Origin of the sequence: Pantoea sp. RIT413 (assembly GCF_003057675.2) — a bacterium.
GTDB classification, from domain to species: Bacteria; Pseudomonadota; Gammaproteobacteria; order Enterobacterales; family Enterobacteriaceae; genus Pantoea; species Pantoea eucrina.
Window position 1 is genome coordinate 227445 of sequence record NZ_QBJB02000002.1, and the last position, 55378, is coordinate 282822.

At 52.7% G+C, this 55378-nt stretch carries 62 protein-coding genes (2 of these 62 only partly in view); 31 read left to right on the forward strand and 31 right to left on the reverse strand.

Going from position 1 to position 55378, the window contains the following annotated elements; genetic code table 11:
* Together DBY66_RS04685 and DBY66_RS04690 are read left to right on the forward strand one after the other, a co-directional pair.
* A protein-coding gene (locus DBY66_RS04685; protein WP_071668518.1) for a Gfo/Idh/MocA family oxidoreductase crosses the window boundary here: on the forward strand, positions 1 to 751 show its 3' portion. The gene continues 437 nt to the left of window position 1, outside the view; 751 of the gene's 1188 nt are visible here — the last part of the coding sequence; its start codon lies off the left edge, out of view; the stop codon is at positions 749 to 751.
* An 11-nt stretch (positions 752 to 762) separates the two neighbouring features.
* On the forward strand, positions 763 to 1794 hold the full coding sequence (locus tag DBY66_RS04690) for a Gfo/Idh/MocA family oxidoreductase (RefSeq protein WP_071668519.1): 1032 nt from the start codon (positions 763 to 765) through the stop codon (positions 1792 to 1794).
* 74 nt (positions 1795 to 1868) lie between these two features.
* Here DBY66_RS04690 and DBY66_RS04695 read toward each other — a convergent pair whose 3' ends face one another.
* Positions 1869 to 2879, reverse strand: a complete 1011-nt coding sequence (locus DBY66_RS04695) for a Gfo/Idh/MocA family oxidoreductase (protein WP_108569807.1) — start codon at positions 2877 to 2879, stop codon at positions 1869 to 1871.
* 768 nt (positions 2880 to 3647) lie between these two features.
* On the opposite strand from DBY66_RS04695, the gene DBY66_RS04700 reads away from it, so the two are divergent.
* The gene (locus tag DBY66_RS04700) at positions 3648 to 3947 is read left to right on the forward strand and encodes an XRE family transcriptional regulator (RefSeq protein WP_071668522.1); all 300 of its coding nucleotides are present in this window, start codon (positions 3648 to 3650) and stop codon (positions 3945 to 3947) included.
* Between the two features lie 416 nt (positions 3948 to 4363).
* Here the strand turns inward: DBY66_RS04700 and DBY66_RS04705 are convergent, their stop codons facing one another.
* Positions 4364 to 4816 (reverse strand): acyltransferase, encoded by a 453-nt coding sequence (locus DBY66_RS04705; protein WP_071668100.1) that lies wholly within the window; start codon positions 4814 to 4816, stop codon positions 4364 to 4366.
* Between the two features lie 278 nt (positions 4817 to 5094).
* Here DBY66_RS04705 and DBY66_RS04710 point away from each other — a divergent pair, with 278 nt between their 5' ends.
* Positions 5095 to 5514, forward strand: coding sequence for an ASCH domain-containing protein (locus tag DBY66_RS04710; protein WP_071668101.1), 420 nt, complete (start codon positions 5095 to 5097; stop codon positions 5512 to 5514).
* A 250-nt stretch (positions 5515 to 5764) separates the two neighbouring features.
* On the opposite strand, the gene DBY66_RS04715 is transcribed toward DBY66_RS04710, so the two are convergent.
* On the reverse strand, positions 5765 to 6514 hold the full coding sequence (locus tag DBY66_RS04715; RefSeq protein WP_071668102.1) for a class I SAM-dependent methyltransferase: 750 nt from the start codon (positions 6512 to 6514) through the stop codon (positions 5765 to 5767).
* A gap of 438 nt (positions 6515 to 6952) precedes the next feature.
* On the opposite strand from DBY66_RS04715, the gene DBY66_RS04725 reads away from it, so the two are divergent.
* Positions 6953 to 7957: an ABC transporter substrate-binding protein gene (locus tag DBY66_RS04725; RefSeq protein ID WP_108569806.1), complete on the forward strand. Its 1005-nt coding sequence runs from the start codon at positions 6953 to 6955 to the stop codon at positions 7955 to 7957.
* Positions 7958 to 8019: 62 nt separating this feature from the next.
* Here the strand turns inward: DBY66_RS04725 and DBY66_RS04730 are convergent, their stop codons facing one another.
* Entirely contained in the window at positions 8020 to 8622 is a 603-nt protein-coding gene (locus DBY66_RS04730; RefSeq protein WP_071668104.1) for a TetR/AcrR family transcriptional regulator, read from the reverse strand.
* Between the two features lie 138 nt (positions 8623 to 8760).
* Between DBY66_RS04730 and DBY66_RS04735 the strand changes: the two genes are divergently transcribed.
* The 3 genes from DBY66_RS04735 to DBY66_RS04745 all read left to right on the forward strand — a co-directional run bounded on the left by DBY66_RS04735 (position 8761) and on the right by DBY66_RS04745 (position 10399).
* Positions 8761 to 9162 carry a RidA family protein gene (locus DBY66_RS04735; protein WP_071668105.1) on the forward strand — a complete coding sequence of 134 codons (402 nt, stop codon included), beginning with the start codon at positions 8761 to 8763 and terminating at the stop codon, positions 9160 to 9162.
* Between the two features lie 151 nt (positions 9163 to 9313).
* Positions 9314 to 9880, forward strand: a complete 567-nt coding sequence (locus DBY66_RS04740) for a TetR/AcrR family transcriptional regulator (protein WP_108569805.1) — start codon at positions 9314 to 9316, stop codon at positions 9878 to 9880.
* Between the two features lie 42 nt (positions 9881 to 9922).
* Positions 9923 to 10399: a DUF1348 family protein gene (locus DBY66_RS04745; protein ID WP_108569804.1), complete on the forward strand. Its 477-nt coding sequence runs from the start codon at positions 9923 to 9925 to the stop codon at positions 10397 to 10399.
* 44 nt (positions 10400 to 10443) lie between these two features.
* Here the strand turns inward: DBY66_RS04745 and DBY66_RS04750 are convergent, their stop codons facing one another.
* Complete coding sequence (locus tag DBY66_RS04750; RefSeq protein WP_108569803.1) at positions 10444 to 11763, reverse strand: D-serine ammonia-lyase; 1320 nt, start codon at positions 11761 to 11763, stop codon at positions 10444 to 10446.
* Between the two features lie 211 nt (positions 11764 to 11974).
* On the opposite strand from DBY66_RS04750, the gene dsdC reads away from it, so the two are divergent.
* The 3 genes from dsdC to umuC all read left to right on the forward strand — a co-directional run bounded on the left by dsdC (position 11975) and on the right by umuC (position 14665).
* Positions 11975 to 12898 carry a DNA-binding transcriptional regulator DsdC gene (dsdC, locus tag DBY66_RS04755; protein ID WP_224144879.1) on the forward strand — a complete coding sequence of 308 codons (924 nt, stop codon included), beginning with the start codon at positions 11975 to 11977 and terminating at the stop codon, positions 12896 to 12898.
* Between the two features lie 124 nt (positions 12899 to 13022).
* On the forward strand, positions 13023 to 13400 hold the full coding sequence (locus DBY66_RS04760) for a peptidase (protein WP_040113719.1): 378 nt from the start codon (positions 13023 to 13025) through the stop codon (positions 13398 to 13400).
* A 2-nt stretch (positions 13401 to 13402) separates the two neighbouring features.
* Entirely contained in the window at positions 13403 to 14665 is a 1263-nt protein-coding gene (umuC, locus tag DBY66_RS04765; protein ID WP_108569802.1) for a translesion error-prone DNA polymerase V subunit UmuC, read from the forward strand.
* A gap of 46 nt (positions 14666 to 14711) precedes the next feature.
* On the opposite strand, the gene DBY66_RS04770 is transcribed toward umuC, so the two are convergent.
* Positions 14712 to 15383 carry a MarR family transcriptional regulator gene (locus DBY66_RS04770; protein WP_071668109.1) on the reverse strand — a complete coding sequence of 224 codons (672 nt, stop codon included), beginning with the start codon at positions 15381 to 15383 and terminating at the stop codon, positions 14712 to 14714.
* A gap of 110 nt (positions 15384 to 15493) precedes the next feature.
* Between DBY66_RS04770 and DBY66_RS04775 the strand changes: the two genes are divergently transcribed.
* Complete coding sequence (locus tag DBY66_RS04775; protein WP_108569800.1) at positions 15494 to 16918, forward strand: MFS transporter; 1425 nt, start codon at positions 15494 to 15496, stop codon at positions 16916 to 16918.
* Between the two features lie 102 nt (positions 16919 to 17020).
* On the opposite strand, the gene DBY66_RS04780 is transcribed toward DBY66_RS04775, so the two are convergent.
* Both DBY66_RS04780 and DBY66_RS04785 read right to left on the reverse strand, forming a co-directional pair.
* Entirely contained in the window at positions 17021 to 17419 is a 399-nt protein-coding gene (locus DBY66_RS04780; protein WP_108569799.1) for a response regulator, read from the reverse strand.
* 537 nt (positions 17420 to 17956) lie between these two features.
* Positions 17957 to 18874 (reverse strand): AraC family transcriptional regulator, encoded by a 918-nt coding sequence (locus DBY66_RS04785; protein WP_040113733.1) that lies wholly within the window; start codon positions 18872 to 18874, stop codon positions 17957 to 17959.
* 158 nt (positions 18875 to 19032) lie between these two features.
* Between DBY66_RS04785 and DBY66_RS04790 the strand changes: the two genes are divergently transcribed.
* A complete protein-coding gene (locus DBY66_RS04790) occupies positions 19033 to 19767 on the forward strand; it encodes an SDR family oxidoreductase (RefSeq protein ID WP_040113735.1) in 735 nt (244 codons plus the stop codon).
* A gap of 58 nt (positions 19768 to 19825) precedes the next feature.
* Here DBY66_RS04790 and corA read toward each other — a convergent pair whose 3' ends face one another.
* From corA to DBY66_RS04805, 3 genes are all read right to left on the reverse strand, one after another.
* Positions 19826 to 20830, reverse strand: coding sequence for a magnesium/cobalt transporter CorA (gene corA / locus DBY66_RS04795; protein ID WP_094110794.1), 1005 nt, complete (start codon positions 20828 to 20830; stop codon positions 19826 to 19828).
* Positions 20831 to 20950: 120 nt separating this feature from the next.
* Positions 20951 to 21271 (reverse strand): AzlD domain-containing protein, encoded by a 321-nt coding sequence (locus tag DBY66_RS04800; protein WP_040113737.1) that lies wholly within the window; start codon positions 21269 to 21271, stop codon positions 20951 to 20953.
* Positions 21261 to 21917 carry an AzlC family ABC transporter permease gene (locus tag DBY66_RS04805; protein WP_223811784.1) on the reverse strand — a complete coding sequence of 219 codons (657 nt, stop codon included), beginning with the start codon at positions 21915 to 21917 and terminating at the stop codon, positions 21261 to 21263. Before DBY66_RS04805 ends, DBY66_RS04800 begins: the two co-directional genes overlap by 11 nt.
* Positions 21918 to 22036: 119 nt before the next feature.
* Here DBY66_RS04805 and DBY66_RS04810 point away from each other — a divergent pair, with 119 nt between their 5' ends.
* On the forward strand, positions 22037 to 22585 hold the full coding sequence (locus DBY66_RS04810) for an XRE family transcriptional regulator (RefSeq protein WP_040113746.1): 549 nt from the start codon (positions 22037 to 22039) through the stop codon (positions 22583 to 22585).
* Between the two features lie 97 nt (positions 22586 to 22682).
* Here the strand turns inward: DBY66_RS04810 and DBY66_RS04815 are convergent, their stop codons facing one another.
* The 3 genes from DBY66_RS04815 to DBY66_RS04825 all read right to left on the reverse strand — a co-directional run bounded on the left by DBY66_RS04815 (position 22683) and on the right by DBY66_RS04825 (position 26135).
* On the reverse strand, positions 22683 to 23993 hold the full coding sequence (locus DBY66_RS04815) for an MFS transporter (RefSeq protein ID WP_071668114.1): 1311 nt from the start codon (positions 23991 to 23993) through the stop codon (positions 22683 to 22685).
* Positions 23994 to 24104: 111 nt separating this feature from the next.
* Positions 24105 to 24704 carry an NTP transferase domain-containing protein gene (locus DBY66_RS04820; RefSeq protein WP_108569798.1) on the reverse strand — a complete coding sequence of 200 codons (600 nt, stop codon included), beginning with the start codon at positions 24702 to 24704 and terminating at the stop codon, positions 24105 to 24107.
* Positions 24705 to 24758: 54 nt separating this feature from the next.
* The gene (locus DBY66_RS04825; protein WP_071668116.1) at positions 24759 to 26135 is read right to left on the reverse strand and encodes an aldehyde dehydrogenase family protein; all 1377 of its coding nucleotides are present in this window, start codon (positions 26133 to 26135) and stop codon (positions 24759 to 24761) included.
* A 397-nt stretch (positions 26136 to 26532) separates the two neighbouring features.
* Between DBY66_RS04825 and DBY66_RS04830 the strand changes: the two genes are divergently transcribed.
* From DBY66_RS04830 to DBY66_RS04850, 5 genes are all read left to right on the forward strand, one after another.
* Positions 26533 to 27468, forward strand: coding sequence for a RepB family plasmid replication initiator protein (locus tag DBY66_RS04830; RefSeq protein WP_040113754.1), 936 nt, complete (start codon positions 26533 to 26535; stop codon positions 27466 to 27468).
* Between the two features lie 1026 nt (positions 27469 to 28494).
* A complete protein-coding gene (locus DBY66_RS04835; protein ID WP_071668117.1) occupies positions 28495 to 29694 on the forward strand; it encodes an AAA family ATPase in 1200 nt (399 codons plus the stop codon).
* 7 nt (positions 29695 to 29701) lie between these two features.
* Entirely contained in the window at positions 29702 to 30673 is a 972-nt protein-coding gene (locus DBY66_RS04840) for a ParB family protein (RefSeq protein ID WP_108569797.1), read from the forward strand.
* Between the two features lie 258 nt (positions 30674 to 30931).
* Complete coding sequence (locus tag DBY66_RS04845) at positions 30932 to 32038, forward strand: ABC transporter substrate-binding protein (RefSeq protein ID WP_071668119.1); 1107 nt, start codon at positions 30932 to 30934, stop codon at positions 32036 to 32038.
* A gap of 242 nt (positions 32039 to 32280) precedes the next feature.
* On the forward strand, positions 32281 to 33102 hold the full coding sequence (locus tag DBY66_RS04850) for a Cof-type HAD-IIB family hydrolase (RefSeq protein ID WP_071668120.1): 822 nt from the start codon (positions 32281 to 32283) through the stop codon (positions 33100 to 33102).
* A gap of 34 nt (positions 33103 to 33136) precedes the next feature.
* Here the strand turns inward: DBY66_RS04850 and DBY66_RS04855 are convergent, their stop codons facing one another.
* Positions 33137 to 33538, reverse strand: coding sequence for a helix-turn-helix domain-containing protein (locus tag DBY66_RS04855; protein WP_040113764.1), 402 nt, complete (start codon positions 33536 to 33538; stop codon positions 33137 to 33139).
* 108 nt (positions 33539 to 33646) lie between these two features.
* On the opposite strand from DBY66_RS04855, the gene DBY66_RS04860 reads away from it, so the two are divergent.
* Positions 33647 to 34696, forward strand: a complete 1050-nt coding sequence (locus tag DBY66_RS04860) for an NAD(P)-dependent alcohol dehydrogenase (protein WP_108569796.1) — start codon at positions 33647 to 33649, stop codon at positions 34694 to 34696.
* 343 nt (positions 34697 to 35039) lie between these two features.
* Complete coding sequence (locus DBY66_RS04865) at positions 35040 to 36095, forward strand: diguanylate cyclase (RefSeq protein WP_108569795.1); 1056 nt, start codon at positions 35040 to 35042, stop codon at positions 36093 to 36095.
* A 21-nt stretch (positions 36096 to 36116) separates the two neighbouring features.
* On the opposite strand, the gene DBY66_RS04870 is transcribed toward DBY66_RS04865, so the two are convergent.
* The 4 genes from DBY66_RS04870 to hpxD form a co-directional block, all read right to left on the reverse strand.
* The gene (locus tag DBY66_RS04870) at positions 36117 to 36383 is read right to left on the reverse strand and encodes a DksA/TraR family C4-type zinc finger protein (RefSeq protein WP_040113772.1); all 267 of its coding nucleotides are present in this window, start codon (positions 36381 to 36383) and stop codon (positions 36117 to 36119) included.
* Positions 36384 to 36897: 514 nt separating this feature from the next.
* The gene (locus tag DBY66_RS04875) at positions 36898 to 37101 is read right to left on the reverse strand and encodes a general stress protein (RefSeq protein WP_040113773.1); all 204 of its coding nucleotides are present in this window, start codon (positions 37099 to 37101) and stop codon (positions 36898 to 36900) included.
* Between the two features lie 435 nt (positions 37102 to 37536).
* The gene (locus tag DBY66_RS04880) at positions 37537 to 38505 is read right to left on the reverse strand and encodes a PDR/VanB family oxidoreductase (protein WP_108569794.1); all 969 of its coding nucleotides are present in this window, start codon (positions 38503 to 38505) and stop codon (positions 37537 to 37539) included.
* A 9-nt stretch (positions 38506 to 38514) separates the two neighbouring features.
* Positions 38515 to 39546 carry a molybdenum cofactor-independent xanthine hydroxylase subunit HpxD gene (gene hpxD / locus DBY66_RS04885; RefSeq protein ID WP_071668124.1) on the reverse strand — a complete coding sequence of 344 codons (1032 nt, stop codon included), beginning with the start codon at positions 39544 to 39546 and terminating at the stop codon, positions 38515 to 38517.
* A 133-nt stretch (positions 39547 to 39679) separates the two neighbouring features.
* On the opposite strand from hpxD, the gene DBY66_RS04890 reads away from it, so the two are divergent.
* The gene (locus DBY66_RS04890; protein ID WP_040113783.1) at positions 39680 to 40594 is read left to right on the forward strand and encodes a LysR family transcriptional regulator; all 915 of its coding nucleotides are present in this window, start codon (positions 39680 to 39682) and stop codon (positions 40592 to 40594) included.
* Here DBY66_RS04890 and map read toward each other — a convergent pair.
* Entirely contained in the window at positions 40591 to 41376 is a 786-nt protein-coding gene (gene map, locus DBY66_RS04895) for a type I methionyl aminopeptidase (RefSeq protein ID WP_071668125.1), read from the reverse strand. The two genes, DBY66_RS04890 and map, sit on opposite strands and share 4 nt — an antisense overlap.
* A complete protein-coding gene (locus DBY66_RS04900; RefSeq protein WP_040113787.1) occupies positions 41370 to 41615 on the reverse strand; it encodes a ParD-like family protein in 246 nt (81 codons plus the stop codon). The genes map and DBY66_RS04900 overlap by 7 nt, the downstream gene beginning before the upstream one ends.
* Before the next feature lie 349 nt (positions 41616 to 41964).
* On the opposite strand from DBY66_RS04900, the gene DBY66_RS04905 reads away from it, so the two are divergent.
* Positions 41965 to 42201: a hypothetical protein gene (locus DBY66_RS04905; RefSeq protein WP_071668126.1), complete on the forward strand. Its 237-nt coding sequence runs from the start codon at positions 41965 to 41967 to the stop codon at positions 42199 to 42201.
* Positions 42202 to 42229: 28 nt separating this feature from the next.
* Here DBY66_RS04905 and DBY66_RS04910 read toward each other — a convergent pair whose 3' ends face one another.
* Together DBY66_RS04910 and DBY66_RS04915 are read right to left on the reverse strand one after the other, a co-directional pair.
* Positions 42230 to 42430: a hypothetical protein gene (locus DBY66_RS04910; protein WP_071668127.1), complete on the reverse strand. Its 201-nt coding sequence runs from the start codon at positions 42428 to 42430 to the stop codon at positions 42230 to 42232.
* Between the two features lie 91 nt (positions 42431 to 42521).
* Positions 42522 to 43010: a MarR family transcriptional regulator gene (locus DBY66_RS04915; RefSeq protein WP_071668128.1), complete on the reverse strand. Its 489-nt coding sequence runs from the start codon at positions 43008 to 43010 to the stop codon at positions 42522 to 42524.
* 163 nt (positions 43011 to 43173) lie between these two features.
* Here DBY66_RS04915 and DBY66_RS04920 point away from each other — a divergent pair, with 163 nt between their 5' ends.
* From DBY66_RS04920 to DBY66_RS04950, 7 genes are all read left to right on the forward strand, one after another.
* Positions 43174 to 43851, forward strand: coding sequence for an SOS response-associated peptidase family protein (locus tag DBY66_RS04920; protein WP_104085746.1), 678 nt, complete (start codon positions 43174 to 43176; stop codon positions 43849 to 43851).
* A 78-nt stretch (positions 43852 to 43929) separates the two neighbouring features.
* The gene (locus DBY66_RS17990; RefSeq protein WP_108569893.1) at positions 43930 to 44190 is read left to right on the forward strand and encodes a hypothetical protein; all 261 of its coding nucleotides are present in this window, start codon (positions 43930 to 43932) and stop codon (positions 44188 to 44190) included.
* Between the two features lie 121 nt (positions 44191 to 44311).
* On the forward strand, positions 44312 to 45160 hold the full coding sequence (hchA, locus tag DBY66_RS04930) for a glyoxalase III HchA (RefSeq protein ID WP_108569792.1): 849 nt from the start codon (positions 44312 to 44314) through the stop codon (positions 45158 to 45160).
* A 459-nt stretch (positions 45161 to 45619) separates the two neighbouring features.
* The gene (locus DBY66_RS04935; protein WP_040113798.1) at positions 45620 to 47548 is read left to right on the forward strand and encodes a methyl-accepting chemotaxis protein; all 1929 of its coding nucleotides are present in this window, start codon (positions 45620 to 45622) and stop codon (positions 47546 to 47548) included.
* 307 nt (positions 47549 to 47855) lie between these two features.
* Entirely contained in the window at positions 47856 to 49016 is a 1161-nt protein-coding gene (locus DBY66_RS04940) for a diguanylate phosphodiesterase (protein ID WP_071668132.1), read from the forward strand.
* Positions 49017 to 49258: 242 nt separating this feature from the next.
* Positions 49259 to 49522: a hypothetical protein gene (locus tag DBY66_RS04945; RefSeq protein ID WP_040113802.1), complete on the forward strand. Its 264-nt coding sequence runs from the start codon at positions 49259 to 49261 to the stop codon at positions 49520 to 49522.
* Positions 49523 to 49624: 102 nt separating this feature from the next.
* Positions 49625 to 49822 carry a hypothetical protein gene (locus DBY66_RS04950; protein WP_040113804.1) on the forward strand — a complete coding sequence of 66 codons (198 nt, stop codon included), beginning with the start codon at positions 49625 to 49627 and terminating at the stop codon, positions 49820 to 49822.
* A 17-nt stretch (positions 49823 to 49839) separates the two neighbouring features.
* Here the strand turns inward: DBY66_RS04950 and ycgZ are convergent, their stop codons facing one another.
* The 4 genes from ycgZ to DBY66_RS04970 form a co-directional block, all read right to left on the reverse strand.
* On the reverse strand, positions 49840 to 50082 hold the full coding sequence (gene ycgZ / locus DBY66_RS04955; protein ID WP_040113806.1) for a regulatory protein YcgZ: 243 nt from the start codon (positions 50080 to 50082) through the stop codon (positions 49840 to 49842).
* Between the two features lie 228 nt (positions 50083 to 50310).
* Entirely contained in the window at positions 50311 to 50619 is a 309-nt protein-coding gene (locus DBY66_RS04960; RefSeq protein WP_199559913.1) for a hypothetical protein, read from the reverse strand.
* Positions 50620 to 51139: 520 nt separating this feature from the next.
* The gene (locus DBY66_RS04965) at positions 51140 to 51790 is read right to left on the reverse strand and encodes a hypothetical protein (RefSeq protein WP_040113810.1); all 651 of its coding nucleotides are present in this window, start codon (positions 51788 to 51790) and stop codon (positions 51140 to 51142) included.
* Positions 51791 to 52024: 234 nt separating this feature from the next.
* A complete protein-coding gene (locus DBY66_RS04970; protein WP_071668134.1) occupies positions 52025 to 52285 on the reverse strand; it encodes a hypothetical protein in 261 nt (86 codons plus the stop codon).
* Between the two features lie 980 nt (positions 52286 to 53265).
* Between DBY66_RS04970 and DBY66_RS04975 the strand changes: the two genes are divergently transcribed.
* On the forward strand, positions 53266 to 54030 hold the full coding sequence (locus tag DBY66_RS04975; protein ID WP_071668135.1) for an SDR family oxidoreductase: 765 nt from the start codon (positions 53266 to 53268) through the stop codon (positions 54028 to 54030).
* Positions 54031 to 54084: 54 nt separating this feature from the next.
* On the opposite strand, the gene DBY66_RS04980 is transcribed toward DBY66_RS04975, so the two are convergent.
* The 4 genes from DBY66_RS04980 to DBY66_RS04995 form a co-directional block, all read right to left on the reverse strand.
* A complete protein-coding gene (locus tag DBY66_RS04980; RefSeq protein WP_040113814.1) occupies positions 54085 to 54315 on the reverse strand; it encodes a YgdI/YgdR family lipoprotein in 231 nt (76 codons plus the stop codon).
* 22 nt (positions 54316 to 54337) lie between these two features.
* The gene (locus DBY66_RS04985) at positions 54338 to 54565 is read right to left on the reverse strand and encodes a YgdI/YgdR family lipoprotein (protein ID WP_175540442.1); all 228 of its coding nucleotides are present in this window, start codon (positions 54563 to 54565) and stop codon (positions 54338 to 54340) included.
* 315 nt (positions 54566 to 54880) lie between these two features.
* Positions 54881 to 55132, reverse strand: a complete 252-nt coding sequence (locus tag DBY66_RS04990; protein WP_146745172.1) for a two-component-system connector protein YcgZ — start codon at positions 55130 to 55132, stop codon at positions 54881 to 54883.
* 50 nt (positions 55133 to 55182) lie between these two features.
* Positions 55183 to 55378, reverse strand: the 3' portion of a protein-coding gene (locus DBY66_RS04995) for a hypothetical protein (RefSeq protein ID WP_233499567.1). 23 nt of this gene lie beyond the right edge of the window; only the last 196 of its 219 coding nucleotides appear in the window; its start codon lies beyond the right edge, outside the window — the gene reads right to left on this strand; it ends in the stop codon at positions 55183 to 55185.

Here is a 55378-nt window from a genome sequence, read left to right on the forward strand (position 1 = left end):
TATTGAGCGCGGCGATATCGGCACGCCAATCCGCTTTCGTGGCACCTTTGATCAGGGTTTTTATAATGACCCGGAACTGCCCTGGTCCTGGCGCTGCTCTAAAAAGCTGGGCGGCAGCGGATCCCTGGGCGATCTGGGGGCCCATACCCTTTCCGTCGCGCAGTTTCTCATGGGTGAGATCAGCGAGGTAACGGCCAGCGCCCAGACCTGGCTGCGGCAGCGCCCGGTTCCGCAGGTGGACGCCGGTTATGCCAGTCGCATCGATGAGCAGGCAGAATGGCGTGAGGTGGAAAATGACGACCAGGTTCAGTGCCTCGTCAGCTTTGAAAGCGGGGCCAGCGGCGTGATCGAAGCTTCACGCCTCGCTGCCGGTCGCATTTTTGGGGTGTTCTGGGAAGTCTCAGGTACAGAGGGCACCCTTTATATGGATGGCGAACGTTTCAATGAGCTGCAGGTTTATCGCTTCAGCGATGACAAAAATGACAGGGGCTTTAAGACCCTCTATGCCGGCAGCCAGATCCCGGCCTATTCAGGCTTTTTCGGATTCGATTTTGGCGGCGGCGGGCTCGGCTATTTTGATGTCAAAGTGATTGAGATTCATGACCTGGTGCAGGGGATCTGCGGCGACGGCGACTGTTACCCGAACTTTGCATTTGGCCTGCAGAATCAACAGGTTCTGACCGCCATTGAGCAATCTATCCTATCCCGTCAGTGGGTTGCTGTAGCAGGCAACCGCCAGGACCGTACTTAAAAGGAATCATTATGTTTCCCTCTTCCCTGCCCGCTCCGCGACTGCCCTCTGAAAAGTCGATACCCGTATTGCGCTGGGGCATCATTGGCCCTGGCTGGATCGCTGAACACTTTGCCCGCGCGCTGAAGGAGCACACCGGACAGCAGCTGGTTGCTGTAGCAGCAAGAAACAGAGCTAAAGCACAGGCATTCGCCGATCGCTGGGCCATTCCGGCGGCCTTCAGCAGTGCAGATGAAATGCTGGCAATGAATGATCTGGACGCCATCTATATCGCCACCCCACATAACCATCACTATCCGGATGGCATGAAAGCACTTAATGCAGGCAAACATGTGCTGATTGAGAAACCCCTGGCGCTGAATGTCAGGGAAGCAGAAGCCCTGCAGACGCGCGCCCGTCAAAAAGGCCTGCTGTGTATGGAGGGTATGTGGTGCGATTTCGCGCCAAAATATGATGTGCTGCGTCAGCTTTTAACCGACGGCATTCTGGGCGATCTTCATACCCTGACTGCCGATCACGGTGAGTTTTTTACGCAGGATCACCGCATCTTCAATGCCGATCTGGCCGGCGGTCCGATGCTGGATCTGGGCAGCTATCTGGTTTCGCTGAGCGTGATGGTGGCAGGTGCACCTGTGCGCATTCAGTCCAGCGGACAGCCGGCAACAGAAAATGTTAACGGACAGGCTTCTATGTTGTTCGAACATGCCAGCGGCATGCATTCGGTACTGAACACGACTCTGTTCAGTAATACCCCCGGCAGTGCGGTGATTGCCGGCCGCGATGCCACTCTGGTTCTGGCGGGACAGTTTTATGCGCCCGGCGGCTTTGTACTGACCTCGAGCCAGGGCGGTCATACGCTGTGCTGGGAGGAACCCGCCAACCGCTACACGCAGCTCTATCATGAGATCCGACATTTTGCATGGTGCGTGGGACAGGGATTAAACGACTCCCCTGTCCGCCCTTTGTCCGCCGTACTTATGACTCTGACCGCGATGGATACGGTAAGGGAGCAGCTGGGTATCGTTTTCAACGAAGAGCGTTAATATTTGTGAAAGAAGGACCTGAGTATCCTTAGCTTACGGGGCCATATCCTCACGGGACTGGCCCCGGACCGTTGTCAGAATACGTTATCGACCGGGCAGAACATCCCGGTTGCCAGAGATTTCGTCGCGGCTTCTGCGATCGCCTGCGCCCGGATCCCATCCAGCAGCCCTGGTAAATCAGTCACCTCTTCCCCGTTCAGATAGCGGACAAAAGCGTCAAGATGCTGATAATAGGTGCCCTGCACACGACTGAACCAGTCTGCATAAAGTCCCTGCCTGATAATCGCCTTTCCCTGGAAAAGCGTCATACCCGGCGGGCTCTGCGAACCTGACTCTGCCAGTCCTTTTGCACCCATAACGCTGATCCTTTCGTCATAACCGTAGCCCGTGCGACGCGTATTATCGAGCTGCGCAAATGATCCCTGCTGCATCTGCATAATCAGCACCGACGTATCTACATCGTCAAACTCGCTAATGGTCGGCATGGCCAGTGCTGCACCCATCGCACCTACTGAAATAACGTCATCGGCTGTCAGCCAGCGCAGCAGATCGAAAAAATGGATTGCCTGGTCACGCATCTGGCCGCCGGATGACCTGGGATAACTGAGCGGCGGAAGCTCTGACGCACGACAGACCATCTGAATTAACTCAGGACGTCCGACAGTTCCCTGTTCCAGCTGACGCTTTAACTGCTGATGGCTGCTGTCAAAACGGCGATTGAAGCCTATCGTGATTTTTGTCTTCAGAGGCAGCACGTTTTCAGCAACGCGGATCGCTCTTGCCAGCGACAAATCGATCGGCTTTTCACAATAGACGGCCTTACCTGCCCGCGCAGCCGCTTCAAGCAGTTCAGCGTGTGACGGCGTTGCGCTGGCAATCAGCACGGCATCTATATTGTCACTGTTGATGGCGGCGCTGACTTTGCCCGCCATGCACTTCATCTGCCCGGCCAGTGCGGCGGCACGCTCCGTATCAATGTCGGCCAGCATCGCAAGCTCAACCTCCGGATGAGCCGCGAGATTTGCAGCATGTACCTGTCCGATAAAACCACAGCCAATCAGGGCAAAGCGTTTTTTCTGCGTCATGGTGATTTCCTGTCTGAAGGTCTACGTTCAGCGATAAAGACGTTGCCAACTTAGCCTGCCCGCCTATCCTGAGAAATGCATGTTTTGAGGGAAATACCTCAGCAGGAACCCTGATGAAAACACTGACTCTTGAGATGAACGTGGTGAAACACCTGAGGAATATACCAGCAGCAAAGTGACCTTTATGCTCTATATGCAGGAGCATTTTTATTAGCGTCTGATGGCTTATTATTATGCAGGCAGTTTGCGGTGTTTACTGCTCTGCGGTAAATATTAACTTCTGGCACTAAGCGGACATTAGCATCAAAATTCTAAGGCTCCCGATTTTCCGGTTTTGCCGGCCCAGATGGCGCACTTTAGATCAACCCCTGTAGCGGGCCAGCAGCAGCGCGTTCAGACCATAGAAAGATTTAGCCGCTGAGGGCTGGGCCGGTAATGACGCTGCAGGTTTACACTAAAGGCCCGAGTAGTGAGGCGGCTCCGGTCTGTCCAGAATTTGTAACAGAACCCGCCAGCAGTAAAGCCCACCATCACATGCCCAAACAGATACAGAACAGCGTTGAAAATATAGACTCTAATATATATGTTATATAGATTGTAATTTATAAAGGTGGGCCTGTGTGGATTGTTGAAACCACGGATTTGTTCGCTGAATGGCTGAAAGAGCAGGACAGAGCAATGCAGTTAGGCATAATTGCCGCGCTGAACCTTCTGAAGCAGGAAAGTCCACTATCACCGACACCTGGACCAACTGAAACGGAGTGGAAAATGAAAACGCTGGATGATCTAATGGCTGATTTGACACCCGAGGAACTGACTCAGGTGAATGATAAAGTTGCAGAAATGCGACTTGATTCTCAGCTGTATAAACTTCGCGAGGCGCTGGCTAAAACGCAGAAGCAGCAGGCAGAAGCTATGGGGATCGCGCAACCTTCCGTGGCGGCTATCGAAGGGCGCGGCGAGGATCTGAAAATCGCGACGCTCAAACGATATGTTGAAGCGCTCGGCGGCCAGCTAACTATCGGTGTCAATATGCCCGGCGGCGAGCATGTCGATTTCACACTTTAACTGCACCCGTAAGTCTGGCCGTTTACGGTGTTACCCGGAAAAAATGCGACTGACGTACCGGTTATTTTCCTTCGCTTGCGCTTCCTCTCTGCGACGCGCTGTCTCGCGGTCTGCTTTCTTCACTTAATGCTGCTGTGTGACAGCTCCTCCTCCGCTTTTCTTCCTCTGATGGTCAAAAGCATAAACATCCTGATGGTACCTTCCGGCTCCCCGGTAGGGCCAAGTCATCAACCCTGATGCACTAACCGGCAGAATCAGTAAGCTCCGCCAGACGTCACAAGCGTCGCCAGAGGATTCCGGCTGGATCTGATGGCAAACAGCCCTGTAGTTGGCCTATAGTCCGCTATGAGCGAAAAGCGGACTTTAACGGTTTCAGATTGCCAGGATTTCAGGCTGGCAACTTGCAGAGTATCTGATTAGAGCTTTCTCAAAAGTCTGGCGGGATTACCCGCATACACGCCTTTTACCAGCACAGGCTTTGTAACCACGCTACCGGCACCAATCACCGCACCACTGCAAATGTCCGTGGTTAAGATAGTTGCCCCGCTCCCCACGGTTACCGCGTTACCTAATATGATATGTATCCAGCTTTCTGCAGAAGCATCAGGAGCGCCATTCTTAAACAAGTCGTTGGCAAAGGTTACGCCATGGCCTATAAAACAATCCTTACCCAGGGTAACGTTCTCACAGATAAAAGTGTGTGACTGTACTCGGGTTCTGTCGCCTATAACGCATCCCTTTTGTATCTCTACAAATGGCCCTACAAAAACATCATCACCCAGTTCACACTCATAGATGTTTACCGGCGTGATTACTCTCACATTTTCGCCTTGTTTTACGTCACGAATGCCACTTTCAATAACCTTCATTTAAACTGTGTCCTTACTTGAAATGGTTCGGCTAAAAGCTTGCACAATTTTATCGTCACGAGGTAACAAGGTTAACCTGCTTTTACTCATTCGCGCACGATGAGGATCGCAATATCCGCTTCTGGCGCGAAGCGGACTTGCGCACAGATCGACGTTAGCTATGAGCGAAAAGCGGGATTTCGCAGCAGTGCAACAATGATGAATATTTGAATCAGGTAATTCATATTGAACGGAAATGGGTTACTTCCTTAAGCGTATTAAATTAAAAAAGGCTAAAAATGACAAAGCTCGAAGAATTAAAAAACATTTATCCCGGTGCACTGGCATGGCAATTTGGCGACAGCCCGGAACTTGCTGATGAACTCGTACAACTGGTTTTGAGTGGCAGTAAAACAGCGACATGCTCTTCGATAGCATCTTTTCAGCATGAACATGAACGAGGCGAAGCTCCCTGCGTAGGAAGTTATAATATCATTCTCAACGGAACCGGGCAGCCAATGTGCGTGATCAGAACGCTCAGGATGCAGGTTATCCGCTTCAATGAAGTGACGAGTGAACTCGCCAGTAAGGAAGGTGAAGGTGATTTAAGTCTGGAGTACTGGAATGAAGGTCATAAGCGTTATTTTGAGCGTGAAGGCACTTATTCTGAAGAAATGGAGCTTGTCTTCGAGGAATTTGAACTTACAGAGATTTTGTAACTGTCCGCTCCTGACACAAAGCGGACTGACGCAGAGTTGAGGTCCGCGATGAGAGAAGCGGACGTCAAAAAGAGGGCGACCGGAAAGTTCTGCCACATCAGACATAGCATCCTGGCTACGAACCCGCAAAAGTCATCGGGTGTATGCTGCGGCAGTTAAAAGAATGAAGAAAATGCCTGACATGAACACCCCCTGAAGCATTTGATCTGCTTCTGGCACAAAGCAGACGTCAACCGCAAAGCGATCAGCGTTAACGTTTTGCTTCGATCAAATGTCGGGTGGAATACGCAACAAATGGCTGACCCAGGCGCATTTTCTGGTCCATCGCCTGCAATTCTTTGTAGTATTTCTCCACGGAGAAGCCCGGGACCCACCAGACGCATTTTCGCAAAATCCAGACAACGGCACTGATATCAAAAAACGTCATCCGGCAGCGTGCTGTGCGTAAGTCAATGACCTTCAGACCCGCCATCTCCGCATCCTCTTTTTCTTTGCCAGGATCTCTGTACATTCTCTCTTTGGGAAGTGGTCCTAAAAAATACTCGATTAATTCAAATGCAGATGCAGGTCCAACATGCTGTGCCAGATAGCTTCCTCCGGGTTTAAGAACCCGATATATTTCTGGCCAGTCCGGTGCTACCGGATGCCTGGATGTGACCAGGTCAAAAGATTGTTCGCTAAAAGGAAGCTTTTTGGTGATGGAAGTATCAACAATATTTACCCCCCGGGGTGAAAGGTGCTGCCGGGCTTTTTTCAGGTTCGGGGGCCACGCTTCTGTTGCGGCCATATATGCAGGAAACTCGGGAACTTCATTTAATACTTCTCCTCCACCGGTATCAATGTCCAGTGCTGACGTTACCCGGCTTAAGCGTTCTCCGATTAACCTCGCGTAACCCCAGGAGGACCTTTCCTCTGTCGCTTTCCCGTCCAGCCAGTCAAACCCCCAGCCCTCTGTATCGGCCTCCATAGCTTCCATTAATAGTTCATCAAAATATTTCACCTGAATCCTCTCCGTAGATATTTGGTTCAGGGCACATTTTAGAGTATTGATTCAGGCAATGCGATCCACTCCTGAAGCTATCATTAGCACTGTGAAAGCACCGCTGGTTTAATCACATTCGATATAATTTAATGTTACCGGGCAGGTTTTGATTTAAGTCGATTAACTCATATAAGTCGTTATATACTCAATGATATAGCGGTAAGTAATGATGCCTGCCCTTTCGACAGATGTTGGAAATTTCATGTTTGTTAAACGTTTGATCCTGGTGAAGACAACGTTCACCAGCGCAATGTTATTGTCTGCTATGCCGGTATATGCCGTAAATGAACAACCTGCGATGGTCGTTAATGCTTCACCAGACGACGCGCCTTCTGCAACCGGCAGGAAAGCTACTTTGTTTACATGTAACTCAGCTTCTGACAGGGATATTTACCTATGAAAAGCCTGCAATGGGCACTACCGCTTCTGGTCGTAAGCGCTCTGGCGTCGGCGCAGACAGTCACTGACGATAGCGGAAAAAAGATTGAATTGAGGCAACCGGTGCTGCACATAGCCGATGCCTGGTTTGCCCACCACTCTCTGCTTATGACGCTGGGCGCCGGCGATCGGATTGTGGCAACCGTAAACCATCCGGCGGACCGGCCGTGGATGTTTAAGGTACAGCCATCGTTAAATCAGGCGCTCCAGGCACACGGTAAAACCTTTAACAGTGAAGCGCTGGTGGCACGCAACGTTGATGCGATTTTTGTACCCGCTAACGATCCCGATGCAGAGTCTTATCGTCTGGCCGGTATTCCCGTACTGGCAATGAATTTTGATGATTTTGACTCGATGAAACGCTCACTCACTACCACGGCTCAGGTGGTCGGCACACCGGCAGCGGCCGCGCGAGCCCGGGCTTATAATCGCTATCTGGATACGCAAATCGCTGCTATTCAGACCAAAACGGCCGCGCTTGCGGAGAGTGAACGCCCGCGCGTGCTGCATATTCAGTCGCTGCATCCGCTGAAGGTAGATGGCCGGAATACCCTGATTGATACCTGGATCAGGCTTGCGGGTGGCCGGAACGTCGCCGCCTCCGTGGATGGCAATATGCGCCCTGTTTCACCGGAGGAGGTGATACGCTGGGATCCGGATGTGATTATTATCGGTGCCGGCGCGGGAACCCTGGCTGACTCTGACTACAAATCTCTGTTCGCCAGCGTAAAAGCCGTGAAGCAGCAGCAGGTGTGGCAGAATCCATCGGGTGTCTTTCCCTGGGATCGCTACGGCACTGAAGTCGCACTGCAAATCCAGTGGGCTGCCAAAAAACTGCATCCGGCGCTGTTTGCAACGCGCGATCTGGTTGACGCGACTCAGGAATTTTACCGGACATTTTACGATTACCCGCTGAGCAAACAGGATGCGCAGCGTATTCTGCAGGCACTGCCTCCAGGTTGAGGCAGGCAGGATTTTGCAATATTCGTTGATAAGCTGTGGTATCCAGACCAATTAAAGCGGCGTTATGGCTGCGCAACACTTTCCAGCAGACCGCCGAAGAGCAGAGTAAACGCCTGAATAGCTTTTGGTAATGCCTGTTGTGGATTACCGCTGGCAGCGACCCATAGCGCGGCATTCAGTGCCGCGCCATTTAACAGCCACGCAGCCGCATCCGCATCGACTGGTTTGATTACGCGACGTTCAATCAGATCGGTAATACTCTCACGCGTAGCACTGAGGCAGTTATTCTGACTCGGCCATTTTGCAGGATCGCCAAGAAAAGCGGGACCATCAAGCAGCACAATGCGCCGGACCTCTTCATCCAGCGCCATTCTGATATAGGCTATCCCTTCAGCCAGGAGCGTTTGCTGGTCGTTATCGGAGTAAACCGCTTCACGTTTAGCGCGTTGCGCCATTTCAGAATCGATCTGCGTCACTACCGCGGCGAGCAAGCCTTTTTTATCCCCAAAGTTATGGTAAAGCGCCCCGCGCGTCAGACCGACACTGGCAGTCAAATCGTCCATTGATGCAGCTGCAAATCCCTTTTCAGCGAACGCTTTGCGCGCAGCTGCAATCAACTTTTTCCGGTTTTCTTCCATCGTTTCTGTGCGGCGTCTGGTAACCATATACTTCTCCTGCTGCTAACGCCGCGCATGCCATTTGACATACGCAGCGTATGTGTGATTAATTTTACATACGCCGCGTATATTAATTGTTTTATTTATGCTGCGCATCCCCTGTTGTTCTCCCACAAAGGAGTCCCTGTGACCCAGCCAACACCCGTTTTTCCTGCTCATCGCCATGCTCTTTATGAACAGCATGGTTATTCTGCAGCAATCCGCTCTGGCGATTTATTATTTGTTTCCGGGCAGGTGGGTAGCCGCGACGACGGCACCCCGGAGCCGGACTTTGCAACCCAGGTACAGCTTGCCTTTGAGAATCTCAGAGCCACGCTCGCTGTGGCAGGATGTACGTTCAAAGATATGATTGATGTGACTACTTTTCATACCGACCCGGAAAACCAGTTTTCAACCATCATGCAGGTGAAACAGACTCTTTTCCCGGCGCCGCCCTACCCCAACTGGACCGCCGTGGGCGTTAACTGGCTGGCAGGGTTTGATTTTGAGATAAAGGTTATCGCCCGCATTCCTGAGTCTCAGGCATAAAAACGTTGCAGAGCAATATCAGGGAGAGCCAGCTTACGGCTCTCCCTTTTTGATCCGCTCAGTCAGCATTGCATAGCTGTCTGTCGCCCCGGTGATACCCTCCTGCTAAAAAAACGTTGACGAGGTAGAACGATCGTTCTACCTTAAGGCCATGAACAACACATCAGGCAGTACCCGGGAAAAAATTCTCAGGAGCGCTGAGCAGCTGATTTATCAGAACGGTATCCACGCCATGGGCATGGATCTTCTGGTCAGAACCTCAGGCGTCGCCAGAAAAAGTATTTATCATCACTTCGCCAGTAAAGAGGAGGTGGCATCAGCCGCGCTGAGCGTGCGCGATGAGCAGTGGATGGCGTGGTTCAGAAGCGCGTCCGATCAGGGCAATACGCCGCAGGATCGCATTCTGAATATGTTTACCGCGCTGAAAAGCTGGTTTGAGTCAGAGGGTTTCCGCGGCTGCGCATTTATCAACACCGCCGGTGAGACAGGTAACCCTGACGATACCGTTCGCCAGATAGCGAAAACCCACAAGCAGAAGTTACTGGATTACGCCCTGGAGCTCAGCAAAGAGATGAATGTTGCGCATCCCGAGGCGCTGGCCAGACAGCTGCTGATTCTGATAGAGGGTGCCATTACCGCGTCCTATGTTATGGGGAGCGGGAGCGCGGCCGACGACGCACGGGATATTGCGAAAATGCTGCTGGAGCAGGTTTCCTGAAGCCTGCGTACTCATCAATTTTGAATTAATAGGAGTTTTACCATGTCTGATTCATACCAACGCCCGCCGCTTCCTCCTTTCACCCGCGAAACGGCCGTCGAAAAGGTGCGCCTGGCTGAAGATGGCTGGAACAGCCGCGATGCGGCTAAAGTCGCACTGGCTTACTCAGCGGACACACAATGGCGCAACCGCACCGAGTTTGCTCATAACCGTGAAGAAGCTGAAGCGTTTCTGGCCCGTAAATGGAAAAAAGAGCTTGAGTATCGTCTTATCAAGGAGCTCTGGGCGTTTGATGGCAACCGCATTGCTGTCCGCTACGCCTATGAATGGCGCGATGATTCCGGTAACTGGTTCCGCTCTTACGGCAATGAAAACTGGGAGTTTGAAGGCGATGGCCTGATGAAGCGCCGTTTTGCCTGTATCAACGATATGCCTATCAAAGAGAGCGAACGCAAATTTTTCTGGCCGCTGGGACGGCGTCCGGACGATCATCCGGGGCTGACTGCGCTGGGGTTGTAACGGCGGCAGGGCAGCTCGCGTGACTGCCCTGCTGCATGGGTTTATCAGCAGCTGGCTTTAGCGAGGTAGCGCTGCATTTCATCAGCAGGAACCATGCCGCCACCTGTCGCCCAGACAAGCTGCGTGGCCTGCTGCAGCTGCTGCGGAGTGATACCCTGCTGTGCCAGATAAGCGGGGCTTGCCGCGATGCGCTGCGGCCCCTGCATGCCCGCCAGCGCGGAAGGTTCCAGCTGAATATCTTCCGTTTCATCCAGCATGGCAAGCAGCGTAAACAGGGTGCGATCGCTGAGCGTATAGCAGCCGTCGATCAGCTGCGCCATCGCCCGGCCGACAAAGCCGGAGGCGCGGCCCACCGCCAGTCCATCCGCAGCGGTTTTATTGTCGATACCGATATCCTGCACCGCAATACCATCGTGCAGGCCGGTGCTCATTCCCAGCAGCATACAGGGTGAATGGGTTGGCTCCGCAAAAAAGCAGTGAACGTTATCGCCAAAAGCCAGCTTCAGGCCAAAGGCGACGCCTCCCGGGCCGCCACCCACGCCACAGGGCAGATACACAAAAAGCGGATGGGAGGCATCCACAGTAATGCCTTTCTCCTTCAGCTGCTCTGGCAGGCGCAGGCCGGCAACGGCATAGCCCAGAAACAGCGTGCGTGAATTTTCATCATCAATAAAAAAGCAGTCGGGATCGGACTCCGCCGCTTTGCGGCCCTGCTCCACGGCGACGCCGTAATCCTGCTCATACTCAATCACGTGCGCTCCACGCCTGCGCAGCAGCGCTTTCTTCCACTGACGCGCATCTGCCGACATATGAACGGTAACGTGAAACCCGAGGCGGGCACTCATTATGCCGATCGAAAGGCCCAGGTTGCCCGTTGAACCTACTGCTATTTTATGCTGGCTGAAAAACTGACGGTGCGCCGGAGAAAGCAGCTGGCTGTAGTCATCGGCTGGCGTGATAAGCCCCGCCTCCAGCGCCAGCTTCTCTGCGTGCGCGAGAACTTCGTAAATGCCGCCGCGCGCTTTGATGGAACCTGAAACGGGCAGATGGCTATCTTTTTTCAGCCAGAGTCTGCCTGGCAGCGGCGCACGCTGCGCCAGCCGCGCCTGCATCGCGGGTAGAGGTACCATATCTGACTCAATAATACCGCCGCTTTCAGCCGTTTCCGGAAAGGCGGCGGCGATCAGCGGAGCGAAACGGCGCAGGCGGGCTTCGGCATCTTCAGCCTCTTCACGCGTCAGTCCCGTATGCAGGAGCCCCCTCTCTGCCGTCGTCACCTGATCGTTAAACCAGATGGTTTCACGTAGCGCCCTCAGATCGCTTACCGCCAGTACAGATCGGAGTTTTTCAGTTAAATCAGTCATGGTTACTCTCATTCAGCCCGACGCATCAAAAGAAAACAGAGCGTTATTTATATGCACGCGGCTGCGCGGTGACAAACGATGGTTTTTCAACTTAACATGAGCTCAGCTAACTCAACAGGCGAGCACGCATTGTGCATTTTTATCTGCAACGTCCACGCCGGTTAAATAACTAATTGCTAAATCAGCAGTTTAAACAGTAAAGGTGAAAAATGTGTTCTCTGAGATGCGTGAAATAGAGGGTGGCCAGCTGGGACGTCTTTTCACCTTTGAAGCCGCTGCCCGCCACGGCTCGTTTGCCGGAGCGGCGGCGGCGCTGGCACTGACGCCCAGCGCTGTCAGCCACCGTATCAGCCAGCTGGAAAGAGAGCTCGGTATCTCGCTGTTCACCCGTTTACACCGCAGGGTGCTGCTGACCGAAGAGGGTGAGCGGATCTTCAATGCCATGAGTACCTCACTCGACTACCTCAACCGGGAAATTCAGGGCATCAGAAATCAGGGATCCAGCGGAAGGCTTACGGTTTACAGTCGCCCGTCGTTTGCGCACGCCTGGCTTGCACCGGCGGTGGCCTCTTTTCTGGAGCAAAACCCCGCTATCGATCTCGTTATTAATACCGGAAACGAGCCGGTCGACCTGCATAAAATGGGTGCCGATCTGGCCATCTGTTTTGATGCTGACGTGCCGGACAGATTTCACCTGGACCCGCTGATGGATGAACATATTATTCCGGTTTGCAGCCCGCGCTACGCTGCACAATTCAGGCTGACGGACTGCCCGGAGAATCTCCGGAGCTGTCGCCTGCTGCACGATCGTCAGGCGTGGAGTATCGATTCCGGAGAAAATGAGTGGCGGTTGTGGGCAGCGCATTTTGACGTGGATATTACGGCAGCGCGCCGTGCCGAATTCGATCAGGCAGAGCTTGCGGTTGCTGCAGCGATAAACCATGCCGGCATCGCGATGGGACGTAAGGCGCTGGTGAAACAGCGTATCGCCTCTGGCGAACTGATAACGCCTTTCCCGCGCCTGGCGCTGCTGTGCAGCGAACGGTATTACATCGCTACCCGCGCCGACAGACGCTGGCCAAAAACAGAAACCTTTATCCGCTGGCTGCAGGAAACCGCGGCGAAAGAGAAATAATTACGCTCATAGTATCGTCACGCTGGCAGAGCAGGATCACGGCGTAAACCGCGCTATTTTTAAGCAGATCGGGTATAATAGACGGACACTTGCCCACCCTTTTTATCCTCAGCGAAACAGGCATATGGCATTTCAGAATCCGGCTCAAAACTTTATCGAAGCGCGCCTGAACCTGGGTGATATCGTCTCGCTGTCGCCCTGGTCCACCTACCTGATGCGCAGTGATACAGCCTGCCCGGAGGCGGGTATCGTCAAAGGCTCAGTGCTGGCAGTTGATCGGGCACTGACGCCGCGGCACGGTCAGATTATTGTGGCGGAATTTGAGGGTGAACTGGTGCTGCGCAGGTTGCTGCTGAAACCCGTTCCGGCGCTGCAGTCGCTGGAGAGGTCCGATGCTATCGTTCTGCTCGACGAGAACCAGCCGCTGCCGGTGTGGGGCGTGGTGGCTTATGCGCTTAATGATATCGCGGGCCAGGGGTTCACCGGGCCTGCAGGAGAATAGGTATGTTTGCGCTTGCTGATGCCAACAATTTTTACGCCTCCTGTGAAACCATTTTCAGGCCCGATCTGCGCGGCAAACCCGTTTGCGTGGTATCAAATAATGATGGCTGCGTGATTGCCCGTTCAGCTGAAGCAAAGCGCATGGGTATAAAGATGGCCGCCCCCTGGTTTAAGCATGAACGCTATTTTCGTGACAATGGCGTACACGTTTTCAGTTCTAACTATGAGCTTTATGGCGATATGTCGGCGCGGATGATGGCAATACTCGATGAGATGGCTGCCGGGCAGGAAGTTTACTCTATCGATGAAAGCTTTCTTGATGTCACGGGCATCAGCAGTTATATGCCGCTGGAGCGCTTTGGTCAGCAGATGCGCGAGCGCGTCCGCCAGGAAACCGGCCTGACCATAGGCGTAGGCTTTGGCCCGACCAAAACGCTGGCCAAGCTGGCGAATCAGGCGGCCAAGCAGTGGACGAAAACAAACGGCGTGGTCGATCTCTCCGATCCCCTGCGCCAGCAAAAATTGCTGCAGCTGACGCGCATTGGCGATATCTGGGGTATTGGCTGGCGAATCGCCCAGCGTCTGGAAGATATGGGGATCACCACCGGGCTGCATCTGGCAGAAAGTAATACCAGTACGATCCGCAAAAAATTTGATGTGATTGTTGAGCGCATTGCACGCGAGCTGCGCGGCGAATCCTGTCTGGCACTGGAGGATGCGCCGCCGCCAAAACAGCAGATCGTTAATTCACGCTCTTTCGGGCAGCGCATCACGACGCTGGATGATATGCAGCAGGCGGTTATGGCCTATGCGACCCGGGCTGCTGAAAAGCTGCGCCAGCAGGGCTCCCGCTGCCGTCATCTCACCGTCTCTGTGACGACCGGCCGCTATGGCGACGATCCCAGGTACTCTGCTACCGCGCCCGTCAGCTGGCAATATCCAACGGCGGACACGCGTGACATCGTCGCCTTTGCTCTGCAGGGGCTGAACGCTATCTGGCGCGACGGCTTTCGCTATGCCAAAGCGGGCGTAATGCTGAGCGACTTCTGGCAGTCAGGCAGCACGCAGTTTGATATGTTCAGCCAGCAGCAGCCGCGTGCCAATGCGGATGCGCTGATGACCGCTCTCGACGCCATAAACCGTTCAGGGAAAGGCAAAATCGGTTTCGCCAGCCAGACGACAGGAAACCAGGCGTGGCAGATGAAACGCAACATGCTCTCACCCCGCTATACCACTCGCCTGGCCGATATCCCTGTGATCCGATAGCAGGCTGTCGCCTCCGGCGAGTCAGTCTGCTCCTGCGCATCAAACCTTACTCTGCAGCGTGCTCTGTGAACGGCGTAATGCGGTAAGCGCAGCGTCGCGCCTGCTGCAGAATATGTTCAACGCGCTCGACTTTCGCCTCCAGCACCTCGCTGAACAGCATCAGTTCAGCGCGGCAGAATCCCTGACAGGCGGCGGCAGCGGCGCAGACAGGACAGTGATTCTCAATCAGCAAGAGCGTTCCGTCATCCTGCTCCTCGTACTCTGCCATATAGCCCTCCAGCGACCGCAGTGCCGCCAGCCGCGCCACCCGATCCCGCAGATCGACAGCATCCTGTAGCTCACGCTGGTAAGCGGCGCGGCTGCTCTGTTCGCGCAAATCTATCAGGTGATCGATCGCCTGTTCACCAAAAGCGTGCCGTACCGTATCCAGCAGCTGCACCGTCAGCGTCGCATGGGAATCCGGAAACCGCCCGTGGCCCGCCTGCGTCAGCGTCCAGAACTGCCCCGGACGTCCAACTCCTTTGCTGCGGGAGAACGACTCTACCAGCCCTGATGAGGCAAGTTTGCTGAGTTGCTGGCGTGCCGCTTCAGCCGTCATGCCCAGCGTCTCTCCCGCCTCAGCAGACTGCAGTGGCCCGCGCGTTTTCAGCAGATAAAGCAGGCGCTCTGGTGTTGCCTGTGCTCTATCGCCCGAGTTTAACAAGCGATTGCTTGACAAAATATTTTACCCTCTTTAATAATCCAAGCGTTGTCTTGTTTTATTAATGTAATGGATCCCGCTGCGCTCAGCAACGGGGCATATGACGCAACGCATGCCGGGAGGCTTATATGTCGTCAGGACAGGAAGGAAGCTGGAGTGAATTACTGGGAGGCAAAAACCTGTTTTTTGCTATTGCGCTTTCAGGCGGCGTTGCACTGCACGCCATTAATGTTTACATCGCCACTACGGTGCTTCCCTCCGTCATCAGGGAGATAGGCGGACTCCACCTCTATGCATGGAACACAACGCTGTTTGTCGTCGCCTCAATACTGGGCTCAGCGCTGACCGCGCGTCTGCTGGCGGTGACGGGCGCGCGACAGGCCTATCTGCTGGCGGCGCTGCTTTTTATCGCGGGTAGTCTGGTCTGCGCACTGGCGCCCGCTATGCCGGTAATGCTGGCAGGTCGGGCGCTACAGGGGCTGGGCGGTGGTTTTCTGTTCGCGCTCTGCTATGCCATGATCTATGCCGTTTTTGAGGAAAAGCTCTGGCCGCGCGCGATGGCGCTGATCTCCGGCATGTGGGGCGTGGCGACGCTTCTGGGCCCGGCGGCCGGAGGAATATTTGCTGAAATGGACGCCTGGCGCATGGCGTTTGGCATACTGATCCCCGTCACGCTGAGTTATATGCTGCTGGTGTGGCTGATTTTCCCTGCTCATAATCGTACCGATACTTCCCACACCGGAAAGCTCCCCTGGATGCAGCTGCTGTTACTGGTTGCGGCCGTTATGACCGTGAGCGCAGCGAGCATGTCCTCTGACATTGCGGTGAATATAGCCGGGATATGTGCGGCGGTTATTCTGCTGCTGCTGTTAATTCGCCAGGAGTTTATCAGTGAAACACGCCTGTTACCGCGTAATGCGCTGCGCCTCAGCTCGCCTCTGCTGGCGCTCTATATCACCATGGCACTGCTCATTATCGGTATGACCAGTGAAACCTTTGTACCCTATTTTCTTCAAATCCTGCATGGGCAGACGCCGCTGATCTCGGGTTATGTGGCCGCGCTGATGGCCGCAGGCTGGACGGTATCAGAGATCTGGAGCTCCGGCTGGCAGACGCGGGGCATTAAGCGCGCAATTGCCGCAGGACCGGCGCTGGTTCTGGCGGGCATGGTGCTGCTGGCTATTGTGACGCCACGCTCAGCCAGCAGCAGCGGACAGATACTTGTGCTGATCGGGACAGGACTGGCGCTGATTGGTTTTGGTATCGGGCTGGGCTGGCCCCATTTACTGACGCGCATCCTGCAGGTGGCTCCCGCAGACGATCAGGATGCCGCAGCCACCTCCATCACTACGGTTCAGCTGTTTGCTACCGCTCTGGGTTCTGCCATCGCCGGCATGCTCGCTAACGCCGGAGGCCTGTCGGCGCCGGGGGGAATCGCTGGCGCCTCCTCTGCGGCCTGGCTGCTTTTTGCCGTTATGGCAGCCGCCCCGCTGCTCTCTCTGCTGAGTGCTAAAAAGGTGCTCACCGGATTTAAGCAGCAGAAAACCAGCTAAAGCCGGAGCGCCTCTGACAGTTGTCAGAGGCGCTTTATCTGGCGCAGAACGTTATGCGGAATACAGACGTTACCGACGGGCTGAGCGAGATAACAGAAAGCGTCAGCCCTGCTGCACTGCACGCTGTTCGCTCTCATTCATCGCACGATGCAGGGTTGCAAGCAGCGGTTCAATGTCGAGCGGCTTGGTAAAAATAGCAAACGCTCCCTCCTGAAACGTGCTGCGGCAGACGTCAAGCGTACCATACGCGGTCATAAGGATAACCGGCAGCAGCGGATGACGGGCGCGCTGTTCGGTCAGCCAGTTAAGCCCATCCATGCCGGGCAGCCGCACATCCACCAGCAGACAGCCGCGCAGCGGCAGCGCTTCTGCACTGGCAACGGCGTCGAACGTCGCCAGATCGCCGAAGTCAGCCACCTCGTAATCTACGGTTTTCAGCAGAAATCCCAGCGACTCCCTTACTGACAAATCATCATCCACTAACCACACTTTCGCGCTCATTCCATTACTCCGCCACCGGGAAAATTAACGTTATCTCTGCACCATATCTGGCGCGATTTATCAGCACCCGCTGACCGTTCAGGTACAGCGCCGGGCGCATTTGCAGAAAAACCTGGTACTGACTGGCGAAGACAGATTGCGGCTGCCAGCCTCTATTTCAGAAAAGTTCGTAGCCTGCCTCAGGGTTGTTCTTCCGTTATCGTGCAGCAGAAGCGACATGTTGCCGTAAGGCTGCAGTGCAATAAGAGAGGTCAGCCTGAACGATAAAAAGTGCCTGCAGCATGGCTGACAACAGCCTGCAGCACGGCTGCCGGAAACCTGTCGCGCGCAGCGCAATGCGCTGTTCCTGAGGCGGCAGCGGTGCTTCACTTAAAGATGCGCGATCTTTTCATATCCCTTCCCGGAACGCCATCGGCACAAGTCTGGATAACGCAGCCGCCAATACCACGATTAACTGGGGGATTCGCTTTAAAACATTCAGGCTTCTTTCTGTGGCAGGGGGTGATGCTCAGTCAGCCGTTACCCGCGTGCAGGGTGCTAAAACAGGTCGTATGGTTCGGCTGGCAGCAGCGTAAATGCCCGTTTCATTATGCGCGCCTCCTCTGCCGGACTGCGGCCAAACAGGCGTTTAAATTCGCGGCTGAACTGTGAGTCACTTTCGTAGCCTGTACGCGCAGCTGCCCCGGCTGCGGTCAGGTTCTGCTGGATCAGCATCAGTCGTGCACGATGTAAGCGCAGTGATTTAAGATACTGAATGGGTGAAGTTTGTGTAACGGTTTTAAAGTGCAGATGAAAACGCGGCACGCTCATGCCCGCCTCACGGGCAAGTTGCGTAACGTTTATAGGCTGCTGCCAGTTATCATGGATTTGCTGTAGCGCCCGGGCAATGCGGCCAAAATGGCCCTGATACGCCAGCGCGGCGCGTACAGCGGCACCCTGCTGCCCCATCAGAATGCGAAAGCAGATCTCTTCCACACGGGCCGGCCCCAGTATCCGCGCCTCAAGCGGATCCCGTAATGCCTGAAGCAGTGCCAGCGTACTCTGTAGCAGTGTGCTATCCAGCGGCGTGGAGATAATAGCAGCCGTCGCCCTCTCTTCACCCGCAGGCTTTGCCGGCACCTGCGCGATGAGTTTCGCCAGTACGTTAACGTCAAAACGGATCGCCAGGCCCAGCAGCGGCTCAGCGGACGTCGCTTCAGTCTCCGCTGAGAATGGCAGAGGCACAGATAATACCAGATAGTGTTGCGCGTCATAGCGGTAGACATTATCCGCCAGAAAGGCACGCTTAGCGCCCTGGCAGATAATGATGATGCCCGGCTCATAAAGTACCGGCGTGCGCGCCCACTGCTGATTAGCCCGCATAAATAACACGCTATCCAGCAGGGATTTTGTATATCCCTCCTGCGGTGCCAGCTGGTTAAGCAAAGTGCAAATCTGCTGTTGCACGTCATTCATCACACGTTCTCCCGGATAGTTGAATTCCTGCTTAGTCACAAGGCGCAGCGCGCGGCTCGCTCTGCGAGAGGATCAGGCAAAGATGCGCAGTGAATAGGTCTGTTGACGATTGCGGCATTTTTCAACAATAGCAGGGTACTTCACACGAGGAAAAAAAGATGACTGATGCAAAAGCGAAAGTAATTATTCTGACCGGCGCCAGCAGCGGTATCGGTGAAGCCATCGCCCGCTATCTGGCCAGGCAGGGTCACAGGCTGATCCTTGGTGCACGCCGGGCCACACGTCTGGCATCGTTGTGTGATGAGCTGCAGCAGCAGGGTGCCCGGATAGATTATCTGACGACAGATGTGACGCAGCGCGCTGATACACAGGCATTAGCCCGTCTGGCCATTGAAAAATATGGGCGGATTGATGTGATGATTAACAATGCGGGCGTGATGCCGCTCTCTCCGATGGCTTCACTGAAAGTTGAAGAGTGGGACCAGATGCTGGATGTTAATGTGCGCGGCGTGCTTTACGGCATCGCTGCAGTACTGCCCGCAATGCAGCAGCAGCAGGCGGGGCACATTATCAATATCGCGTCAATCGGGGCGCTTACGGTCTCACCCACCGCGGCGGTTTACTGCGCCACTAAATTTGCCGTCCGCGCTATTTCTGAGGGATTACGGCAGGAGTCGTCCGCTCTGCGCGTTACCGTTATCAATCCAGGCGTAGTGGAATCTGAGCTGGCTGACAGCATCACTGACGATGTGGCCCAGGAGGCGATGCGCAGCTTTCGGGCTATCGCCCTTAAACCGGAATCGATAGCGCAGGCGGTCAGCTGGGCTATCGATCAGCCTGGCGAGGTTGACGTCAGTGAAATCACGCTGCGCCCTACTGCCAGCCCGTTTTAAGCCATAAAAATTCTGGCGATTTCAGGCTGAAATTTCAGGCATCGACGCGCGGGCGTCGTTATAACCAGCCCGCGCGCTTCAGCCGCCACCACATAATGCAGCAGATAAGCAGCGTTGATCCCAGCGCCACCGGATAACCAAAATGGCTGTGCAGCTCCGGCATGTCGGAAAAGTTCATGCCATACATACTGAATACAATTGTTGGCACAATCAAAATGGCGCCCCAGCCCGCCAGCTTCTTATTCACTTCACTTTGCTGTACAGAGACCAGTGCGAGGTTGACCTGCATAGCACTGGCCAGCGTTTCACGCATATCCTCTGCATCGATCATGACGTGATGCGCGTGATCCTGCACATCGCGCAGATAGGCGCGCAGATTTTTTGGGATAATATCTTCATGGAAACGAACCAGCTGCGGACAGATTTCAGTGACCGGCATCGCGGCGTTGCGCAGCGCCAGCAGCTGGCGTCGCAGATGGTAGACCTGCTCCAGCGCGTGGTTATCAAAGCGCGTGGAAAACATCCCATCTTCGAGATTACCGATACGCTCGCTGAGCGTTTGTGTGATTTTACTGTAGTTGTCTACGATAAAATCGAGGATACAGTAGAGTGCATAGCCTGGTCCCTGGCACAGCATGGCGTGATTCTTTTCCGCTTTTTCCCGGATTGCGGCATAGCCTTCCCGCGATCCATGGCGTACCGTAATCAGGAAATTTTTGCCCAGAAAGAAGTGCGTTTCACCAAACGTGATGTGCTGCTGCGCCTGCATATACGCCGTTTTGACCACGATAAATACCGATTCGCCATACTGTTCAATCTTAGGACGCTGATGCGCCAGCAGAGCATCTTCGATCGCCAGCTCGTGCAGCCCGAATTCCTCCTGCAGCTTTTGCATAAAAGCGGGTTCAGGCTGGTATAACCCAAGCCAGACGAACGATTTGTCTTCTTTCAGGATATCGCTGATCTCTGCAACATCGACATGCTCTTGCCGCTCGCCATGACGATAGACCACGCAGTTGACGATCTCATCTGCATGATTGTCGGTTCGTTCCTGCTTTTCCATTTTTGCCTCAATCCTGCTCTGGCTTACTCTGTCGCTCTCTGAAGGGATCCGGAAGCGACGCCTTATACTGTTAGGGTAGCAAAAGCCGTGGCAGGCGGATATTGCCAGCCTGAAAAGTCGTTACGGCACGCCCAGATAACGCAGTAATCCCGTCATTGCTGCGGCTCCTGCGATAACCAGAATCAACGGCGTCCGTCGCCATGCCAGAAAAACAGCAAACAGAACGCCTGCTACCCGTGCGATGCCGGCAAAGTGCGTTCCTTCAAACAGTGCGGTTGTGACCGCCACCGCCAGCAACAGGACCGTGGCAGCATCTGACAGCATATTGCGCGTTTTTTCTGACATCGGCAGCCGGCTGCCGAGACGGTATCCGGCAAAACGGATAGCGTACGTTCCGACGGCCAGCAGCGCGATACCGGCAATGACCAGACTATTGTCCATCTTTACGCTCCCGCCAGCTCAGCAACCCCAGCAGGGAAAAGAGCACCGGCATTCCTGCCGGTACAAAAGGCGTGACCGCGACAGAGAGTGCGGTCCCGGCCAGCGCCGGAATGCGTGTCCGCCGTTTGCGCAGCGCCGGAAAAATCAGCGCAATCAGGATCGCCGGGAAAACCGCATCCAGCCCGATGGCGGAAACGTCAGGAATAAAGCGGCCAATCATGGCGCCGCCGATAACGGTGAGTGGCCAGACCGCAAAAATACCGAGTCCGCACAGCCAGTAGGCAACCCGGCGCTGCTGCAGCCCCGGTTGCGAGATACCAAATACCACGCTCTCATCGTTCATGATATGGCAGCCAAGGAGGCTGCGGCCTCCCTGCCCCACCAGATCTTTTACCGCAATGCCAAACGGCAGATGGCGCGCATTGACCAGCAACCCGGCGGCGGCGGCAGTGAGCGGGCTTCCACCACCAGCAACAATGCCGATAAACAGAAATTCCGAAGCGCCTGCCAGCACCAGCGTAGAGAGCGCTATCGGCACCCAGAGCGGAAAACCCTGTGCAGCGGCCAGCGAGCCATAGGAGAGGCCCACAATACCGTCTGCCAGACAAACCAGAACAATCGCTTTTATCACGCCGCGATCAAGCACGTTAATCCCCGCACGCATCACATATTGATCTCATACCGAACAGTAAAGACAGTATAATGAACGTTCAGAAATTGTTTTACAAGATGAACAAACGTTCGATAAAACGAACAGGAGCTGCTGTGACACCACCGATTGATACTATTGCCGCCGGGCTGATCCGCGAGCGGCAGCGTGCCGGACTTTCACTGACTGAAGTGGCTCGCCGTGCGGGTGTGGCAAAATCAACGCTCTCACAACTGGAAGCGGGCAACGGCAATCCCAGTATCGAAACCCTCTGGGCGCTCTGTGTCGCGTTAAATATTCCTTTCGCCCGCCTGCTGGAACCAGAGGTAAAACGTCTGCAGGTTATTCGCAAAGGTGAAGGGATGATTGTGTCGGCTGAACTGGCTGATTATCAGGCGGCTCTGCTCGCCAGCTGCCCGCCAGGCGGGCGACGCGACCTCTATCTGGTGACCAGTCAGCCAGGCGCGCCGCGCGCTTCAAAGCCGCATCCGCCCGGTTCGGTTGAGCACGTTATCATTGCCCGCGGGCGGGCCAGGGTAGGACCCAGCGATGCGCCGGTGGAGCTGAATCCTGGCGATTACATCTGCTATCCCGCTGATGAACCCCACGTGTTTGAAGCACTGGAAGCCGATACCATGGCGGTGCAACTCTCTGAGCAGAACTGATATCGCCTGAGCCTGAATAAACGCGTCCTGCCTGACGTGTACGCAACGTTCACTGTAATCAGTAAAGCGCGCCCGTAACAGGCGCGCTTTATGGCGATCAGCGATTGACCAGTTTTGCCGGCAGTGCCAGTACCAGCAGGCAGCTGAGCAATAAACAGGCAGCAAACAGCCACAGCGCTCCGTCGCTGCTGCCGGTCATATCCAGCGCAATTCCCATAACAGAATTACTGACCAGGCCTGCAATATTGGCAATTGAGCAGGCGAGCGCAAAACCTGCGGCGGCGGCAGTACCGGTCAGAAAGGTTGCGGGCAGGCTGAAGAAAACCGGCACGGCACCAATAATCATCGCCTGCGCAATGGAAAATAGCAGCACGGTTACAGCCACATTACTGCTCCAGAAGGGCGCGCAGGCCATTGCGGCTGCACCGATGATAAAAGGAACAATAATATGCCAGCGGCGTTCGCGCAGCCTGTCTGAGCTGGCTCCAATCAGCAGCATGCCAGCCAGCGCGGCCAGACTTGGGACCGCCGTAAGATAACCAATCGTGGTGAGATCGGTGGAGCCTGCTTTTTTCAGCAGCGTCGGTAACCAGAAGCCCATTGCGTAAGCGCTGAGCAGTATGGAGAAATCGATTCCGCCCAGCATCACCACCCGCAGATTAAGCAGGCCATCCCGCAGCCGGTGTTTCGCTTCAGCAGCTTCGCCCGCATCGCTGCGGAGTTCATCAGCAATGACCTGTTTTTCCTGAACGCTAAGCCAGGATGCCTCTGCCGGGCCATCCGGCAGCATTCGCAGCGTCATCAGCCCCAGCAGAATACTCGGCAGGCCCTCCAGCAGAAACAGCCACTGCCAGCCATGCAGCCCGTGCAGTTTGTCGAAGTGCGTCATGATCCAGCCTGATAGAGGGCCGCCGATGATGCTGGAAAGTGGCAGACCCAGCATAAACAGCGCAATAATGCGGCCGCGTCGCCATGAGGGAAACCAGCGGGTCAGATAAAACAGCACGCCCGGCAGAAACCCTGCTTCTGCCACGCCCAGTAAAAAGCGGATCGTATAGAACTGACCGGGAGTTTTTACCAGCAGGGTTAACGCCGAGAGCACTCCCCAGCTGATCATGATCCGCGCGATCCAGATCCGTGCGCCGGTGCGTTGCAGAAACAGGTTGCTTGGCACTTCAAACAGAATGTAACCCACAAAAAACAGACCCGCACCCAGACCAAACGCCGTTTCGCTTAGCGCTAAGTCGCTTGCCATCTGCAGCTTGGCAAAACCAATATTAATGCGATCCAGGTAGGCTGCCAGATAACACAGGCAGAGAAACGGGATCAGTTTTAACGTTATTTTTCGATAGATGGCGGCACTTTCCCGCCGCGACTGGATTACTGAAGGATCGGCTACTGCGCTCATCACTCTCTCCGCGTACCATGACTCTGAACAGGGACGGTCAACCGGGTAGTGTGTCACCCGTTCGCATAAATATGACCGCGCGAGAGTAGCGGTAATTATCACCCTGCGCCACTACTTCCTGCGGCGGGCGAGCGGCGTGGCGGTAACGGGGAGATCGGCGTCGCGGATCACGCCAGTGTGTCCCTGCAAACGCAGCAGGCGCGCGGTATCAAGCAGCGAGCGGGCGCCGCTGTCCCCTTTTAACTCACTAAGTGCCGGGCCATATTCTGCCGCAAAGCCTACCGGGTGGCCGGGTTTGTTCTGCCAGCAAAAACGGGCCTGGGAGGCCCCTTCGGAGAGTGCGCCGGCGATACGCTGATGATCTTCTGCAGTAACCCATGCCATATCGCCGGGCTGAATCAGCCAGCCAGACCAGTGCGGCACAGCGCGAACGGCAGCGGCAATCGTCTCGCCACTGCCTGCACTGCTGACACACAGCACCGGTATCGCCTGCGCGGCAGCCAGCGCCCGTATCGCGGTATATTCAGGTCGCGTTACCAGCAGAAGCGGCAGCCCGCTGCGTTGTGCTGCATGCAGCGTCATACCGAGCACAGGATGGGGTGTTCCGGTGCTGTCAGGCAAGAGGGCAAGCAGCTTATTGCCTTTTCCGCCCGCCTGCTGAAAACGTGCTCCCTGCCCTGCTGCAAGGATGATAATGCCCGGACTTTTCATGTTGCTGGCTACCTGAAAATCGTGAGGCGCACAGTATTGCGCGCCTCAGGGCAGTTAGCGACGGTTTTTCCATACTGTCTGGATATTGCAGAACTCGTGTACGCCAAAACTGGAGAGCTCACGGCCATAGCCGCTCTTTTTAACGCCGCCAATCGCGACGCGCGGATCGGATGCGCCGTTGCCGTTGATAAATACCGCTCCTGTTTCCAGCCGCTCTGCCAGCCAGCTGGTCACCGACTCATCGCGGCTCCAGACGGTGGCACTCAGACCGAAATCGCTGTTGTTAGCCAGCGCAAGGGCGTGTTCTGCATTACGCGCCGTAGTGATTGCCGCGACCGGGCCAAATATTTCCTGCTGAAATGCTGTCATCTCCGGCGTCACATCAGCCAGAATGGTAGGGGCATAGTAATTTCCTTCCCCCTCAATTTTATGACCGCCCAGCACCAGACGTGCGCCCTCTTTGAGCGTTTGCTGCACCTGCCCATCCAGTTCATCACGCAGATCGTAGCGTGCCATCGGACCGATAAAGGTCTGCTCATCAAGCGGATCGCCAATTTTCAGTGCGGCTACGGCCTGGCTGAAACGCGCTTCAAACTCGGCGGCGATACTCTCTTCGATGATAAAGCGCTTCGCTGCCATGCATACCTGTCCGGTATTCTGATAGCGGCCCACCACGGCTGAAGCGACAGCAGCGTCAAGATCTGCGTCGGCCAGTACGATGAAAGGATCGGCACCGCCCAGCTCCAGTACTGTTTTCTTCAGTACCGCACCGGCCTGTGCTGCGATAGCGGCGCCTGCGCGTACGCTCCCGGTGACTGCAACGGCTGCAACGCGTGAATCGCTGATTGCTGCTGAAACGCCGTCGTTATCCGTATTGATAACGGTAAAAGCACCGTGCGGCAGTTCTGTTGCCTCAAACAGTTCAGCCATCAGATAAGCTGATCCCATTACGCTGGGTGCATGTTTTAACAGATAGGTATTGCCGGCAAGCAGCATGCTGACAGCGCCACGCAGCACCTGCCAGTAAGGAAAATTCCACGGCATCACAGCCAGTATGACGCCCAGTGGTCTGAATGACTGCCACGCCTGCTGACCTTCTACCGGAGCTGGTTTATCAGCAATCATGGCCGGGCCATGTTCGGCATACCAGTCACATAAGCTGGCACATTTCAGGACTTCTGCACGTGCCTGGGCAACAGGTTTACCCATTTCCCGTGTTGCCATAGTGGCCAGTTCATCCTGACGCTGACGCAGCTGTTCACCCAGCTGGCGCAGTACCTTCACACGCTGTTCAATCGTTGTATTACGCCACAGCTCAGCGGCTTCAGCGCTTTGTGCAAGAGAGCGATCAAGTTCCTCAGCGGTCTGGAGTGGATACGTTGCGAGAATGGCACCCGTTGCAGGATTACGTGAAATCACATGGTCAGTCATCAGAATTCCTCAGTACATTGCTGTTGATCGTGCCTGTTACGATACGCCCGATTACTATTGATATAAAATGAATAATATTGAGCAAGTTGTTCTCTAATTGAAATCAACTAAGAGCGGGTCTCTATAGTGGGATCCTGAGTTATCCACTTATACATAAACCAGATCCCAATAAGAGATCATAAAGAGATCAAAGATAGATCCTAAGAGATCCCCGATCGTCGCAGGCCGCACCACACAAGGCCTCAAAGGGTGATCATGTTCACTATAATCAGTAAAGCATTCACTGTAATCAGTGCTATATTCACTGTACTCTGTGGAATATTCACTATAATCAGTGCTAATGTTCACTGTAATCAGAAAACGATCCCTTTCATCCACAAAATGAAGATCTCATGCCATGGCAGACAAAGAGAGTAAAAACAAGGCGTTACTGGAACCTTTTCTGTCGGTGACAAAAAACAGTGGCGAAGTTATCCAGCTCCATCCTAACAAGAATAATACTGTCCAGCCTGTGGCACTGATGCGTCTGGGATTGTTTGTTCCCACCCTTAAATCCACTGCTCGCGGCAAATCCGGGGCTATGGCCTCCACTGATGCGACCAAAGAGCTGAAAAACCTCTCGCTGGTAAAAGCGGAAGGGTATGAGAAGATCACCATAACCGGTGCCAGACTGGATATGGATAACGATTTCAAAACCTGGGCAGGGATTATTCAATCTTTCTCCCGTTATCCGACCAAAGGCGACACGGTCACGCTACCTTTTATCGATTTCGTTAAGATGTGTGGTATTCCGTCAGCGAACTCCTCTGCAGCCCTGCGCAGGCGCCTGGATGCCTCATTACGGCGCATTGCAACCAATACGCTCTCTTTTGAAGGTAACGGCAAGGCTTATCATACTCACCTTGTACAATCTGCCTATTACGATCGGGAAAAAGATCTGGTTCGCATTCAGGCCGATCCGAAGCTGTTTGAGTTATATAACTTTGATCACAAGGTTCTGCTTCAGTTGCGGGCCATTTCGCGCCTGAAACGTAAAGAGTCTGCTCAGGCGCTCTATACCTATCTGGAAAGCCTTCCTGTTAATCCGGCCCCTATCTCGCTGGCGCGACTGCGTATGCGTCTTAACCTGGGATCGAAAACCACCACGCAGAACCATGTGGTGCGGCGTGCTATGGAGCAGCTGAAAGAGATAGGCTATCTCGACTATTCCGAGATTAAGCGTGGACGTTCCGTGTTTTTCATCATCCATAGCAGGACGCCCAAGCTGGATGGTATCGGAAATCTGGAGAGCATCGACGTGCTGGATGAGATCGAGTTTGACGACGAGTCGTGATGTTCACTGTAATCAGCAAAACATCTTTTCCCGCCGCTGTGCCGTATCAGCCGTGCAGCGCTACTCTGCTCCTTAATGTTCCCCATGCAGGCTGGCTGTTCACTGTAATCAGTAACGTTCACTGTAAACAGCAGGCTTCTTTAGCCAGGCTGGGAACAATCAGGCACGGTATGCACCAGACGTGGCATAAATTGATAGTAAGCACTAACATATCTTTTCAGGCAGCTTAATCCCGCTCTGTTTGCTGATTACAGTGAACGCCTGCTAACCCTCTGCCCTGCCCTGCTGTGACCACTGTATAGAGTACACAGTTGCTGTTCACTGTAATCAGCAGAGGGCCAGATAGCGTTACGACAGCTGAAAGCAATACCTTTTACGGCCCGCTCTATTGCCCAGGCCGCCTGCGGACCTGTCTGCTGATTATAGTGAACGCTGCCAGCGATAAGACGGGCCGTTACTGACTACAGTGAATGTGGCCAGGCTTTACTGCAGTGAGAGCGGGCATCCGCTACTGATTACAGTGAACGTGCTGCGTATAGACGATCCAGGCGCCGGTGATACTAAACGACCGCGTTCTGTGGCTCTCCTGATTACAGTGAACGTTACAGCCAGAGAGAGGCTAATTTGCCGGAGAATGCTGACTACAGTGAATGCTGCCGAAGAGGGTCTCCTCTGTTTTTAACAGCTGACTATTGACTACAGTGAACGTGCAGAGAGATACCGGCCAGAGCCTGCTTCACACAGCGTGTTTGCAGCAGCCTGCAGTGAATCTTTTACTGATTACAGTGAACGCTGCGCCCTCATTTACTGATTACAGTGAATCTTTGGACTTCCGACTTATATCTGAACGACTGCAACTTTACGTTTGCTGATTACAGTGAACGTTTAGCGGCTACTGATTACAGTGAATGCTGCGGGCAATACATTCTGCAGGCATAATTAAGCATTCCGGTTTACAGGATAAGTAATTGCCTTATGTGCAGGATTTAAGTATAAAGTCATAAATCCTACATGTGTGGAGCAGGTATGGCTAATGATGAGAAGCAGATTCTGAAGGTTGCTCAACGTTCAGAAAGAATGCTGATGAGTCTCACCGAGCAGATTCAGGCGCAAAAAGAAGAACTCAAAGAAAATACGTTTTATCAGGTCTATGCGAAAGCCGCGCTGGCTAAACTGCCAAAACTGACGCGCGCCAGCGTTGATTATGCGGTCAATGAGATGGAAGAAAATGGCTACGTGTTTGATAAACGCGCTGCCGGCAGCTCCACCAAATATGCGATGTCGATTGAAAACATTGTCGATATCTACCATCACCGGGGCGTACCTAAATATCGCGATCGCCACGCGGAAGCCTATACCCTCTTCGTTGGCAATCTGAAAGGTGGCGTCTCCAAAACGGTCTCAACCGTCTCGCTGGCACATGCGCTGCGGGCGCATCCACATCTGCTGTTTGAAGATTTACGTATTCTGGTCATCGATCTGGATCCGCAATCTTCGGCCACCATGTTTCTGAATCATGAACGTTCAGTGGGTCTGGTAGAAGCCACTGCTGCCCAGGCGATGCTGCAGAATGTCAGCGGCGAAGAGCTGAAAAGCGACTTTATTGTGCCCTCAATCATCCCGGGCGTGGATGTACTGCCCGCTTCAATTGATGATGCGTTTATCGCTTCACGCTGGGAGGAGCTTTGTCATGAACACCTGCCAGGGCAGAACGTGCACGCTGTGCTGTATGAAAACGTTGTGGCAAAGCTCAAAAAAGATTATGACTTCATTTTTATTGATAGCGGCCCGCATCTGGATGCGTTTCTCAAAAATGCGATTGCTGCTTCTGATTTGCTGATGACGCCCGTTCCGCCTGCGCAGGTCGATTTTCATTCGACGCTCAAATACCTTACCCGACTGCCTGAGCTGGTAGAGATTATTGAAGCCTCAGGGGCTGAATGCCGGCTGCAGGGCAATATCGGCTTTATGTCGAAACTCTCCAACAAAGCCGATCATAAGATGTGCCACAGCCTGGCTAAAGAGATTTTCGGTGGCGATATGCTGGACGCGGCGCTGCCGCGGCTTGACGGATTTGAGCGCTGCGGTGAGTCGTTTGATACGGTGATTTCAGCTAACCCTTCTACCTATGTGGGCAGCAGTGAGGCACTGAAAAACGCGCGATCGGCTGCAGAGGATTTTGCCAAAGCCGTATTTGACCGTATTGAATTTATTCGTTTGAACTGAGGTTAAGATGAGCGCAAAACGCATTACTATTGGCCGTACTTTCAGCCAGTCACCTCTGCAAAATGAACACACTGCTGCAGAACATACGCAAACGTTTGTGCTGAATACCGGCAAACGCGCGCTGTTCTCACTTCAGCACGTCTCTGCCCGCGATGTGGAAGCAAAGACTTTTGTCGTGCAGGAGACCAACGGTCGCGACCAGTCTGGCCTGACGCCAGAATCGCTGCGTGACATCATTCGTACGATCAAACTGCAGCAGTTTTTTCCCGCCATCGGGGTAAAGCGCGGTGAGCGCATTGAAGTACTTGATGGCTCCCGCCGTCGCGCTGCCGCGCTGTTCTGCAAAACGGGTCTGAGCATACTGGTGACTGATGAGGATATCTCTGCCGAAGAAGCACGTCGCCTGGCTCAGGATATTCAGACTGCGCGTGAGCATAATTTGCGTGAAGTAGGTCTGCGCCTGCTGGCTCTAAAGCAGAGTGGCCTGTCGCAAAAAGAGATTGCTGAGCAACAGGGACTGTCACAGGCTAAAGTGACACGCGCCTTACAGGCCGCGAGTGTGCCGGCTGAACTGATCATGCTGTTTCCTAACCATGCTGAACTCGCCTATCCGGACTATAAGCTGCTGCTGCAGGCATGTGAAAGGCTTCAGGAGAAGCAACAGAGCATAACCACGCTGGTAGAGACTATCAGCGCGGATATTGATGAGATTGCCTCTGAAGATGGCCTGGCTGAAGATGAAGTGAAGAATGCCATTTTGCGTCTGGTGCGCAATGGCAGTAACGCACTGCTTGAGGCTCCGGGAAAAGAGAAAGTCGTGACGACGTCGCTCTGGGACTTTGCTGACAAAGATCGCTTTGCCCGGAAAAAATCCAAAGGGCGCACCTTCAGTTATGAATTTAATCGCCAGCCTAAAGAGCTACAGGATGAGCTGGATAAGGTCATCAGCAGCACGCTTGCTAAATATCTGAAGCAGTAACCATACCGCCTGCGGGCGGTTTATTTGCTTTCGCCACCCCTTTTTCACGCCTAAGTGATTGTCAGTTATAGATTTGAGCTAAAAATTTCAGCCTGAAATCGCCACTGTTTCAGGCTGTTTTACGTAACAAAAGAGAGCCTTTATCCGGCAGGATGACGCATTCCGTTACAACCGCACCCGCACGGACCCTGCTCCGGCTTTACCAGTTATGATAAATTAGATGATAATAATTACTATTCAGTAACGAACGGAGTTCAAATGAAAGTTATTTGCGGCGTGGCGCTGAGCCTGGGTGTGGCTTTATCAGCGTCAGCCACCACCTATCCACTGACCATCACCGATCTGGATGGACAGCAACATACGTTTTCTAAAGAGCCTCGCCATATTATTTTACAGGATGGGCGTGATGTACTGACGCTGGCTCTGCTCGATCGTGATAATCCTTTTGAACGCGTTGTAGCCTGGAATAACCTGCCTAAAAAACAGGATACGCAAACCTGGGAAATGCTGAAAGCACGCTGGCCGCAGGCGGAAAAAATTGTTGATATGGGATTCAACGATCAGGGTCAGGTCAACCTTGAAAGCGTGCTGGCGCAGCAGCCGGATGTGATGATTGCACAGTTACGTGCAAAACCGGCGTTGATCCAGTCTGGTGTGGTCAGGACGCTTGAAAATCTGCACATCCCGGTTGTGTTTGTAGACTATGAACTGCACCCGGCGCAGAACACAGCTAAAAGTGTTTCTCTGCTTGGGCAGATCCTTAACCGCGAAGAGCAGGCCCGGGACTATACAACTTTCTATCAGCAAAAAATGTCCGCTATTACGAATAAAGTCAGCGGCATTGAAAAGAAACCCACGGTGTTTATCGAGCCTATTGCCGGCAACAGCGATAACTGCTGTTTTACGCACAGTCATAACGGCTGGGGCGGACTGGTCGAAGCGGTAGGAGGCAAAAATATCGGTTCTGCACTTTTACCAGGCAACTCAGGTTTTGTTTCGCTGGAAAAAATCATCGCGATGAAGCCTGATGTCTATATCATGACCGGTTCTAAACGGCCTAACAGCAACGTGTTACCGTTTGGCTATGGGGTTAAGCCTCAGGAGGTCACTGCAACCTTCCAGACCCTGACGCGCCGTACCGGCGTGGCACAGATTGAGCCGGTGAAGCAGAACCGGGCTTATGGTATCTATCACCATTTCTACAACCATCCGTGGAATATCATCGGCATGGAAATCCTGGCGAAAGATCTCTATCCGCAGCAGTTTGCCGCGCTGAATCCGGTTGCCGATTATCACCAGCTGGTTAAAACCTTCACGCATCTGCCAGATGACGCTATTACCCTGAGCTATCCTGACAATAACTGATTGAGCCGGGCGGCCTTAATGCGCCGCCGGCAACCTTCTTTGCCTGGCATCTTCCGCTGTGCAACTCATCTTATTCACTGTAATCAGTAAACCATACAGATGCTCCGCGTCTGCCAGCGAGAAATCTCTGAAAGCAGTGAACATCGTCACTATTAACATTCTCATTAATCCACGTCGCGAGTAAGCTTATACTCTATAACAGGCCGGACGGGCTGACGGCAGATTCTATATGGGAGAGAGTAATGGCAGTTAAGATGATTGCAGTAGATATGGATGGCACCTTCCTTGATGATAACAAGCACTATAATCAGCAGCGTTTTGCCCGCCAGTACGCACTGCTCAAAGAGAAAGGGATCCGCTTTGTTGTTGCCAGCGGCAATCAGTATTATCAGCTGCAACACTATTTTCCTGATATCAAGGATGAGATCGCGTTTGTTGCTGAAAACGGCGCCTGGGTCTCAGACTGCAATGAGGAACTGTTTTGCGGAGAGCTGGCGCCTGAGCGGGTAGAGCAGATCCTGACTATCCTGGCGAAAGAGCCTGATATCAGCGTCGTGGTCTGCGGTCGTAACAGCGCCTATGTGCACACCTCTATGCCTGAACATGTAGTGAATAAACTCAGCAATCACTATCGCCGGCTGGAAAAGCGCGACGATTTGAGCAGCATCGACGACACCATTTTTAAATTCTCATTAAATCTGGAGCACGAAGGCGTTGAGGCGCTGATGTCGCGGTTGCATCATGAGCTGAGCGCAATTGAAAACATCATGCATCCGGTCTCCAGCGGATTCGGCTTTATTGACCTGATTATTCCTGGCTGTCATAAAGCGCACGGCATTGCCATGCTGCAGCAAAAATGGGGCATTGATGATTGTGAGGTGCTGGCGATTGGCGACAGCGCAAATGATATCGAGATGTTGCGACAGGCCTGCTACAGCTTTGCCATGGATAACGCTGCCCCGTCGGTTGCGGCAGTCGCCCGCTATCGTACGCAGAACAATAACGAAGAGGGCGCACTCAACGTTATTGCGCGCCTGCTGGCCCGGGAAACGCCGTTTAACTAAGTCTGACCTGACAGAGCCGCCCGCGGCGGCTCTGTTACTCCTCTGACTCAGCTTTAAGCCGGGCAGCGTGCAGATTAGCCTCCATACTATCCAGCGCGGCCTGGTTCTTAAGCCCCCACGTATACATCTCCTCCACCGGTCGGGCAAATGTCATTCCCAGCGGGGTGAGCCGGTAGTCGACTTTAGCGGGCGTAACGTCATATTCTCGTCGTTCAACCAGGCCGCGCTGTTCCAGCGCTTTTAGCGTCTGAAACAGCATTTTTTTTGATATGCCCTGCAGGCTGCGCTGCAGCTCGCCGGTTCTGGCACAGTGATCTGGCCAGTGATAAAGTGCATGCAGCACCATCGTGCTCCATTTGACAGAGAACAGCTCCAGCAGTCTGCGCGGAGGTGAATCCGCATAAAAGACCAGTTTACCCTCTTCCCAGGCTGGCATGCCTGACTCCTTATAAGGTCACCGTTTGGTGCCTACTGTTAATTCTTTTTAGCATTCACTATAGTCTGCCGCCTCTCAGCTTATTAAGCCATCTTTGCCGGAGGCACAATGAAAATCAATGCACTGGTTGCACATAATGCAACCGCACCCCTGACGTCCGATAGCGTCGCTCTGCGCCCGCTGCAAAAACAGGATGTCAAAATTGAGATCCTCTATTGCGGCGTCTGCCATTCTGATCTGCACATGGCGCGTAATGAATGGGGCGTCAGCCGCTATCCGCTGGTACCGGGACATGAGATTGTTGGCCGGGTAACGGAGGCGGGCAGTGAAGTCAGCAAATTCAGGCCAGGCGATCTGGTTGGCGTTGGCGTAATGGTGGATTCCTGCCGGACCTGCCATTTCTGTCAGCAGCATGAAGAGCAATATTGTGAAGCGGGTTTTACCGCGACCTATAACGGGACCGACAAGTACACCGGCGGCACCACCTGGGGAGGATACGCTGAGAGCGTAATTGTCGATGAGCACTTCGTGGTCGCCGTTCCGCAAAATCTGCCACCAGCCGGGGTAGCACCGCTTCTCTGCGCCGGGGTTACGGTCTGGTCGCCATTACGCCATTTCAATGTTAAAGCAGGCGACCGTGTGGGCGTGGTTGGACTGGGCGGACTTGGACACATGGCGGTTAAGCTGGCCAGCGCAATGGGGGCAGACGTCACTCTGTTTACCACTTCTGCCGCCAAGCGCGACGATGCACTGCGCCTGGGGGCCAGTCGGGTAGTGGTATCTCGCAATGAGGAGGAGATGGCAGCCTGCCAGACTTCGCTGGATATCATCATCAATTGCGTGGCAGCTCCGCACGACCTTAATCCCTATCTTGCCACGCTGAAAACCAATGGACGTATGGTGCTGGTAGGTATTCCTGATCGGCCACATATTTCGCCGGATATCACCCCAATGGTTTTCCGCAGGCTGAGCATCACTGGCTCTTCAATCGGCAGCGTACAGGAAACGCAGGAGATGCTCGATTTCTGCGGCCAGCATAATATTGTGGCGGATATCGAGACTATTACCGGGGATGAGATAGAACAGGCATTTGAGCATATGCTACGCGGCGATGTGCACTATCGCTTTGTCATCGATATGCAAGCGACTCAATGGTAAGTCTATGATTAACAGCGATTTCAGCCTGAAATCGCCAACAGAGGCTCTTCAGGTGACATGTTAAACGATGTAATCTGAAAAAAATAATCTCTTAAGCCGGGCTTTACTGGCAGTCTGAATAGTGCAGCATTTATTTCAGGCTGTCAGATTTATCCAGCTTATCTGTTTGATAAGTATAATTATTTTATCAATGAAAGGATGATGGTAAAAACAGCCGATGTGCGCCAGCGTAATTACATAAGCACGGTAACTTCAATCGATAAGGGGGAAGCGTCAAAATAATTCGCTGTCTGCGCCTTTTTCCCGATAAACTGCAGTTCCTGTTGATCAGATTTATCTTAGAATGAACTATTACACCCCCGATGATGATCATCTGAAAAAACGATCGAGACGTTTCGTCCGGCGCATGTTTTTTATGCGTCAGCTCGGTACTGTACTCTGTTTCTTTCCTATTCTTTCCGTGCTGCTCGATACGCAGCGCGAGCTGTTCTACAGTGCTTTACTGTTCATTAATGCCTTTGCCTGGCCGTGGCTTGCCTGCCAGCGTGCACTGCGCGCTGAAGATCCGACCAGCGCTGAACGTAACAACCTTACGCTCGATGCCGCTTTTGGCGGGATATGGGTGGCGCTGATGTCGCTCACTCCGGTGCCCTCGGTGATTATCATGGCCGTACTGGCCTCAGATCGCTATGCGGCGGGAGGCAGTACGCTTCTCATCTCCGCTATTAAAGCGTTTATAGTGGCTTTCCTGTCGGTGTGGATACTCGATGGTGCACGGATAGAGAGAGCCTTTACGACGCAGACGGTGTGGCTGACGCTGCCGCTCGCCAGCTGTTACATGCTGGCGCTGAGTATCGCTTCTTATAATCTGACCTGGCAGCTGCGCAAGCGTAATCGCGAACTGGAGCGCGTAGCTCTGATGGATCCGGGCCTGCAGATCCCTAACCGACGGCTATTTGAACGACGGCTGGAGAGTGAGTTTTTAAGTACGCGGCGTGGCGACAGTAACGGCTATCTGCTGCTGCTGGATCTGGACCATTTCAAGGCCGTCAATGACACCTGGGGGCATGAAGCCGGAGACTTTCTGCTGGCAGAAATTTCCGCTCTGCTGCGCAACTATGTCGGTATTCAGGATATACCCGCGCGTCTGGGAGGTGATGAGCTAAGCGTTATTGTTCACCATGCCAGTGATGAAACCGTGGTTGCTCTCGCCAGGCGACTGCGTGAAAAAATAGCGCAGGTTGCTTTGCCTGCCGCTCCTGATTTTCACTGCACGGTTAGCATCGGTATCGCTCCTGCGAGCAGCGCTGATTCTCTGCGCGACTGGCTGCGCCATGCGGATGAGGCCCTCTATCAGGTAAAGCGGGCAGGGCGTAACGACGTTCTGCTCTGGAGCTGAGTAACACAAGTCTGCGCCAGGCTAACGCAGCTGGCTGTCTTTACTGCCCCGGCGATTATAACCGCTACTGCTGGCTTCTTTCTTATCCAGTTCAGACTGACACTGGATACAGTAGCGTACGCCGGGCAGTGCCGCGCGACGTGCTTCGGGTATCGGTTCTCCACACTCATCACAGAAGCGTGCACTGTCACCCTGCTTAAGATGACTTCGCGCCCGGGCGATAGCATCATCAACCGTCGCATCAATCTGTTTCTGGACTGCGCCATCTTCCGACCAGCCACCTGCCATAAAGCCCCCTTATCGTTGATGAATATTAACTATAGTCAGCGGTGATGCACGCGTCGCACTTTGCGTGCGGTTGCAGTCATCCCTCATTGCTGCCTCCTCAGCCGAAATGCCTGCCATTTGCGCAGGCAACGATAAGATGCATCATCAATACAATTTTTCTTTAATAAATATAGAGTTAGGGCGTTTATTATTTTAAATGCGTTGTAATATGGATTTATATTTTAATAAAAGTGTACAAAGGGCTGAGCGTTGTACAAATATATCCAGTCATGTTGCTGGTTAATAAAAAAGCCAATTATAAATCAGCCAGAAAATATAGAACGCTTGTTTTGTTAATAAAGCGAAGCGGTAAAAAAAGGGTATCGATCAAGTTTTAATCGAAAATTCTTCTCCGAATGAAAAAATAACTCTCCTGACAGGTCGATTCTTTCGCGTAAGCGAAGCGTAAACGATGTCAGGAGAGTGTCATTTTCAGAATTAAATGAAGTGCAGAGATATCGGGCTCTGTATAAGTTTACTTACGACGGCTGATCTTCCCTCCTTTTCTGCCCGCTTCAATAGCCCGTTCAGGATCGTTTCTGAAGTTGCCACCGCTGACCTGGCCGCCCTTGCGGCCTGCCTCGGCAGCACGTTCTTTGTTAGCAGCAAAGTTACCTGCACCACCGCGGCGTGGTTTGGTTTTTTCAGCTTCTTCCGGGTTATTGCTGGAATCCTGCATTTTTTCCTCTCTGTTCATGCTGACTTGTGGCAAAAATAAATGTAGCGCTGTTTTTACCATGTTCAAGACAGAATTTATCCTGACTTTTTAATTTACGACGGGTCGTTTGTTTAAGTAAGAATCGATCTTAAGCGATTCTGTTATCTTAATCTTACGCAGGTGAATAGTTAGCATTTTACTTTGATAAAGGAAAGCGTTCTTTGCGTCCTGAAAAGGTTTAATGAAAAGTTGTGACAATTAGCCGGGCACAGCATTACGTCATGCAATAAAAGGGTGCAGGTATTCATTTGCGCTTCGTTTATTTTTTTCGTGACAGAGTATTGAGGACCGGAACATAAGCCGGGACTAAAAATAGACAGAAAATGATAGATGATAACAGGCGTGTTTATCGGGGCAGGGGAGGCCAGGCTGCTGGCCGGGTCAGCAGCCGGCTGTTCAGAGATCGATTGTCAGGCTGACGGTATGGCTGCGGGAGCAGCAGAGTGCAATACACTGGGAGGGCGCCGCTTTTTCTTTGTCAGACTGAACCGTATCGCGATGGTCCGGCTGGCCTTCAGTAACAGGTGTCAGACAGGCTCCGCACATACCCATTTCACATGACAGCGCAACCTCCACACCCTGTTCAGTCAGCACTGCTGCAATGGAACGGTCCGGCGGAACCAGCCAGCTTCTGCCCGATCGCGCCAGGGTTATAGTGAACGCTGCGCCTTGCTCAGTTACCTGCTGCGGTGCAGCTGCTTTAAATGCCTCTGTATGAATCATCTCAGGAGGCCAGCCGCAGGTTTCAGCCTGAAGCTGCAGATGGGACATTAAAGGCAGCGGACCACAGAGATAGATATGTGCGCCGGGCTGATAGCGAGCGATACTCTCAGGCTGATGAGTGCGGGCGCTGACACCCTCACTGCTGTACCAGATGTGACAAACGCCGTGCGCAAAATTCTGGTTCAGGAGTGCTGCAAACGCCTCATCGCCCCGCTCTCTGAGATAATAGTGCAGTTCAAACGCCTGGCCTGCTGCCTCCAGCGCCTGTGCCATCACAGAAAGCGGAGTAATGCCGATGCCTGCGGCCAGCAGGATAACCTTCCTGGCAGCGACCAGCGGAAAAAGATTACGTGGCGGAGAAATAGCAAGCTGCATGCCCGGGCGCAGCGTTTCATGTATGTAGCGCGACCCACCGCGCGACTCAGCCTCAAGCGCCACGCAAATTTCATAGCAGTCACGTCTGTTTTCCGCTCCGGTCAGTGAATATTGCCGGATCATTCCCGGCTGCAGATGCACATCAATGTGCGCACCTGCCTGCCATGCGGGCAGCAATTGCCCGTCTGTCGTCATCAGCCTGACGCTCAGGTTACGGCGGCCCTGACGCCAGATGCCGTCTGTCACCACATTAATCAGTTCGTTCATTGCCGCCCCTCACACCAGAAAAAATTCACCAAATCCCATACGTTTTAGCCCGCGCCGGTAGGCCACTGAACTGCGATCGGCCGGAATATGCGCCTCCAGCGTAAGATCCAGCGGCAGACGTTCAGGGCGCTGGGTCTCCACCATCAGCCGATCCTCCTCAAAAACGCGCAGGTTAAAGGCGTGCACCTCTTCCGGAGGAATGTGCAGATCAAAGTTGCGTGCGATAGGCGCAAACATGCGCGTCTGGCGGGCTGAAACCGGAGAGGCCGCATTCATGATTGTCAGGCGGGCGTCGCCAGGGAAGAAAATGGTCAGCGTGGCCGTAAAGGGCAGATGCATCTCAAAACGTCGCAGCCACTCAAAGCCGTCGGGCGCCTGCTGCGGGCTGCCGGCAGCAAAATTACTGACGGTACTCCAGTAGTCCACGCTAAAGCCGTAGTCGGTTTCAACCGGGTTATATGCCGGCACCAGCTGGTTAGCCGCATCGGCAAAGGTGTCCGTATGCACCCAGGCAAAATGCGCGACGTCCAGAAAGCCCTCTACCTGGCGGCCGGCAAAGCCTGCGACATCAAATCCAGGGCAGTTGATTTGCTGAAACCCGCTGTCATCCCAGTGCGGCATCGTCGGCAGTTTTGCCGGCTGTTCACTGTCGGGCGCCAGACAAACCCAGATCAGTCCAAAACGTTCCGTCACGGCATAAGAGGTAAGATGCAGTTTGGCAGGCACCGGCTGGTCCGGACTCGATGGAATACGGTTACACCGGCCATTTTCCCCAAAACGCAGGCCGTGATAGGGACAGATAATGCCCTCATCATCATGGAAACCCAGCGTCAGCGGTACGCCACGATGTGGACAGATATCACGTGCGGCCACAACGTCCCCCTTAATCCGATACAGCACCAGCTGTTCATCCAGCAGAGTCGCCTTCACCGGCGCGCTGCTGATATCGCCGCTGCGCGCAACAGGATGCCAGTGGCGCGCAAGGCGCAGCCAGTCTTCGGGATCAAAAGTGCAGTGGGCGGGCGGTGTCGGACCGGACATAGTTATCTCCTGATAATCAGTTCACACAGCGTGATAAACATAATGTTTGTCAGGACATTGTTATTACGCTTCTGTGTTACGATCCATCGCTAAGATTACAGTCTGCTGTTGCAAAAAAGTGTACAGGTGCACGATGAGCCCATTCTCCCGCTTCGCTCTCTATTTTACCGAAGTCGCCCGCAGCGGCAGCCTGCGCAAAGCGGCAGAAAAGCTGCACGTGTCGGCCTCTGCGATCAACCGGCAAATTTTGCAGGCAGAGGCCGCCTTTAACACGCCGCTGTTTGAGCGTCTGCCTGAGGGTCTGCGTATGACCACTGCCGGAGAGTTGCTCTACAGCGATCTCACGCGCTGGCAGCGCGAATTTCGCGTTACGCGTCAGCGGTTCGATGAGATACAGGGGCTAAAACGCGGCAATGTCACTCTGGGAATGGTGCAGTCTCTGACCCGGGGCCGGATAGCTGAACGAATAGCGGCAATGGCGCAGACGCACCTCTGGCTGAATCTGACGCTTACCGTTGATAACAGCCAGCGCATCAGCCAGCTTATCCGGCAATCTGAAATCGATTTTGGTCTGATCCTCGACCCGGATGGGCAGAGCGGCCTTAATGTACTGGCTTTTGCCGAACTGGAAATGGGCGTGGTGATGAACAACCGGCATCCGCTCAGCACCCGTGACGCTGTCTCGCTCAGTGAACTGAGTCACGAGCGGCATATTCTGCCGGGCGACTCACTGGTTGTTCATGAGCGCGTCGCTGCGCTCTATCACCGGCAGGGATTCCAGCCTGAAAATGTAATCGGCTGTAATGATATACGGCTTATCCATACGCTGGTGGCGCAGAACAGCGGTATCTGTGTGCTGAGCCTGCTGGATGTCATGACTGAGGTTGAACAGGGTGAGTTAAGCTTCGTACCGCTCAGGCACAGCGTTATGCGCCCCCTGACGCTGGCCTTATGCACCGCACCGTCGCGACAGCTTTCGCGCGCGGCGCAGATGCTGATTCAGCAGATGACAGAGGTGATTGACGCGATGAGTGTCACTCAGCGCTAAACCGGAGAGTAGCTGCCGGTGCCATCCGGCCAGGGTGTAAGAAGATCAAAGCCGTTATCCGTAACCGCAACGGTATGCTCCCACTGCGCGGAGAGGGAACGATCTTTGGTCACTACCGTCCAGCCATCACTCAATACGCTGGTTGCCGCTTTGCCGGCGTTGATCATGGGCTCAATAGTAAAGATCATGCCGGGTTCCAGCGCCAGGCCTTTACCGGCCGTACCATAATGAAGCACCTGTGGTTCATCATGATAGATCCGTCCGGTGCCATGACCGCAATACTCGCGCACAACCGAGAACCCTGCGCCTTCAGCTACCCGCTGGATGGCTGCACCGATATCGCCCAGCGTGGCGCCGGGTTTAACCACGTTGATACCCGCTACCATGGCATCATATGTGATATCCACCAGTCGTCTGGCACGAACTGAAGGCTGGCCCACAAAGTACATGCGACTGGTATCGCCATACCAGCCCTCTTTGATGACCGCGACATCAATATTAATGATATCGCCCTCTTTCAGTCGTTTCGGGCCGGGGATACCGTGGCAGACTACATGATTAACTGACGTGCAGACCGTGCGGGTATAGCCGTGATAGCCGATATTTGCCGGCGTGATGTTTAAAACATCAACGATATAATCGTGACAGAGACGATCCAGTTCGTCGGTGCTGATACCCGGCTTCACATGAGGTCCAATCATCGCCAGTACGGCAGCAGCGGCCTGGCCCGCGGCGCGCGCCTGTTCAATTTCAGCGGCATTATGGAGCGTAATATTCACGATGCTTTCTCCTGAGTCAGAAAGAGAGGATGATTTAAGAGTGCGGCCAGGTCGCTGCCCCCGTCGCGCTCTATGCGCATCAGCAGCCGGACCAGCGCCTGATGATCTTTGTCAGGATAGAGTTCCGCCAGCATGCCCATTTTCATCCAGTGCTCCGCCTGTGCGTTGACTGAACGGCTCAATGCTCCGCTGGCGATACGCAGATTTTCGTGCATCAGATCGGAAATTTTCACAATGCCCATCGCTGTGCCTTATATGTTGTGTATATGAAACATATACTACCCGCAATAAAGAAAGAAACAAGGTGCCTGCAGCGAATACAACAAAGCTGCAGCCGTTAAGGCAGCGATAAAACGCACATCAGGCCCGATAGTTGTTTACTCTTTATCCTGAAACGAGCCTCTCAGAGATGCAGTAAAAAATTTCAAGTGTCGGGTTAACGTTTTATTATTCATGGGGTTAGAGAGAGGGGAGGGCTCTGGTCCGATGTTACTGACGGATTGTTTCTGAATGGACATAAATTTTGTAGTATCTTTTTAGCGGTATGAAAAGCCCTTTCTCCAGATGTAAACTGACCCGGCGACCGCAAATATGAACAAAGCAGATGATAGTGAATGGGTAGACATAGTAATAGGCGAGGCGGTAATGGCCCTCTTCAGTGAGGAGTTACCCGTCTCTTATGATGCTTTGCTCAGCAAATTGCAGGAGATGCTGGCAGCAGAGAAGAGCGCCGCAAAAACCCGTTCACTGTTTTTTGCCATCCGGGAAATTCAGGGAGCAGAGCACCCGGCGATCAACGTGGCATCAAATGAACAGATTTTGCACTAAGCGTTGAGGCGTGCCAGGCCGTCATAGCTTATTGCTTTTTAGCTGTCAGGGCGCGTGCAGCGCTCGCGTAGATCTCTTTCATCCCATCCAGCGCCTCTTTTTCCTGCTGGCGCAGACGCGTCAGAATGTTATCCGTACTCAAAGGCTGCCCGGACTTACGCAAAAACGAGACGGCGCGTCCGATGACGGCATGAATAGCACTGTTGTTATCCAAAACGCTGAGTTTCACGCTCTATCCCTCTGCCTGTTTCTCTGATATTCATGGCTGCCACTACATACTCTGCACAGTTTGATTCCTGAGCAGAACACTTTATTTGCGCTCAGGGCAGCGCCCGATGCAGCTTCTCCCGCAGGGCTGCCACTCTTACGGTAAGGTCGTGTAACTCTTCATAGGGGGTATCCATCACCGATATCATATCGGCGGGCACGCCGGCGGCTTTGCCTTTAAGCTGCAGCCCTTCATGCGTCAGAAAAATGCGTACCCGGCGTTCGTCTCCTCCCGCATCACGTTTGCGTAAAATAAAACCGGCCGCTTCAAGTCTCTTCAGCAGCTGGCTGAGCGTGCCGGAGTCCAGCCGCACACGTGCGCCAACCTCCGATACTGTCACCTCATCTTTTTCCCACAGCGCCAGTAAAACCAGATACTGGGGATAGGTAAGCCCAAGCGGTTTTAGTCTGGACTGATAAAGCTTGGTCATCGCCAGCGATGCAGAGTAGAGCGCAAAACAGAGAAACTGGTCGACGGTGACCGGTGCATCAGAAAGCGCACCATCATGCTCACCGCTTTGATCATTTATATCAGTACACATTCACAATCCATTTTAGTGAGCTGGCCGGCAGGGAAAACGCACGCTGCGTCCGGGCAGCCACAAGTATTGAATCAAATTAAATTGATGTCAATGTAACCTGGCACAAACGCTGTCGCCGTCGCGGGTCTGGCAAACTGGCCTATGCTTACAGCCGGAGGCCGATATGTGTGGACGATTCGCGCAGTACAGCAGCAGAGATGACTATTTTATGGCGCTGGGTATTGCGCCGGACGAAATCCAGTACGATCCGTTGCCCATCGGGCGCTACAACGTTGCGCCTGGTACCCGGGTATTACTGCTCAGCGAACGCGAAGAGGCGCTGCAGCTGGATCCGGTCTACTGGGGATATGGACCAGAGTGGTGGCATAAGCAGCCTTTGATTAATGCCCGCAGCGAAACCGCGGCCAGCGGCCGGATGTTTAAGCCTCTCTGGGAACAGGGCCGGGCGATAGTGCCGGCTGATGGCTGGTTTGAGTGGAAAAAAGAGAAGGGGAGAAAACAGCCGTTCTTTATTTATCACCAGCGTAAAACGCCGCTGTTTTTTGCTGCCATCGGTAAGGCGCCGTTTAATCACGTTCAGGGGCATGAAGGCTTTGTCATCGTGACCGCCGCCAGCAATAAAGGCATGGTCGATATCCACGATCGCCGCCCGCTGGTTCTGACCGCAGAAGGCGTTCATGAATGGCTGAGCAGCAGCACCTCTGCGCGTCGCGCGCAGGAGATTGCTCATGAAGCTGCTGAGCCGGAAGAGGCATTCTGCTGGCATGCGGTGACCACGCGGGTAGGCAGCGTACGTCAGCAGGATGCTGAGCTGATTGAAGAGATCGTGCCGGAAAAGTAGTGGCTGATACATTTTATCTATTGAAATGAAAACCGGTGTCCGGTTGCAGCCAGCGGTATGCCATTCAATAATCGAAGCATGACAACTTATCGCGTTAGAGTCGGGTATCATAACCCGTCAGCCCTGACTTTCAGGCAACTTGATGAACTGCTGGAGCCGCAGCGTTTCTGGCGTACTGCTACTCACACCAGTCGCTTCCGGTACTATATGGAGTATGAGTATGAATCTGACGTACGTGACCTGTGCGCAGTCTGCGCGCTGGCTTACTCTCACGCCTGCCGCGTGCGGCGGTGTCCGCTGGTATTAGTTGAGGAAATGTCTGCCGCTGTGACGCAATAAGTTGTGCGTACCGATGTTCTCTGCGGCGCAACAGGCGCAGCGGCATTCAGAATTGGCTCAGTGAGCCAGGCCGTTTTTTTACCTACGCTTCTTTCTGTATTTATTCACAGAGGAAGCATAAATGACGAACGAACTCAGCAGGAAACCCGTTGCCGATCGTGCCGAGGCAGACGCATTTTTCCCCTCCGACTACTCGCGCGATCGGTTTACCTCTCCTCTATCCAATCTGGAGGGCGCAGACTATCCGGCGCCCGGCGACGGAAGCAAAAAAATTCTGGTCCTGTGTGCTGATGAACGCTATCTGCCGCTGGAGAACGATACGCTGTTTTCAACCGGCAATCATCCGGTGGAAACGCTGCTGCCGATGTATCACCTGCATCAGGCGGGCTTCGGTATCGACATTGCAACGCTCTCTGGTCAGATTGCAAAGTTTGAACACTGGGCCATGCCCGGAGAGGATGAAGCGGTAATACAATTCTATCAGCGCTACCAGTCAGCCTTCCGCTCTCCGCTCAGGCTGGCAGATGTGTTAGCGTCCCTCTCTCCTCATAGCGACTACGCGGCAGTGTTTATCCCGGGCGGGCATGGCGCGCTGATCGGCTTACCGGAGAGTAAAGAGGTGGCGACATTGCTTCGCTGGACGCTGGAAAACGACCGCTATCTGATCTCACTCTGTCACGGCCCGGCGGCGTTTCTTTCACTCGCCGGGTCCGACAATCCGCTGGCTGGCTATGAAATCTGTGCTTTCCCTGATGCCATTGATAAGCAGACGCCGGACATAGGCTATATGCCAGGCCATCTTACCTGGTACTTCGGTGAGAAGCTGCGCGCAATGGGTCTTCATATTATCAATGAAGATATCAAAGGTACGGTACATCGCGATCGCAATGTTATAACGGGCGACAGCCCTTATGCTGCAAATGCGTTAGGCAAACTTGCTGCAGAAACGTTGCTGAAAGCTTACGGTTAAGGCGTCTGATTTCCCACGCCCTGACAGGCATCTTTGTCAGGGCTGATATTTCTTCCTGATTAAAATTTAAATCGTAAACGTATTTCTCTGTTTCATTTTTTATAAAAAATAAGCTGTTTATCGGCGAGGTTAGCTAAAACTTTAGCACTTTATTATAATATAAGCTTTTCCGATATATAACGAGCCAGGGTGTTTTTGACATACCTGCTTTAACTTTTATCTTGTTGTTATTAAATGATTTATGTTTATTTGGCTTTGGCAGTTACGCAAGAATATATCGTCAATACACTTCCTGTAAAATAACCCTGAGCAATCTATAATTTTTCACTTCATCAGTGCCTGCAATAACCGGCAGGCCCGGATGCAGAGTGGCTATCTCATGGATGAGCAGATTGCACCGTTTAATAACAATAATTTTTATTCAGAATTGCTCACTTAAGGCTCACCCAGGAATATTGCATGAAAAAGATACTTAACACGATTAATTTGCCAGCGAAGTTTATTTTGCTGGGACTGTTTGCTCTCGGGCTGTTTATATTTCCAACCTGTCTGTTTATTCAAAGCGGGAACCAGGCCATTGATGCAAAAAAGCTTGAGCTTACCGGCATACCGGTTGAAAAGAAGATGCTGTCACTGATTAACCTGGTCCAGCGCCATCGGGCAGAAAGCGCTATTGCTATTGCGAGTGACGATCCAGCCCGAGCGTCACGCGTGGCGCTGGCAGAGGAGGCCGATGCGCTCTACAGCGGTGTAGTGACTGTACTGGGCGATAACGCGGAGGCTGCGCAACCGCTGGCGCGTTTGAATAAAGCTGACGGCGAGTGGAAAAAACTGCAGGCAGAGTTGGGCAATAAGCAGCTTTCGCTGGAAGCGAGCCTCAGCCAGCACGCCAGTCTGATTCAGACATTGTTAATAGCCAATCAGGACATCCTGGATTTTTACGGCTTGTCACTGGACAGCGACTTAAATACTTATCAGCTTATTGTCAGCATTTTCAACCGGTTGCCGCTATTAACAGAAACCCTCGGGCAGATCAGAGCAAGCGGCACATCGCTGATTGCGTCTGGCATGGGCGCATCAGAGGCAACGCTCAGCCAGATGGACTTCCGGCTGCAAAACGGCAACGTAGCGCTGGAGCAGTTCAGCAACAATATGGATAAAGTTTTTACTATTGAACCGGCGCTAAAAGCGCTGTTTGCCAGCGGAGAGACCACCGCCGTGCAGCAGGCGCAGGATGCACTGGCGCTGGCCAATACTGTTTTTGTATCCAAAACCAAAACCGTCACGCCGGCAGAATATGTCCGGGTATTCACTGAGGCGATCAATCAATTTGCCACACTGGGAACACAGAGCGCCGATCGGCTTTCGGTTATGCTTAGCCAGCAGATTGATGCACGCCGTCATGCGCAATATAGCCTGCTGGGCGTACTGTTCGCGGTGGCGTTACTGGCTGTCTGGGTTGCCGTTATGATATCCCGCTCGATTACGCGCCCGGTGGAAGAAGCCGTTAATGCTGCCCGTCGCGTGGCAGAGGGCGACCTGACGTGTCCGGTTAACATTACCGGCAGCAATGAAATGGGGCAGCTGCTGCAATCATTGCAGTATATGCAGCAGCATCTTGCCGGGCTGGTCTCAGATATCAAGGAGAGCGCGCTGACGATCGCTTCATCCTCTGAAGAGATCGCAAACGGCAATGGAAATCTCTCCGCCCGGACTGAAGAGCAGGCCGCATCGCTGGCAGAGACCGCCGCCAGCATGGAGCAGATGGCATCCATTATCAGTCAGAATGCTGAAAATACCCATCACGCCACGACCATGGCAGAAGCGGCAACGCAGGCTTCATCGCTCAGCGGAGAGGCGATGTCGTCAGTGATGGACACCATGGGGCGTATCCGGGGCAGCTCGGCCAAAATTGAAGAGATCACCAGCGTTATCGACAGTATCGCTTTCCAGACAAACATTCTGGCCCTCAATGCGGCAGTAGAGGCAGCCAGAGCAGGGGAATCGGGTAAAGGCTTTGCCGTGGTCGCAGCAGAAGTGCGCTCGCTGGCGCAGCGTTCCGCTTCTGCTGCCAAAGAGATTAAAGAGCTGATTGCGCACTCGGTCAGCCACGCCGAAGAGGGAATGGTGATGGCCAGAAATGCCGGTGACAAAGTGAAACAGAGCGTAGATGCTATTGGACAGACGGCGCAGCTTATCCGCGATATCTCTGCCTCCTCTCAGGAGCAGAGCAGCGGGATTTCGCAAATTAATATCGCAGTAAACCAGATGGATCAGGTGACACAGCAGAACGCAGCGCTGGTTGAAGAGTCAGCCTCTTCAGCAGGCGATCTCGCAGAACGCGCCTCGCGTCTGCGTCAGCTGGTGGCTGTTTTCCACACGGCGTAATCTTTGCGACGATGCGGGCGCGTCCCGCATCTGCTCGCGCAGTAAAAAAGCAGAGAATCGTTGCGAACCAACACGATTTGTCAAAAAACTTGTCTGCAGCGGATTACAATCCCACCCCGTTTCGCTTATTTACTGCGCTTCTGTATGATTCTGAAAAAAGGCGATTTTGTGCACTTTTGCTGGTTTTTACTGGAAACGTAGCTTTAATATTGACAGTAATTCAGCCAGATTATTTCAGACAGGATTATACGTAGCTGCCGCCGGCTGATAAAGTAGACAGGTACACTCACGTAAACTGGAGTATTTAATGCTAACCACAATCATTTACCGTAGCCACATCTCTGCGGATGTGCCCGTGAAAATTTTGCCGGGTATGGTTGAGAAGGCGAGTCTCCTGAATGAGTCACACCAGGTTACTGGTATTCTGCTCTTTAACGGTACACATTTCTTTCAGATCCTTGAGGGACCTGAAGAGGGTGTTATGACGATCTACAATCGCATCTGTGCTGACCGTCGTCATCACAATGTGGTTGAACTTATGCGTGACTACTCCCCTTATCGCCGTTTCGGTAATTCCGGGATGGAGCTGTTTGACCTGCGCGAACATGACCAGTCAACCGTACTTCAGGCGGTACTGGATCGCGGTACTTCACGCTTCCGGCTGACCTATGACGATCGGGGCCTGCAGTTCCTGCGCACGTTTGTTGAATCGCGGGAAAAAGAAAACTATTTCGAAGTGCTGCCTGCCGATCTGTGGGATTTTATTCCCGACATGACGGGATCGCTTCAGGAAGAGCACGGCATTCATTTCCGCCCGGTTGTGGATCCACTCGGCCGCGAGATCACCGCACTGGAGGCTATTTCCGATAGTCCGCAGAGCGCAGGTGAAGATGAAGATAAGTATATTGCTAATCTGAACGCCGTACGCATGGCGCTGATGAAGGCGGGCAAAGCCTGTCCGGATGGCATGACGCTCTATCTGACTATTCTGCCTATGACGCTGGTTGCGGTGCCTAACGCGGTTGACACTATCACGGACGCCATTAAAAACGCCGGACTGGTGCCGGAACAGATTATTCTGGGCGTCAGTGAAACGGAAGTTATCCCGGGCCTGAATGATTTTACCGAAGCGGTTAAGCAGCTAAAACAGGCAGGCATCAGCCTGTCGATTGATAACTTTGGTGACGGCTCTGCCGGGCTTTCACTGCTGACTCATGTGCAGCCCGATCGCGTGCGTATTGCTTCCGGAATTATTCGCGATGTTCATCGCAGTGGTCCAAAGCAGGCTGTGATTCAGGCTATTATCAAATGCTGTTCAGCGCTCGAAATCAACGTCATCGCTTCTGGTATTGAACAGCCGGAAGAGTGGATGTGGCTTGAGGCTGCAGGTGTTATCGACTTCCAGGGCTCGCTCTTTACCCCGCAGGGCACATCCGTGTCATGGCCGGAATATCGCGCGGCGATGTAACGCTTACTCTTTCACTATCAGTATCAGTCTGACCGACCGGCACATCAAAAGCCGGTCGGTTGTTTTTTGTCATACCCTTTCCGGCTCTGCTCTTTTTTCAACCAGAAAAGATCTTTTCTGACAGCACTGCTGCGATAAATATGTGAAATTTATAAGAAACGCTCAGGCTCGCTGCGGTTCAGGGTTACACACTAAAATTCTGTGGTAAACTTTGCGCCCCCGAACCTGCAGGCGGACACATCATGAAAAAAGAATTTGAAGAAAAGATGACGGAAATTTTGATCGGTGAGGCGGTTACTGACTTACTTGATGCTAATGCAGCCATTTCATGGACCGCTTTACTTGATCGTCTGCGCGCTGGTCTTGATAAAGAGACCGATGAGCATCGCATCCGTGCCGGATTGCGTGCTATCGACGAAGTCAGACGTGAAATGCAGGTTAGGGCGTCTGAAAAAGCGATCGGGACTGAATCTGATATACGGCCTGCACGCGGAAAAATGCATTAAAATTGATTTAAATCAAAGACTCTCTAAGGTCTGACGCTAAATTGTTTCCCGGGAACAATTTCTGTTAGACTGTATGCTTATCCACCTACGGACGGAGGTCATGTGAAAAATGACGCAGCCGCCGAAGATATCTACGCCGTTATTGGAACGGTTGTGGCGCGCCTTCTTAAGCCGGACCAGCATCTGACTCTGCATGAGATTACTACTGCACTGCATCACATGGGTGAGACAGCGACAGGGCAGGATGTTCGTGAGGCCTGCCGTAAAGCTGTCATTTTGCTTGCTCGTCAGATGCACTAACTAAAGCTCACGCAGTATTAACGATCAAACAACAGTCCAATCAGTGCCTGATAATGCTGCTCTTCTTCGGCGCTGGTTGCTGCTTCAAGACGACCAAGCAGTTTTGTGCATAACGCCTTACGGTTAAGGTTTTTGCCTGAGGTCAGAATTTCAACTACCAACTGTCCCAGCGTTTCCTGCTGGCTCAGAGTGGATGCTTTGTTGAAATAGTTAGCGATGTCACTAGCGGATGATGGATGCTGTACCATATTCTGACGCATAGTTAGCCTCGTTGTAATAAGTAAGTTGTACTGACAGAGGTAAAGTTATACAACTAACTTTTACTTGTACAGCTTTTTCTGCCACTAATTTATCGCCTGCGATCTTTTCATTCTTATTTTTCTTTTATATCAAATAGTTAAATGAAATTTTTTTGAGTGAAAATTTTACTTCTTCTTTGTACAGCTTCTGCATTGAGACGTGTACAACGTGGTTGCGCTGATATTCTGCTAACTCTCTTCATCGTCACCTGAGGTAAAACGTATCGGTTTAGCCGATAACGCTGCCTGCTCATGACGTTGTGCCTGGGCCTGCCACTCTGTCTGAGTCTGGTGAATTCGCTCAGGCTGTACAAAATTTTTCAGCCAGCTTCTGGCATCGGCAATTTGTGCCAGACGCTCATCGTTCTCTTCTCTCTCTGCCATGCGACCCAGCTCTGCGATCAGGGCCTGAACGCTGATATCCCGATCGCCCAGTGCCAGATTGAGTGTCGCTTCGCCAATAATGACGTGACCTACTACCTTTTCATGAAATAACACTTCCGCTCTCCTCATCATAGTTTTGTAATGATTTTAAAGTGTAATGAGCAGCAATACTTCTACAATACGCTGTAAACGATCAGCTGAGTCCCGATGCAAAAAGTATTTGATGATTCTGAGATACAGGTTTGTAACGTACTGATAGCGCGCAACATCATCTGTTCATGCAGTGTAAACCGGTTAAAGGCAGAATAATCTTAAAAAATTTGAACGTTATTCATCGCTGTCTGTTTCAGCTCTGGCGCTTTTTCAGACGTTGCATGCCACTTTTTATAGCCCGCTGATTGCTGATGATTACAGCCTGGTCATGGGGGACAAACCTGAACCCGGTTAACAAAAGCCACGCTTTAGGACAATTGCCCGCTCTATACTCAGGCCTGGGTCTGCATTTATTCTGATAACTGCAACCCTGGCTGGCGTGCTCTGCTTTTACTCTATACGTGTGTTAAGCATGGCACGCGCTTACCTTATTAGCTTTATATCAGCAGAGTAAATTTTGCGCATGCAGGAGGGTGAGAGGTTAATGCTCCGGATTATCAGGAGTGAGGGGAAGGGTACTGATGATCACTCTGCGCAGCAGATGGCTGTCAGGCTGGCTGCCCCAGCAAAAGGTGATCCAGTGTTCACAAAATGCGTGCCAGTCAGAAACCGGCACCAGCGGTTTGTCGCGACGTGTCCCGTCCCACACATAGACATAGTGATCGCGATCGCGCAGTGCCCAGGCAATCATACTCTCCCACATCACCTTTGCCGCATTGGTCTGAGCGCTATCGGTAACAATAATTGAACGCGTATGCAGGAAATAACAAAAAAAGCGACGAGCCAGGCCATGCACCGCCTGTTCATGCTGCGGCTGACGCGTGCGCCAGACCATAATCTGAATGCAGGCGCGTAACGGCGAGGTAAAATCCTCTGTTTCTTCCAGCCTTACTGCATAGACCGTTTCAGGTTTCGGTTCCTGGGTAACCAGCCGGTATTGTTTATCCTCCGGACAGACATAGAGCGCATAGCCAAAGGGAATAATAAAGCCTGGCAGCGTAAATACGCGCGTCTTACCTGTAAGAAAAGCACAGGTATCGTCCCGGTTTGGCACTTCACGGCTCAGAATCTGATTAAAGTGCGTATCAGGTAAGGTGATGGGCATGTGGTTATCCGCTGTCGTACGTTCCAAAAGACCTCCCTGAAAACCGGAGTGGATTTGATCATCAGTTTGAATGAGTAATAAGCTGGTACAGCAGGAAAAAGTGTAGCCGGAGATAAGATTATAAGCGTCTGTTCAGATACGCCGTAGCAGGGCGGAGGTGTCGTCCATGACAGTTTCTCCGGCCGGTAAACGCTTGCACGTAACCGATAAGGTTATCTTTATCGCCGTCTTCCAGCCGGAGCCGGATTACGTCCATAGGCGTCAGTTCTTTTCGTCGTTCAGGCTTGTCAGTGTCTGCAAATAGGGCACGTGCGGAACAACGTGCTCGGGTTTATCGAAACTTTTCAGCCAGCTTCTGGCCTCTGAGATCTCAATAAGACGGGCATCGCTGCCACCCGCATTTGCCATTGATTCGAGCTCATTAATCAGTGAACGAACGCTGATCTTTTTTTCGCTCAGTGCAAGGCTGAGTGCCGCTTCGCCGATAATGACATGACCTATCTCGTCATGTTGAATAGACAAACAAACCTCCTTTACGATTGCATGATAACCTCACCACTTACTGTAGGCGTAACGGCAGAATTTGCCGGATATATTTTGAAATTTCCCAAATCAGCTAGCAGAACTTTTTGATCGAACGCTTTTTAGCCAATGAAAATTCTGCGGGCTTTCGCCAGCGACCCTTCTGAAATTCTGCAAAAAAAAAGCCCGCGCAGGGCGGGCTAACAAAATGTTGAAGAGGATTTCTCTCGCTGAAAACGCATCCTGTGTGTTGTTTGCCAGAATAGGCTGGCTCATACACTATAGATGACAAACCATTTTAAATTGGGTTTTAGCTGTAAACCCGACGAAAATCTGCGTTGCTCATCGGACCAGCATAAAATAGGGCAATAAGCTAATCAGGCAGGCTATAAGCAGTTTACAGAAATGGATAACCGGGCCAGAGGTAAGCAGATAACAACAACCCGTGTAATTGACAAAAAAATGCCTCCGCGAGGAGGCAAGGTAGGAGTTACTCAGCTCAGTGCTTAGTTGGATTTCTCACTGAACACTTTAAGAATAGAGAAATTTGTCAGTTTTTCCGACTCGCTTGGTAAAAAATTATACATACAAAACTTATAGTTAGCATGATTACTGATTAACTATATGAATAATATGGTTTTAGTTTGTGATGAAATCGTTTTCTAAGAATTTACTTATATTTTCATTAACCTGCTCATATCACCCTTTCTAATCTTATTCTTCAGGTAGCGACTTTTCTGTGGGTGGATTTTTAACCAGACTCAGTACCGCACACCTTTTGCTTTCATATCTGAAGTGCGCCACCGACTGCAAACCAATACAAATATGCGCCTTAAAAGAGGCGTGATTGTCACTTTTGACAAAAAGCACAGGGTGACGCGTGCTCCATTGAGAGTCATCCTAAAACTTACGTTTCGCTTGATGACTGGCGAGAGCTTGCCAGGCTTAGGAGTGTCATTTCCATCAGATAAGGAGAAATCATGTCACGGTTTGCAGATAAAGTTGTCGTTATTACTGGTGCAGGCTCAGGTATTGGCGCTGCGTCAGCACAACGTTTTGCTGCTGAAGGGGCATCAGTAGTACTGGTGGGAAGAACTGAAGAGAAGCTGCAGAAAGTCAAAGAGGCTTTACCTGCCGGAAAACATCTTGTTGTTCCCTGTGATGTTTCAGATGCCGGGCAGGTCAGGCAGCTTAGTGAAAAGGTGAACCAGCACTACGGGCGCGCGGATGTACTGGTCAACAATGCGGGCAGTATCGTTCAGGGCAAGATCCATGAAGTCTCTCCTGATGACTGGAAAAAGCTGATGGGCACCGATCTGGATGGCGTCTATTACTGCACGCACTACTTTATGCCAGCCCTGCTGAAAACCAAAGGTAACGTTGTCAACATCTCTTCCGTATCCGGACTTGGTGGCGACTGGGGAATGAGCGTATATAACGCGGCCAAAGGCGCTGTGACCAACTTCACGCGCGCACTGGCGATGGACTATGGCTCAGACGGCGTCAGAGTCAATGCTATCTGTCCGGGATTTACGTTTACTGATTTAACGGAAAACGCAAAACAGGATGAGGAGCTGCTGGCACGCTTTTACGACCGCATTCCGCTACGCCGTGCGGGAGAGGCTGATGACATTGCGGGCGCAATTGTCTTTATTGCCAGCGATGATGCGCGCTATATCACGGGCGCTAACCTGCCGGTTGATGGCGGTTTAACGGCATCGAACGGTCAGCCAAAACAGGCCTGATAGCAGCAAGAAAGCCCGCGCAACTGCGCGGGCTTATCTTTGACGTCACACAAACTATGAGCGTGGGATCTCAGACACTTCTTTGACATCAGCTTTATTAATCTGCTGTTTAACGCCGTTGGCATCGACATAACCCAGCAGTCCTGATTCCGCTTCTTTTGGCTTACCATCGCTGACAATAGTACGACCATCATTAGTATGAATCGCATAGGTGGTGCGGGTGCAGCCGGTAAGGGCGGACAGGGCAATAATCGCTGCTACTGGAAGTAAAATAACTTTCTTCATTGTACTCTCCTTGATAGATGGATCAGTTATTCAGTTCACTCATGTTCGTGATTTGATCACGATTGATCTGCTCAGTTTTGCCGGTTTGCGCGTTTTCATACGATACCAGCCCGGTATCGCTATCTACCTGTGGTTTACCACTGGTAATAATGGTGCGGCCATCAGTCGTTTTAATCGCCTGGTTAGACGAGCAGCCGGTTACGGCTAAAAGAGATGTCAGGACTGCGGCAGCAACAACCATTTTTTTCATCATATTTCCCTATTTTCTGGACACGTTATAAGAGGAGCATAGTCCATAATTTACGGAGGTGGTCTGACCTTGATGATTTTTTTGTGCAATTGATGCGGTGAACAGCAGGAGGTGTGTAGCCGTGCCGGAGCGCATATTCTGCTATCCGTCCGGTGATGCCTGAAAAACAGATAAACGCAGGCGCACCATCAGAAAAGAGACAGGTTTGTTAAGAAATTTTTGGCTAAAGAGAGGGCACGCCACGGAGGCGCACTTTATAGCCTGCAGGAAAACGAGTATGCAGCGAGCTGATACAGATAAAGTAAATGACTATTATCAGGCCGCTTCTGCACGCCCTAAAAGCAGATTGAAAAGATTCTCATAATGCATTTTCTCACCAGGGTCTGTGCAGTGATCCAGCCGCGCAAGTAAAGCGATACAGAGCGCTTTGCGATTAAGGATTTTATCAGAACATAAAATCTCTTTAACCATTTCACCCAGCAATTCAAATTCTGTGGACTGACGTATTCTGGCCTGCTCTTCAGCGCTGACTTTATCCATTACGGGAAGATAATGATTCTGGCACATAGTTCTCTCTTATTAATTTAACCGGCTGATGGATCGGCACTGAAGCACTATTAATTCATTTTCCTGGCCAGCAACCGAATAACTTTTTCGCACGCCTGCTGCATTTCAGGGCTGTCCGCTCGTAAGCCTGTACGGTATAACGCGCCGATGATCTCCTGCAAAGAAAGCGTTTCACCCGGTTTTAAAATCTGTGTAATTACGTCACCCAGTAAAGCGTACATCGCTTGCGCATCTTCTGAATCATCT

Excerpts from the sequence above, each read along its gene's own strand:
- DBY66_RS04690 (WP_071668519.1), top strand. The coding sequence starts at position 763 with ATGTTTCCCTCTTCCCTGCCCGCTCCGCGACTGCCCTCTGAAAAGTCG.
- DBY66_RS04695 (WP_108569807.1), bottom strand. The coding sequence starts at position 2,879 with ATGACGCAGAAAAAACGCTTTGCCCTGATTGGCTGTGGTTTTATCGGA.
- DBY66_RS04700 (WP_071668522.1), top strand. The coding sequence starts at position 3,648 with ATGAAAACGCTGGATGATCTAATGGCTGATTTGACACCCGAGGAACTG.
- DBY66_RS04705 (WP_071668100.1), bottom strand. The coding sequence starts at position 4,816 with ATGAAGGTTATTGAAAGTGGCATTCGTGACGTAAAACAAGGCGAAAAT.
- DBY66_RS04710 (WP_071668101.1), top strand. The coding sequence starts at position 5,095 with ATGACAAAGCTCGAAGAATTAAAAAACATTTATCCCGGTGCACTGGCA.
- DBY66_RS04725 (WP_108569806.1), top strand. The coding sequence starts at position 6,953 with ATGAAAAGCCTGCAATGGGCACTACCGCTTCTGGTCGTAAGCGCTCTG.
- DBY66_RS04730 (WP_071668104.1), bottom strand. The coding sequence starts at position 8,622 with ATGGTTACCAGACGCCGCACAGAAACGATGGAAGAAAACCGGAAAAAG.
- DBY66_RS04740 (WP_108569805.1), top strand. The coding sequence starts at position 9,314 with ATGAACAACACATCAGGCAGTACCCGGGAAAAAATTCTCAGGAGCGCT.
- DBY66_RS04745 (WP_108569804.1), top strand. The coding sequence starts at position 9,923 with ATGTCTGATTCATACCAACGCCCGCCGCTTCCTCCTTTCACCCGCGAA.
- DBY66_RS04750 (WP_108569803.1), bottom strand. The coding sequence starts at position 11,763 with ATGACTGATTTAACTGAAAAACTCCGATCTGTACTGGCGGTAAGCGAT.
- DBY66_RS04760 (WP_040113719.1), top strand. The coding sequence starts at position 13,023 with ATGGCATTTCAGAATCCGGCTCAAAACTTTATCGAAGCGCGCCTGAAC.
- umuC (WP_108569802.1), top strand. The coding sequence starts at position 13,403 with ATGTTTGCGCTTGCTGATGCCAACAATTTTTACGCCTCCTGTGAAACC.
- DBY66_RS04775 (WP_108569800.1), top strand. The coding sequence starts at position 15,494 with ATGTCGTCAGGACAGGAAGGAAGCTGGAGTGAATTACTGGGAGGCAAA.
- DBY66_RS04780 (WP_108569799.1), bottom strand. The coding sequence starts at position 17,419 with ATGAGCGCGAAAGTGTGGTTAGTGGATGATGATTTGTCAGTAAGGGAG.
- DBY66_RS04785 (WP_040113733.1), bottom strand. The coding sequence starts at position 18,874 with ATGAATGACGTGCAACAGCAGATTTGCACTTTGCTTAACCAGCTGGCA.
- DBY66_RS04790 (WP_040113735.1), top strand. The coding sequence starts at position 19,033 with ATGACTGATGCAAAAGCGAAAGTAATTATTCTGACCGGCGCCAGCAGC.
- corA (WP_094110794.1), bottom strand. The coding sequence starts at position 20,830 with ATGGAAAAGCAGGAACGAACCGACAATCATGCAGATGAGATCGTCAAC.
- DBY66_RS04800 (WP_040113737.1), bottom strand. The coding sequence starts at position 21,271 with ATGGACAATAGTCTGGTCATTGCCGGTATCGCGCTGCTGGCCGTCGGA.
- DBY66_RS04815 (WP_071668114.1), bottom strand. The coding sequence starts at position 23,993 with ATGAGCGCAGTAGCCGATCCTTCAGTAATCCAGTCGCGGCGGGAAAGT.
- DBY66_RS04820 (WP_108569798.1), bottom strand. The coding sequence starts at position 24,704 with ATGAAAAGTCCGGGCATTATCATCCTTGCAGCAGGGCAGGGAGCACGT.
- DBY66_RS04825 (WP_071668116.1), bottom strand. The coding sequence starts at position 26,135 with ATGACTGACCATGTGATTTCACGTAATCCTGCAACGGGTGCCATTCTC.
- DBY66_RS04830 (WP_040113754.1), top strand. The coding sequence starts at position 26,533 with ATGGCAGACAAAGAGAGTAAAAACAAGGCGTTACTGGAACCTTTTCTG.
- DBY66_RS04835 (WP_071668117.1), top strand. The coding sequence starts at position 28,495 with ATGGCTAATGATGAGAAGCAGATTCTGAAGGTTGCTCAACGTTCAGAA.
- DBY66_RS04840 (WP_108569797.1), top strand. The coding sequence starts at position 29,702 with ATGAGCGCAAAACGCATTACTATTGGCCGTACTTTCAGCCAGTCACCT.
- DBY66_RS04845 (WP_071668119.1), top strand. The coding sequence starts at position 30,932 with ATGAAAGTTATTTGCGGCGTGGCGCTGAGCCTGGGTGTGGCTTTATCA.
- DBY66_RS04850 (WP_071668120.1), top strand. The coding sequence starts at position 32,281 with ATGGCAGTTAAGATGATTGCAGTAGATATGGATGGCACCTTCCTTGAT.
- DBY66_RS04855 (WP_040113764.1), bottom strand. The coding sequence starts at position 33,538 with ATGCCAGCCTGGGAAGAGGGTAAACTGGTCTTTTATGCGGATTCACCT.
- DBY66_RS04860 (WP_108569796.1), top strand. The coding sequence starts at position 33,647 with ATGAAAATCAATGCACTGGTTGCACATAATGCAACCGCACCCCTGACG.
- DBY66_RS04865 (WP_108569795.1), top strand. The coding sequence starts at position 35,040 with ATGAACTATTACACCCCCGATGATGATCATCTGAAAAAACGATCGAGA.
- DBY66_RS04870 (WP_040113772.1), bottom strand. The coding sequence starts at position 36,383 with ATGGCAGGTGGCTGGTCGGAAGATGGCGCAGTCCAGAAACAGATTGAT.
- DBY66_RS04875 (WP_040113773.1), bottom strand. The coding sequence starts at position 37,101 with ATGCAGGATTCCAGCAATAACCCGGAAGAAGCTGAAAAAACCAAACCA.
- DBY66_RS04880 (WP_108569794.1), bottom strand. The coding sequence starts at position 38,505 with ATGAACGAACTGATTAATGTGGTGACAGACGGCATCTGGCGTCAGGGC.
- hpxD (WP_071668124.1), bottom strand. The coding sequence starts at position 39,546 with ATGTCCGGTCCGACACCGCCCGCCCACTGCACTTTTGATCCCGAAGAC.
- DBY66_RS04890 (WP_040113783.1), top strand. The coding sequence starts at position 39,680 with ATGAGCCCATTCTCCCGCTTCGCTCTCTATTTTACCGAAGTCGCCCGC.
- DBY66_RS04900 (WP_040113787.1), bottom strand. The coding sequence starts at position 41,615 with ATGGGCATTGTGAAAATTTCCGATCTGATGCACGAAAATCTGCGTATC.
- DBY66_RS04905 (WP_071668126.1), top strand. The coding sequence starts at position 41,965 with ATGAACAAAGCAGATGATAGTGAATGGGTAGACATAGTAATAGGCGAG.
- DBY66_RS04915 (WP_071668128.1), bottom strand. The coding sequence starts at position 43,010 with ATGTGTACTGATATAAATGATCAAAGCGGTGAGCATGATGGTGCGCTT.
- DBY66_RS04920 (WP_104085746.1), top strand. The coding sequence starts at position 43,174 with ATGTGTGGACGATTCGCGCAGTACAGCAGCAGAGATGACTATTTTATG.
- DBY66_RS17990 (WP_108569893.1), top strand. The coding sequence starts at position 43,930 with ATGACAACTTATCGCGTTAGAGTCGGGTATCATAACCCGTCAGCCCTG.
- hchA (WP_108569792.1), top strand. The coding sequence starts at position 44,312 with ATGACGAACGAACTCAGCAGGAAACCCGTTGCCGATCGTGCCGAGGCA.
- DBY66_RS04935 (WP_040113798.1), top strand. The coding sequence starts at position 45,620 with ATGAAAAAGATACTTAACACGATTAATTTGCCAGCGAAGTTTATTTTG.
- DBY66_RS04940 (WP_071668132.1), top strand. The coding sequence starts at position 47,856 with ATGCTAACCACAATCATTTACCGTAGCCACATCTCTGCGGATGTGCCC.
- DBY66_RS04945 (WP_040113802.1), top strand. The coding sequence starts at position 49,259 with ATGAAAAAAGAATTTGAAGAAAAGATGACGGAAATTTTGATCGGTGAG.
- ycgZ (WP_040113806.1), bottom strand. The coding sequence starts at position 50,082 with ATGCGTCAGAATATGGTACAGCATCCATCATCCGCTAGTGACATCGCT.
- DBY66_RS04975 (WP_071668135.1), top strand. The coding sequence starts at position 53,266 with ATGTCACGGTTTGCAGATAAAGTTGTCGTTATTACTGGTGCAGGCTCA.
- DBY66_RS04980 (WP_040113814.1), bottom strand. The coding sequence starts at position 54,315 with ATGAAGAAAGTTATTTTACTTCCAGTAGCAGCGATTATTGCCCTGTCC.
- DBY66_RS04985 (WP_175540442.1), bottom strand. The coding sequence starts at position 54,565 with ATGAAAAAAATGGTTGTTGCTGCCGCAGTCCTGACATCTCTTTTAGCC.
- DBY66_RS04990 (WP_146745172.1), bottom strand. The coding sequence starts at position 55,132 with ATGTGCCAGAATCATTATCTTCCCGTAATGGATAAAGTCAGCGCTGAA.